At 69.7% G+C, this 45,645-nt stretch carries 39 protein-coding genes and 1 pseudogene (1 of these 40 running past the window's edge); 5 read left to right on the plus strand and 35 right to left on the minus strand.

The genetic code is table 11. The features are described 5' to 3' along the window. The 15 genes in view from H6G99_RS08775 to H6G99_RS08845 are tightly spaced (at most 49 nt apart) and all read right to left on the minus strand, a layout consistent with a single transcriptional unit that may run on beyond the window. Positions 1 to 617 carry the 5' end (the start) of a hypothetical protein gene (locus tag H6G99_RS08775; RefSeq protein WP_094585484.1) on the minus strand. The gene continues 841 nt to the left of window position 1, outside the view, so the window shows 617 of its 1,458 coding nt (coding positions 1–617); its start codon is at positions 615 to 617; its stop codon lies beyond the left edge, outside the window. Next, positions 614 to 1,792: a glycosyltransferase gene (locus H6G99_RS08780; protein ID WP_190611089.1), complete on the minus strand. Its 1,179-nt coding sequence runs from the start codon at positions 1,790 to 1,792 to the stop codon at positions 614 to 616. The genes H6G99_RS08775 and H6G99_RS08780 overlap by 4 nt, the downstream gene beginning before the upstream one ends. Further along, positions 1,789 to 3,054: a glycosyltransferase family protein gene (locus H6G99_RS08785; RefSeq protein WP_190611091.1), complete on the minus strand. Its 1,266-nt coding sequence runs from the start codon at positions 3,052 to 3,054 to the stop codon at positions 1,789 to 1,791. The genes H6G99_RS08780 and H6G99_RS08785 overlap by 4 nt, the downstream gene beginning before the upstream one ends. A 1-nt stretch (position 3,055) precedes the next feature. Beyond that, a complete protein-coding gene (locus tag H6G99_RS08790; RefSeq protein WP_190611092.1) occupies positions 3,056 to 5,119 on the minus strand; it encodes a glycosyltransferase in 2,064 nt (687 codons plus the stop codon). Further along, positions 5,116 to 6,051, minus strand: coding sequence for a glycosyltransferase family 2 protein (locus H6G99_RS08795; protein ID WP_190611094.1), 936 nt, complete (start codon positions 6,049 to 6,051; stop codon positions 5,116 to 5,118). Before H6G99_RS08795 ends, H6G99_RS08790 begins: the two co-directional genes overlap by 4 nt. Positions 6,052 to 6,055: 4 nt before the next feature. Next, positions 6,056 to 8,077, minus strand: coding sequence for a glycosyltransferase family 2 protein (locus H6G99_RS08800; RefSeq protein ID WP_190611095.1), 2,022 nt, complete (start codon positions 8,075 to 8,077; stop codon positions 6,056 to 6,058). Continuing rightward, positions 8,070 to 9,425, minus strand: a complete 1,356-nt coding sequence (locus H6G99_RS08805; protein ID WP_190611096.1) for a glycosyltransferase family 4 protein — start codon at positions 9,423 to 9,425, stop codon at positions 8,070 to 8,072. The genes H6G99_RS08800 and H6G99_RS08805 overlap by 8 nt, the downstream gene beginning before the upstream one ends. Further along, on the minus strand, positions 9,422 to 10,306 hold the full coding sequence (locus H6G99_RS08810; protein WP_190611098.1) for a glycosyltransferase family 2 protein: 885 nt from the start codon (positions 10,304 to 10,306) through the stop codon (positions 9,422 to 9,424). The genes H6G99_RS08805 and H6G99_RS08810 overlap by 4 nt, the downstream gene beginning before the upstream one ends. A gap of 22 nt (positions 10,307 to 10,328) precedes the next feature. Then, positions 10,329 to 11,450 carry a glycosyltransferase family protein gene (locus H6G99_RS08815; protein WP_190611099.1) on the minus strand — a complete coding sequence of 374 codons (1,122 nt, stop codon included), beginning with the start codon at positions 11,448 to 11,450 and terminating at the stop codon, positions 10,329 to 10,331. 16 nt (positions 11,451 to 11,466) lie between these two features. Beyond that, positions 11,467 to 12,351, minus strand: coding sequence for a glycosyltransferase family A protein (locus H6G99_RS08820; RefSeq protein WP_190611101.1), 885 nt, complete (start codon positions 12,349 to 12,351; stop codon positions 11,467 to 11,469). Next, positions 12,348 to 13,259 (minus strand): glycosyltransferase family 2 protein, encoded by a 912-nt coding sequence (locus tag H6G99_RS08825; protein ID WP_190611102.1) that lies wholly within the window; start codon positions 13,257 to 13,259, stop codon positions 12,348 to 12,350. The genes H6G99_RS08820 and H6G99_RS08825 overlap by 4 nt, the downstream gene beginning before the upstream one ends. Next, positions 13,252 to 14,466, minus strand: a complete 1,215-nt coding sequence (locus H6G99_RS08830; RefSeq protein ID WP_190611103.1) for a glycosyltransferase — start codon at positions 14,464 to 14,466, stop codon at positions 13,252 to 13,254. The genes H6G99_RS08825 and H6G99_RS08830 overlap by 8 nt, the downstream gene beginning before the upstream one ends. Next, a complete protein-coding gene (locus tag H6G99_RS08835; protein ID WP_190611105.1) occupies positions 14,463 to 16,013 on the minus strand; it encodes an asparagine synthase-related protein in 1,551 nt (516 codons plus the stop codon). The genes H6G99_RS08830 and H6G99_RS08835 overlap by 4 nt, the downstream gene beginning before the upstream one ends. Beyond that, positions 16,010 to 16,939 (minus strand): glycosyltransferase family 8 protein, encoded by a 930-nt coding sequence (locus H6G99_RS08840; RefSeq protein WP_190611106.1) that lies wholly within the window; start codon positions 16,937 to 16,939, stop codon positions 16,010 to 16,012. The genes H6G99_RS08835 and H6G99_RS08840 overlap by 4 nt, the downstream gene beginning before the upstream one ends. Positions 16,940 to 16,988: 49 nt before the next feature. After that, positions 16,989 to 18,908: an ABC transporter ATP-binding protein gene (locus tag H6G99_RS08845; RefSeq protein ID WP_190611107.1), complete on the minus strand. Its 1,920-nt coding sequence runs from the start codon at positions 18,906 to 18,908 to the stop codon at positions 16,989 to 16,991. Positions 18,909 to 19,289: 381 nt separating this feature from the next. Between H6G99_RS08845 and H6G99_RS08850 the strand changes: the two genes are divergently transcribed. Next, positions 19,290 to 20,423 (plus strand): TIGR03790 family protein, encoded by a 1,134-nt coding sequence (locus tag H6G99_RS08850; RefSeq protein WP_286191074.1) that lies wholly within the window; start codon positions 19,290 to 19,292, stop codon positions 20,421 to 20,423. Here H6G99_RS08850 and galE read toward each other — a convergent pair. The 9 genes from galE to H6G99_RS08895 all read right to left on the minus strand — a co-directional run bounded on the left by galE (position 20,377) and on the right by H6G99_RS08895 (position 30,294). Then, positions 20,377 to 21,423, minus strand: coding sequence for a UDP-glucose 4-epimerase GalE (gene galE / locus H6G99_RS08855; RefSeq protein WP_094585499.1), 1,047 nt, complete (start codon positions 21,421 to 21,423; stop codon positions 20,377 to 20,379). The two genes, H6G99_RS08850 and galE, sit on opposite strands and share 47 nt — an antisense overlap. After that, complete coding sequence (locus H6G99_RS08860) at positions 21,420 to 22,388, minus strand: GDP-L-fucose synthase family protein (RefSeq protein ID WP_190611109.1); 969 nt, start codon at positions 22,386 to 22,388, stop codon at positions 21,420 to 21,422. The genes galE and H6G99_RS08860 overlap by 4 nt, the downstream gene beginning before the upstream one ends. 130 nt (positions 22,389 to 22,518) lie before the next feature. Next, the gene (gmd, locus tag H6G99_RS08865; RefSeq protein WP_094585501.1) at positions 22,519 to 23,643 is read right to left on the minus strand and encodes a GDP-mannose 4,6-dehydratase; all 1,125 of its coding nucleotides are present in this window, start codon (positions 23,641 to 23,643) and stop codon (positions 22,519 to 22,521) included. Between the two features lie 329 nt (positions 23,644 to 23,972). Further along, positions 23,973 to 24,713 (minus strand): Bax inhibitor-1/YccA family protein, encoded by a 741-nt coding sequence (locus tag H6G99_RS08870; RefSeq protein ID WP_094585502.1) that lies wholly within the window; start codon positions 24,711 to 24,713, stop codon positions 23,973 to 23,975. A gap of 103 nt (positions 24,714 to 24,816) precedes the next feature. After that, a complete protein-coding gene (locus tag H6G99_RS08875) occupies positions 24,817 to 25,323 on the minus strand; it encodes an FUSC family protein (RefSeq protein WP_190611111.1) in 507 nt (168 codons plus the stop codon). Between the two features lie 10 nt (positions 25,324 to 25,333). Continuing rightward, the gene (locus tag H6G99_RS08880; protein WP_353617209.1) at positions 25,334 to 26,302 is read right to left on the minus strand and encodes a PhoH family protein; all 969 of its coding nucleotides are present in this window, start codon (positions 26,300 to 26,302) and stop codon (positions 25,334 to 25,336) included. 44 nt (positions 26,303 to 26,346) lie between these two features. Next, positions 26,347 to 26,772: a 30S ribosomal protein S16 gene (rpsP, locus tag H6G99_RS08885; RefSeq protein WP_094585505.1), complete on the minus strand. Its 426-nt coding sequence runs from the start codon at positions 26,770 to 26,772 to the stop codon at positions 26,347 to 26,349. 46 nt (positions 26,773 to 26,818) lie between these two features. Beyond that, positions 26,819 to 28,315, minus strand: coding sequence for a signal recognition particle protein (ffh, locus tag H6G99_RS08890; RefSeq protein WP_190611113.1), 1,497 nt, complete (start codon positions 28,313 to 28,315; stop codon positions 26,819 to 26,821). Further along, the gene (locus H6G99_RS08895; protein ID WP_190611114.1) at positions 28,315 to 30,294 is read right to left on the minus strand and encodes an ARC6/PARC6 family protein; all 1,980 of its coding nucleotides are present in this window, start codon (positions 30,292 to 30,294) and stop codon (positions 28,315 to 28,317) included. The genes ffh and H6G99_RS08895 overlap by 1 nt, the downstream gene beginning before the upstream one ends. A 108-nt stretch (positions 30,295 to 30,402) precedes the next feature. On the opposite strand from H6G99_RS08895, the gene pdhA reads away from it, so the two are divergent. Next, positions 30,403 to 31,512, plus strand: a complete 1,110-nt coding sequence (pdhA, locus tag H6G99_RS08900) for a pyruvate dehydrogenase (acetyl-transferring) E1 component subunit alpha (protein ID WP_190611115.1) — start codon at positions 30,403 to 30,405, stop codon at positions 31,510 to 31,512. Between the two features lie 244 nt (positions 31,513 to 31,756). After that, on the plus strand, positions 31,757 to 32,596 hold the full coding sequence (locus H6G99_RS08905) for a hypothetical protein (RefSeq protein WP_143594188.1): 840 nt from the start codon (positions 31,757 to 31,759) through the stop codon (positions 32,594 to 32,596). Positions 32,597 to 32,608: 12 nt separating this feature from the next. Here H6G99_RS08905 and H6G99_RS08910 read toward each other — a convergent pair whose 3' ends face one another. Then, positions 32,609 to 33,541, minus strand: coding sequence for a sigma-70 family RNA polymerase sigma factor (locus H6G99_RS08910; RefSeq protein WP_094587426.1), 933 nt, complete (start codon positions 33,539 to 33,541; stop codon positions 32,609 to 32,611). A 244-nt stretch (positions 33,542 to 33,785) separates the two neighbouring features. Further along, complete coding sequence (locus tag H6G99_RS08915) at positions 33,786 to 35,432, minus strand: NAD(P)H-hydrate epimerase (protein WP_190611117.1); 1,647 nt, start codon at positions 35,430 to 35,432, stop codon at positions 33,786 to 33,788. Positions 35,433 to 35,580: 148 nt separating this feature from the next. Between H6G99_RS08915 and mnmA the strand changes: the two genes are divergently transcribed. After that, the gene (gene mnmA, locus H6G99_RS08920; protein WP_094587433.1) at positions 35,581 to 36,696 is read left to right on the plus strand and encodes a tRNA 2-thiouridine(34) synthase MnmA; all 1,116 of its coding nucleotides are present in this window, start codon (positions 35,581 to 35,583) and stop codon (positions 36,694 to 36,696) included. On the opposite strand, the gene glf is transcribed toward mnmA, so the two are convergent. The 6 genes from glf to H6G99_RS08950 form a co-directional block, all read right to left on the minus strand. Further along, entirely contained in the window at positions 36,681 to 37,814 is a 1,134-nt protein-coding gene (gene glf / locus H6G99_RS08925) for a UDP-galactopyranose mutase (protein WP_190611118.1), read from the minus strand. The two genes, mnmA and glf, sit on opposite strands and share 16 nt — an antisense overlap. A gap of 39 nt (positions 37,815 to 37,853) precedes the next feature. After that, positions 37,854 to 38,906, minus strand: coding sequence for a radical SAM protein (locus H6G99_RS08930; protein WP_353617208.1), 1,053 nt, complete (start codon positions 38,904 to 38,906; stop codon positions 37,854 to 37,856). A gap of 117 nt (positions 38,907 to 39,023) precedes the next feature. Beyond that, positions 39,024 to 40,064, minus strand: coding sequence for a hypothetical protein (locus H6G99_RS08935; RefSeq protein ID WP_190611121.1), 1,041 nt, complete (start codon positions 40,062 to 40,064; stop codon positions 39,024 to 39,026). A gap of 5 nt (positions 40,065 to 40,069) precedes the next feature. Then, entirely contained in the window at positions 40,070 to 40,315 is a 246-nt protein-coding gene (locus H6G99_RS08940; RefSeq protein WP_094587435.1) for a 2Fe-2S iron-sulfur cluster binding domain-containing protein, read from the minus strand. Positions 40,316 to 40,365: 50 nt separating this feature from the next. Then, positions 40,366 to 41,883 (minus strand): cobyric acid synthase, encoded by a 1,518-nt coding sequence (locus tag H6G99_RS08945; protein ID WP_094587430.1) that lies wholly within the window; start codon positions 41,881 to 41,883, stop codon positions 40,366 to 40,368. A 32-nt stretch (positions 41,884 to 41,915) separates the two neighbouring features. Then, on the minus strand, positions 41,916 to 42,290 hold the full coding sequence (locus H6G99_RS08950; RefSeq protein WP_190611122.1) for an Npun_F0494 family protein: 375 nt from the start codon (positions 42,288 to 42,290) through the stop codon (positions 41,916 to 41,918). A 53-nt stretch (positions 42,291 to 42,343) separates the two neighbouring features. Between H6G99_RS08950 and H6G99_RS08955 the strand changes: the two genes are divergently transcribed. Next, positions 42,344 to 42,949 carry a nucleoside triphosphate pyrophosphatase gene (locus H6G99_RS08955; RefSeq protein ID WP_094587436.1) on the plus strand — a complete coding sequence of 202 codons (606 nt, stop codon included), beginning with the start codon at positions 42,344 to 42,346 and terminating at the stop codon, positions 42,947 to 42,949. On the opposite strand, the gene H6G99_RS08960 is transcribed toward H6G99_RS08955, so the two are convergent. From H6G99_RS08960 to H6G99_RS08970, 3 genes and pseudogenes are all read right to left on the minus strand, one after another. Further along, positions 42,934 to 43,839 carry a hypothetical protein gene (locus tag H6G99_RS08960; RefSeq protein ID WP_190611124.1) on the minus strand — a complete coding sequence of 302 codons (906 nt, stop codon included), beginning with the start codon at positions 43,837 to 43,839 and terminating at the stop codon, positions 42,934 to 42,936. The two genes, H6G99_RS08955 and H6G99_RS08960, sit on opposite strands and share 16 nt — an antisense overlap. Before the next feature lie 317 nt (positions 43,840 to 44,156). Further along, a complete protein-coding gene (psbC, locus tag H6G99_RS08965) occupies positions 44,157 to 45,545 on the minus strand; it encodes a photosystem II reaction center protein CP43 (RefSeq protein ID WP_015108803.1) in 1,389 nt (462 codons plus the stop codon). Continuing rightward, positions 45,529 to 45,645, minus strand: a pseudogene (locus H6G99_RS08970) (photosystem II D2 protein (photosystem q(a) protein)); the annotation flags it as partial. The pseudogene H6G99_RS08970 and the gene psbC, both read right to left, overlap by 17 nt.

A 45,645-nucleotide genomic window follows, 5' to 3' on the forward strand; every position in this document is an offset into this window, starting at 1 on the left:
GCCGCCGACAGCTGCCAGGAGGCGATCTCACTGGTGCGCCAGAAGCCGGAGGCCCCCTGGGCGGAGAAGCCGTGGCGGAACGTGATCAGCAGGCCTTCACCCACCTCCTGGAGGGTGGGATGGTCGACCCCCTGGAAGCTGAGATAGACGGTGAAGGCCATCACCGTCGACCCGATCAGGTAGAGCGTCAGCAGGCGCTTGAGGAACGGCAGGGAGCAGCCCACCTGGAAGCCCACCCAGAGACCGAAGGCCGGGGCCAGGAAGAAGGCGGCCCCGATGGCGGTGAGGCGGATGTCGGAGAAGCGGGCGAAGCTGTTGAGGCTCTGCAGGGCGATCAGGGTGAAGTAGACGGTCACCCAGGCGTCGAACTGCGGCACGGTCCAGAACATCGCCCGCAGATTGAAGCGACCGGCCCGCTCGAGCAGCACCACGCCGCACAGGGCAAAGCCGATCAGCACCAGGCCGACCATCCAGCCGGGCTGGTCCGGGGTGATCTTGCGCAGGGGATCCTGCACGAAGCCGATCAGCAGGGTGACCATCAGGCCGGCCCGCCAGTCGCCGTCGAGCAGCACGGCGGCCAGGGCGCCGAAGAGCACGATCAGCAGCAGGATGGTCATCGGCCGGCGGAAGAGGTCAGCACCTGGCGGTAAGCGTCACGCAGCTGAAGGGCGATCGTGCTCCAGGAAAATTCCATCTGAGCCAGGTTAAGGGCGGACGCCCGCATTGACAGGGACGGCCGCACCAGGGCGGTGGCCAGGGCCTGGGCGAGGGCTTCGGGGTCGCTGCCGCAGACCAGGCCGGCACCGCAGCGGTCCACATCGGCGGCCACGGCCACCTCCGGGGACAGGATCACCGGGGTGCCGGCGGCCAGGGCCTCCACGGCGGCGATGCCGAAGTTCTCCGCCGCCGACGGCAGCACGTACCAGTCAGCCGCCTGCAGCGCCCGCCACTTGGCCTCCCCCTCCACGAACCCCAGCCAGCGGCAGCGGATTTCGAGGCCCAGCCGACGGCTGCGCTCCTGCAGGCCGGCGACGTAGCGCGGCTCACCGTCGCCGGCGATGGCCAGCTCCCACGGGGCGTCGGGCTGGCGCCGCTGCAGCAGGGCCAGGGCGTCCAGCAGGTTCTCCAGCCGCTTCTTGGGGTGCAGCCGCGACAGGAACAGGAACCGGACCGGTGCGGCGCCGTCCCGGCCGGCCGCCGCCGCGGCCCCTGGTTCGGGGCCACGCACCCCCAGGGGCAGCACCAGGGTGGGGGGAGCCAGGCCGAGGGCGGCGGCCTCATCCCGTTCGGCGCCGGTGGTGAAGTGCAGGGCGGCCGCCCGCTGCAGGTTGCGCCGTTCGATCAGGCGCAGCATCAGACGTTTGCGGCCGCGGCTCTGGGCCAGGCTCCACGGGCTCAGCTGGCCGATGCTGCGCAGGATGTAGGGAACGCCGGCCCAGCGGGCCTGGGCCATGGCACTGGTGGACGGGTAGGAGAACAGGGCATGGATATGGAGCAGGTCGTAGTCCTTCAGGTGGCGGGCCAGCCAGAGGCTGAGACCGGGACTGACGGCGAACTCCCGCAGGGCGGCCACCGGCGGACTCCATCGGGGAAAGGCCAGCACCGGCACCCCCTGGTGCTGCTGCCAGCGGCCGGTGACCAGATCGGGGTGCAGCCCTGGGCCATGGTCGTTGGTGGTGAGGATGGCCGCGTCCACCTCCCGGAGCCGCAGGGCCGCCACCATCTCGATCACGGCCCGGCTGGGGCCGCCCCGCAGCGGGCTGATCGAGGGGATGACATGCAGAACCTTCATGGCGCCGGCCGAGCCGCCAGGAAGCCGTCGAAGGCCGCCCCCCAGGCCGCGGCCACCGCCGGGGCGGCATAGGCGGCGATGGCGTCACGGTTGTGGCGATGGCGCTCCCGGAACCAGCCGGCCCGGCGCCGCAGCTCCACCAGGGCGTCGAGGATGGCCGCGCTGCTCTCGATGTCGCAGTAGATCCCCTTCTCCAGGTCTTCGACGATCCCCTGCAGCGGGTTGCCCGCCGGTCCGGCCACCAGCACCGGCGTGGCGTGGGGCAGGTATTCGAAGAACTTGGAGGGCAGGTTGTCGTTGTGGCGGGGGCCGATCAGCACCAGCAGGCCATCGGCCGCCTCCGCCAGCTGGTGGGAGCGCTCGTTGCTCACCGCGGCATGGGCCTGCACGATCTGGCGCAGGCGGGGGTCGGTGCGGATGGCCGTGCGCGCCGCTTCGTAGAGATAGCCGTAGAGCTGGATCCGCAGCCCACCCTGCTCCTCGGGCCGCCAGCGCCGCACGGCCTCGAGCAGGGGCTCGATCGGTCGCCAGGGGCCCAGGTTGCCGGGGTGGAACAACGTCAGGGTCGCGGGGTCTGGAAGGGCAGCCGGCGGAGCTTCGCCGGGTTCGAAGCAGTCCGGCAGGAAGCGGGCCGGGGTGGATCCCAGCAGCCCCTGCTCGCGGTAGCGCTCCAGTGTGAGGGGTGAGGCGAACACGGCCCCCGCGCTGGCGGCCAGCACGGCCCGCTGGCGCTCGGGGTGGGCCGGGTGGAAGCGGCCCTTCTCCCGGTGGCCGAAGGGATCGTCGTAGATGGCGATGAAGGGTTTGCCGAGCCGCCCGGCCACCTCCCGGGCCACCTCAAGGACGCGGAAATCCGGGCAGATGCCGGCCACCACATCGCAGGGGAGGCGCGCCGCCGTCGCCAGGGCGGTGGCCCTGAGGCCCTCGAGGGCATGGGCCTGGGGGTCGTGGCGCCCCAGGCGCTCCAGCCACCGGTGGATCAGCTGGCGCAGGCCGAACCACAGGTGGAGCGGGGTGCCTGGCCGGCGCCGGTTCCTGCGGATGGCGCAGCGCTGGGAGCGGGAGACCCGCCGGCTGTAGTGGCAGAAGCGCTCCTGGCCGGGGAAGGGCTCCGGGGTGACTGCATCGAGCCGGGGGTCGGGGCCGACGACATGGAACTCCCAGCCGGCTGCCGGCAGATGGGGCAGGAGCTTGGCGTAGCGGCGGGCCTGGACACCGCCGCCCCCGGGCGGCTGGAGGGAGAGGATCAGGGCCCTGGCCATCTCAGGGGCGCTCCAGCAGGGCCAGCCCCGCCAGGATGCCGTCTGCGGCCTTCCGCACACTGAAGTGGCTGTTGACGAGCTCCCGCGCCGTCTCCCCCATCCGGGCGGCGGCGGCCGGATCGGCGGCCATCCGCCCCATGGCCGCGGCCAGGGCCGCCGGCTGGCCGACGGGGCTCACCAGGCCCGTGCGGCCCTCGAAGATCAGATCCTCGGCACAGCCCACCTGGTCGCTCACGATCGCCGGCAGACCGCAGGCCATCGCCTCGTTCACCACCAGCCCCCAGGTCTCGCCGTGGTCGGAGGGCAGCACCAGGGCGTCGGCCACCGCATAGGCCGAGGGCATGCCCGACTGGTTCACGAAGCCGGCGAAACTCACCGGCAGGCCGTGCTGGCTGGCCAGTGCCCTGCAGGCTTCTTCGAGGGGGCCGGTGCCCACGATCAACAGATGCACCGGGTGGGACAGGGGCTCCATCACCAGCAGCCGCAGCGCTTCGAGCAGGTCGAGCGGACGTTTCTTGGGCTGGAGCTTGCCGGCGAACAGAAAACAGAAGGCCTCCCGGGGGATGGCCCAGTCCTGGCGCAGCTCATCCCGGCGGGGGCGCAGGGCCGCGGCCCCCTCACCGAAGTAGGCGTTGTCGACGAAGTGGGGCGAGGGCACCAGCCGGCTCTGGGGCACACCGAACTGGCGGTACCAGCGGGCATTGGCCGTGCCCACGGGAAGGCCCACCGACACCCCGCGGAACAGGATCCAGTAGGTGAGGTTCAGGGGCCAGGGCCTGGGACGGAAGGCATTGGAGTCCATCCGCAGCAGCACCGGCAGGCCCTGCAGCCGGGCGGCGATGAACAGCTGCACCATGCCCAGGAAGTGCCAGCCGGTCAGCAGCAGGGCATCGGGTCGCTGCCGGGCCGGGCCGAAGCCCAGTTCCCCCAGGGGCCGGGTCAGCCAGACGCCCCGGTAGCCGGAGGTAATCCCGCGTCCCCGGCCACTGGCGGCGCGGTGCCAGGGGTAGCCCTCCAGCAGCGGCACGTCCCACTCGAAGGAGACGCCGAACCCCAGGCCCTGGGTGCGGGCGTCCGGAAGGGTGAGGTAGAGCACGTCCGTGGCCACGCCGGGGTCGGCGGCGAGGGCCTGAAACAGGGGCGTCTGGTACTGCACCGGGTGGCTGCCGGCGATCAGCAGCCGCCGCCGGCGGCTGGGCAGCAGGGCCGGCCCCTTGCGCTGCAGGCGCAGGGCCCAGAGCAGGCCGCGTCCTTCGGCGATGAGGGTGGGGGGGATCCACCAGGGATGGCGCAGGTGGTGGCGGCTGCGCACCGACCCCAGCCAGCCGCCCAGGCAGGCCCCCAGGGCCGCCGGCAGGGGCTGGGTGCGCAGCTGGAAGTAGTAGCGCCCCACGGCATGGTCGGGCTTGACGGTGGTGAGGTGCTTGCCGTAGCTGCGGGTGCCGCCCCGTTCGGCCCGGAGGTGGTGGATCAGGGCACCGGGCACGTACTGGATCGGATGGCCGGCCTGGCGCCAGCGGAAGGCGAATTCAGCCTCGAAGCGGTAGGCCACCCGCACGAAGTTCTGGTCGAATCCCCCCAGCTCCAGGGCCAGCCGGCGGGGGATGGCCACGTTGCCCCCCATGAATTCCTCCACGGAGCGGGGCCGCAGGCTGTTGAACAGGAACGGCCCCTCCTCCGGGTCGCTCTCGCCCCGGTGCCAGGGCTGCAGCACCCGCCCGGCCAGCATGGCGTCGGGGTCAGCGGCACCGGCCCGTTCGTGGGCGTTGAGCAGCTCCGGGTCCGGCAGGATGTCGTCGTCGAGGAACAGCACCCGATCGCCGCGGGCCTCCTGCAGGGCCACGTTCATGGCGCCGGTGATCGAGGGAGTCGGCAAGCGCAGCCAGCGGATCCGTCCCTCCGCCTGCCAGGCGCCCAGCCGCGCTTCGCTGTCCGGGTCGTGGCGGGGCGTCTGGTCGACCACCAGCAGCTCGAACGGGGGTGGATCCAGGGCCAGCAGCGCGGCGACGCTGTCGATCAGCACCTGATCGCGGCCGAAGGTGGGAATCGCGACGCTGAGGGTCATGGCAAGGCGGCCAGCTTGAGCCTGGCCTTGAGGTGCCAGGGGTTGAGGGCCAGGGCCTGGCGCAGGTACTGGCGGGCCAGGTCCGGGCGCTCCCGGCTGAGGCAGGCGCCGATGAAGTAGGCCCCATCGGCCTGCCGGCGCGGTTGGGCCCGCAGGCCGCGGCAGCGCCCGCTCAGGGCCTCGGCCTCCGCCAGGACGGGCGCTTCCGGCTGCCCGCCGCGGCGGGCACGGGTGGCCGCCACGATCAGGGCATGGAAGGCCTCCTGCTCCCGGCGCCGGGAGCCGCTGATCGATCCGGGGGAGAGGGTGGCCTCGTAGAGCACCTCCGGCACCACCAGGTGACCGCCGAGCTCCACCATGCGGCTCCAGAGATCGATGTCCTGGGCGAAATAGAACATCGGCCGATAGCCTCCGGCGCGCTCATAGGCGCTGCGCCGCATCATCACCGAGCCGTGGATGGCCGGCCCGGTCAGCCCATCGGCCAGCTCCCCGGGCTCCGGCGCGTTCACGCGGACCGTGGCGCCTTCCGGCACCACCAGCCGCACATGGGTGGAGCAGAGGCTGGCTTCCGGGTTCTGCTCGAGGCAGCGCACCTGCCGCAGCAGCCGGCCCGGCAGGGAGATGTCACCGGCGTCCTGGCGGGCGATGAAGACCCCGCAGGCCACCTGGCACCCCTCGATCAGGGAGCGGGTCAGGCCCCGGCCCGGCCGCTCCAGCACCCGCAGCCGCGGGTCGGCGGCGGCCCGCGCCGCCAGCAGGGCGCCGGTGTCGTCGCTGGAGCCGTCGTTGACGACCACCACCTCCAGGCTCACCCCCTCCTGGCCGGTGAGCGAATCGAGGGTCGCGGCGAGGCTGGCCCCGCCGTTGCGAACCCCCATCACCACCGACACCAGCGGGGCCGTGCCGGATTCGTGCTCCACAGGCTCCTGCATCACCTCAGGTCATGTTCCCCCCTGGGCGGGGTCCTGGCCGCAGCCGTGTCCGGACTCCCATGCTCAGCCGGGCCGCCCGGCCCCAGCCCAGGGCCGTGGCCAGCAACCCGTAGAGCAGGAACTCCAGCTGCCGCCGCGGCTGGCGGGCTCCGTGGCGCAGGGCCAGCTGGAACAGTCGGCGGGAGGCGTGCTCGGCGCCGGCGGCGCCGCACTGGCGGCTGAGCAGGAAGGCGGAGCGGCAGAAGCGCGCCATCTCGGGGCCGTCGGGGTCGACGCCGGCGGCCAGGGCGCTGTGCAGCAACGATTCCTGGGCCCGGGCCCGGTCCGCCAGCTTGCGGGGGTCGAGGTGGCCCCGGTCGCTGAGGTGGTCGTCGCCCATGTGGATCCGCCGCACCGACACCTCGCCCGGCACCCACACCAGGGGCGTTCCGGTCGCACCGGCCCGGCCGTCGTACTCCCAGTCCTCCTCGTTGATCCAGGGCTGCCAGGGGCCGATGCGGTCGAGCAGGTCGCGCCGGTAGAGGGGACAGCTGGTGGTCCACCAGCGCTCCAGAAGCAGCCGGGGGAACAGCCGCTCCAGGTGCTGGCCGGTGGCCCGCATCGGGCCGCGCCGTTCGACGGGCCGCCGGGAATGGTCCTCCTCCAGGCTGGGGCCGTAGGCGATCCCGGCCCCAGGAGAGCGCTGCAGGGCCCCGACCTGGGCGCTGAACTTGCCGGGCAGCAGCAGGTCGTCGCTGTCGAGGTACTGGACGAATTCACCGCGGCTGTGGTCCAGGCCCCGCTGGCGGGCGGCGCCGGGCCCGCCGTTGGGCTGGTGGATCACCCGGATGAGGTCCGGATGGGCGGCGGCCAGGCCATCGGCCGCCGCGGCGGTGTCGTCGCTGGAGCCGTCGTCGACGATGACGACCTCGATCGGCCGGTGGTCCTGCTCGAGCACGCTGGCCACCGCTTCGCGCAGCAGGACGGCGCGGTTGTGCACCGGGATGATCGTGCTGACCAGGCCGCTCACCGGGGCGGGCCGCAGGGCGGCGATGCGCTCGAGGGCGGGGCGCCGCATCACGGCCCGGGCCCGCTCCAGGTTGGGATTGTCCTTCTGGTGCTTGAGGGGCTGGCCGCGGTGCCAGAGGTGCACGATCGGCTCGTAGCCCCAGATCCAGGTGGGCCTGGTGAGGCAGCGGTCCCAGAACTCGTTGTCCTCGCCCCCCCAGCCGACGAAGCCCTCATCCATGCCGCCGATGGCGGCATAGGCCTCGGCGGTGATCGCCATCGAGCCGCCGGCCTCCAGGTTCTGCACGATCGCCTCCGCCGGCCTGGCGTCATAGGCGCCCGAGCCGGCCAGTACCGCCGCGCTGTGGGCCTCGTCGAGGTAAAAGACGAACCGCTTCGGGTTCACCACCGCGTAGCCGCGGGCGATCCGCTCCAGCAGGCGGCGGGCGTAGCCGGTGGGCACGAGCATGTCGTTGTCGTGCAGGAGCAGCACCGGGGCCCGGGCCTCGCGGGCGCCGAGGTTGAAGGTGTGGGAGCGGTTGTAGGGGGCGGCGGGGTCCGGCAGGGGCCCATGGACGTGGCGCACCCAGGGGGGAAGTCGGTCGGCGATGCGGGGCTCGCTGTCCTGCTCGATCACCAGGCATTCGAGCCGCACGTCCTCCTGGGCGGCGAGGGATTCGAGGGTGGCCAGCAGCAGGGGCAGCCGCTCGGTGCCCCGGTGGCCGATCAGCACGCTCAGCTCCGGCGGCCCATCGGCCCAGCCGGGGCTGGTGCGGCGCCGGATCGGCGCCGCCGCCAGGCAGCGGCGCAGCAGGCGTCGGCCCAGCTCCGGCTGGATGGCCGGCGCATGCAGGCGGGAGGTGTAGCGCCACAGGCAGGCCTGCCCCCCTCCGTCGGGGGCGGCCTCCAGCCGCTCGCGGCGGTTGGCGATCCGGAGCTGGGCCGGTGCCGGGCGGCGCAGCAGTCCCTCGTAGCGGAGCCGGTCCATCAGCCACACCCCCAGCCGCTCCCGCCGGGTGGGCCGCGCCGCTTCAGCCATGGGACGCACCGGGGTCGTCGAGGCGGGCCGCTTCCGTCAGCAGATCCTCCAGCAAGTCATTGGCCGCCACCGCCCCGCCTGCGGCACTGCCGGCGCCTGCGCCGCCCGAATGGGGCCATTCGCTGCCGGCGCTGCCGTGGCGGAAGCGGAGCCCCAGCAGCCGGCGCAGCCCCTCGCCCCGCCGGCGGCCCAGCCAGCGGTCCAGCCGTCCGGCGGGGGCCGGCGCCGGCTCGGAGGGGGCGTCCGGCAGGGGGGGCAGTTCCATCACCTGGTCGAGGGCGTGCCGCCACGCGGCCAGCGAGGCCGCCCCGCTGTAGCGCCCCGCCACCAGGGCGTGACCGGACCTGGACAGCCGCTCAAGCAGGTGCGGATCCCGCAGCCGCGCCAGTTCGCCGGCTGCGGCGTCCATATCCCCGCAGGGGAACAGCAGGGCCGTGGCGTCGTGCACCAGGGCCCCCTCCAGGCCCGCTCCCACGTAGCGGCTGCTCACCACCGCCATGCCACTGGCCATGGCCTGCCAGGCCACGATCGGGCCCGTCTCCCAGGAGGAGGTGATCACCAGGGCATGGTGATGGCCGTAGATCTCCGCCGCCAGCCGGTCCTGGTCGACATGGCCGAGCATCCGCACGCGGCCGCGTGCGATCCAGGGGGCCAGGGAGGCCTCCAGGGCCGGACGCTCCCTGCCGTCACCGGCGATGCTGAGCTGGACGTCGATGCCCCGGGCCTGCAGCGCCTCCAGCAACGGCGGCAGATCGTGGACCCGCTTCTGGGGCTGCTCCAGCCGCCCCACCCAAGCCAGCCGCAGGGTGGTGGCCGGATCGCCGCCGGGGTGCTGCCAGGCCGGCACCGGCACGCCGTAGGGGGCGTAGAGCACCCGGGTCGGATCCATCCCGCTCCGCCCGCTCGCCAGCCGGCAGGCCAGGCGGTTGGTGGCGATCACCGCGTCGATGCCGGCGCCGTGAACGCGCAGGTCGCCGAAGTAGTCCGCCTGCAGCGCATGCAGGGTCATCACCACCCGTCCGTGGAACCGGCCTTGGCGCCGGGCCCGCTGGGCCGCGGGGTAGAGGTCGACCAGGTTGACGCCGAGCACGAGCTCCGGGTCGAGCCTGCCGAGCAGGCTGGCGATGGCGCGGATCCGGCCTTCGGCGCTGCCGCTGGGGTTGACGATCGGCTCGGCCGCCAGGGCCGGATAGGCCCGGGCGTAGGGGCCATGGCGGTGATGGTCCCCGTCGGGCACCGCCACGGTCACCTCCAGCCCCCCCTCCCGCAGGCCCGGCACCAGGTTCGCCAGCCAGTCCTGGACACCGCCGAGCAGGTAGGCGGAGGGGGCGAGCACCAGCACCCTCATGGCGTCCGATCCAGGTGCACGATCCCCGGGCCGGCCGCGTTCAGGGGTGGCACGGACAGGTGCGGCAGCGGGGCGACGGGCCGCACGTGGTGGCCGAGCTGGCGGATGTAGGTCCCCTCAGGCTCCGGGCAGCGTTCCCACTTGCGGACGAACACCTCCTGGTTGGCGGAGGTGTACTTGCCCCAGACGCGCTCCGACTGGCCGTCGAAGGAGGTGGTGGCGGGCTGGTCGTTCGCATGGTGCAGATAGGGACAGGCCACTCCTCCGATCCGCACCCCCGCCAGCGAAGCCCGGGCGGTGTAGTCCATGTCCTCGAAGCCGATGCCGCTGAAGCTCTGGTCGAAGGCGCCGATCTTCTCCCAGCAGCGGCGGCCGATGGCGAAGTGGGACCAAGTGTTGTTCAGCAGGCTGAGGTCCACCGACTCCCAGTCCATCGCTTCGGCCCAGCGCCGCAGGTAGGGGTCGATGCGCAGATCGTCGTTGAGCACCAGGGTGGTGGCGGTGGGGCTGGCCTGGAGCAGCTCGTTCCACATCTGGCAGAGCCCCACCACCCGCTCATGCAGCAGGAAGCGGCGATGGGGCGGCTCGCCGTCGGCCAGCTCGCGGCACAGCCGCTCCAGGTAGCGGCTCTGGCTGGCCCCATCGCCGTGGCCATTGACCACCACCAGGATCGGCACCTCCGGAAAGCTGCGCCGCAGGGAGCGGTAGAGGGGACGGAAGTAGGTCTCGTAGCGGGCCTCGAAGGTGGTGATTGCGAAGCTGAAGCGGTCGGCGAGGGGCCGCCGCGGCGGCAGCAGGACCCTCGGGATGCGGCGGCGGCTGCCGTGGACCACGGCGCGGGCGGCGAGGTAGAGGCGCAGGTTGAGGGAGGAGCGGTTCATGGCGGCGGTGGTGGGTGCTCCCTCAGGGGCGCCCCAGGGCGCCGATCGCCTCCACCAGGGCGCGGTAGCGCTCCTGGGGGCGGATGTGGTCGCGGAAGCAGCGGGCGCAGTCCTCCCGCCGGGCGTCCAGATCGGCCCCCAGGTGGTGGGCCGCCGCCAGGAAGCCGGCGCCGTCGTCGACCATCACCCCGCAGCCGAAGTCCTCGACGAACTGGAAGCTGGGCTGGCGGCTGCAGATCACCGGCACCCCCATGGCCAGGTACATGCAGAGCCGGTTCGAGCTCACGCCCATGGCCTGGAACTGGGGCGCCGGATTGGTGTAGACGGCCAGGCCGATGTCGTAGCCCACGGCCGATCGCCAGGCCTCCTGCCAGGACAGCCGGCCGGTCTCGATGTGGAGCCGGCCCCCCAGGCTCAGGCGCCGCAGCAGGTAGAGCGCCAGGGGATCCACCCCCAGGGGCTGGACCACGGCGCAGAGCGCCGGATCCTCGTGCAGGGCGTCGAGCAGCCAGTCGGCGCCGGCGGTGAGGTTGAAGCCCCCGGAGATGGCCAGGGTGAGGGCGTCCGGTGGCAGGCCCCAGCGCTGGCGAAGCTCCCGTCGCAGCACCTGATCCCGCTGTGGGGGCTGCCGGAAACAGCCGGGGTAGACCAGAACGGGCTGGGCCGACGGCAGGCCGGCATAGTCGCGCACCAGATCCACCCGGTGGGTGTCGTTGACGATGGTGAAGCGCGCCCGCCGGTAGGCCTGCAGGCAGAGCCCTTTCCAGCGTTCCGAGCGGGGGCCCCGGTAGCTGCCGGCGCGGATCTCGTCCCCCAGGACGAAGGAGGGACGGCGGTGCAGGCGGGCCAGCACACCCACCACGGCGATCGGATCCTCGGTGGTGCCCGAGAAGCAGGCGTAGCGGCGCCAGCGCGGCCGCCAGGCCTGGATGAGCAGCCAGCGCATCGAGTAGGCCACCGGGTGCGTGCTGACCCGTTCGCCGTAGGGGGCGGTGCTGCCGCAGGGCCCGGGGGCGAAGACGTGGACGTCGTAGCCGTTCTCCAGCAGGGCGGAGATGATCGCCTCGTTGGGGGGCGAGTGCAGCAGCTCCGGCACCAGCAGGAAGTGGGCGGCGATCGGCCGTGGCGACGAGGGACCGGTCATGGAGGAAACGATGGGGCTAGAGCGCCCTGGGGGTGCGGGTGGTGCTGAGGTCGGTGGGCAGCTCCAGCCTGCCGGCGCTGTAGTCCTCCAGCAGCCGGTGGGTGTAGGAGCGGATGAAGTCCACCGGGAAATCCTTGCGCGAGGGGTTCGGCGCCGTTTCGGTCTTCTCCCGGGCGGCGATCCGGTCGTACCAGTTGTGGTAGTGGGTGATCGTGCCGTCGAGCCCGTAGAAGTTGCCCAGGCCGTAGCGCAGGTAGGCCAGCTCGTCGCTCCAGATCGCCGGTGGGGAGGCCGGCGTGAACAACGGCTCGCTGGCCCGGTTGGACACATAGACGTCCATGGGCACCCAGCTGAGCCGGCGCTGCTTCAGTTCCATCGGCAGGTGGTGGGTGATGTGGGGGCCCTGGAAGTCCACCTCGTAGCGCGGCCGCGGGAACCGCCCCTTGCGCCGCCAGTGGAGGCGCCGGCAGCGGCGGAACCGCTGGGTGTGCATCAGCAGGAAGGAGCTCTCCGGCATGCCGGCACCGAAGGGGCGGGTGAGCGGTCCGCAGCCGATGTCCTGCGGTGACACCAGCGCCACCCCCTCGCTGAAACGCGAACGGCACAGCTGGAACCAGTCCGGTGCCAGCAGGATCACGTCCGCATGCAACAGCAGCGTGTACGGCGAACGGGAACGGTTCAGCAGGGCATTGAGCGCGTCCGGCTGGCTGCAGCGGCGCTGCACCACCTCGGCCCCCCGCTCTCTGGCGATCGCCACGGAGCGGTCGGTGGAGCCGTTGTCCAGCACGCAGACGTGCGTCTCCAGGCCCCGGGTGGTGCTCTGGAGCGCCTCCAGGCAGTGGGGCAGGAACAGCTCGCTGTTCCAGCTGGTGATGCCGACGAAGAGTTCGGGGGTGGTCATGGTCGGGGGAGGAGCCGCAGGCGGCGCAGCAGCCGCACCGGCAGCTGGCGCTCCAGGGCCGAGAGCCGCTCGCCGAGGGCGGACTTCTCGGCCAGCAGCCGCTGCACCAGGCGATCGAGTGAGGCGCTGGCGCCGTAGCGGGCGTAGATGGTGGCCAGTTCGGCCGGAAAACGTTCCCCCTGGCGCCGGGTCTTCACGGTGGGGTAGTAACGCATCGCCCCCAGTTTCTCCTGGGTGACGCTGCCGGAGCAGCGCTGCGAGAAGCGCCACCAGAGGTCGTAGTCCATCAGCAGGCTCAGGGACTCGTCCACCTGCCCGCCGGCCTCCTGCCAGAGGGAAGCGCTCCAGAAGCAGCTTTGCTGCAGCAGGAAGCAGCCATTCTCGATCGCCAGCATGGTGTCCTTGGATCCTTCCCGGCCCGGTACGTGGCGCAGGAACTGCTGGTCGGCGCTGATGATGTCGCCGCTGCCGATCACCCAGCGGCGGCCGGGCTGGGCGGCGAAGCAGGCCAGCACGGTGTGGAAGGCACCGGGCAGATAGAAGTCGTCGGAGTTGAGCCAGGCCAGGATCGAACCGCTGGCCCGGCGGAACCCCTTGTTGATCGCGTCCGACTGGCCCCGGTCGGGCTCGCTGACCAGCACCGAGATCCAGGGGCGGTAGCGCTCCAACACCGCCGGGGTGTCGTCGGTGCTGCCACCGTCCACGACGATGATCTCGACGTTGTCGTAGCCCTGCCAGAGGATCGAGAGCAGGGTGTCCTCGATGTAGGCCCCCTGGTTGAGGGTGGGGATGACGATGGAGAAGAGCGGCCGGTCCGGGTCGCTGCGGAACCGATCGGGCACGGAAATCTCCGCGTCTGCGGACCAGCCGTAGAGGGGACGGGTTTCGGGCAGGGGCACCTCAGCCATGGTGGGGTCCGGCCGCGACGGCCCGTTCCATGCAGGCCAGCAGACGGGGCGCCACGTCGTCGATGCCGGACTCCCGCCACACCCTGGCCCGGCTGCGCTCCCCCAGGAGGCGCCGGCTGTCCGGGTCGTTGCTGAGCCGGTGCAGGGCGGCGGCGAAGGCCGCCAGGTCGAGGTAGGGGACGGCCAGCCCGCAGCCGTCGGCCACGAAGTCGACGATGCCGCCCCCGCCCTCGAAGCAGATGGTCGGCACGGCCGAGGCGGCGGCCTCAAGGGCCACCAGGGGATAGGGGTCCTCCCGGGACAGCAGGCCATGGACGGCGAAGCGGCCGATGACGCCGATGGCGGAGGGCCTCGGTGGCAGCAGCAGGACCCGGTGCTCGAGTCCCAGCAGCTGCAGATCACGCCGGGCCATCAGCACTTGCTCCTGCCCGGGGGAGGCCCCGAGCCAGACGGCCAGGAAGGGCTGGCCGGAGAAGACCCGCTCACATTCCTTGACCAGCAGGGGGAAGAGGTCGAAACCCTTGCGGGTGATCGCCTGGCCCGCGAAGCCGAACACGAAGGTGCCTGCCGCCAGGGCGGCGTCCAGGGGCTCCAGTGCGGGCTCCCCGCCGGGCTCCGCCTGCAGCGGCTCCGGCCCGGGCTGGCCCTGCCCGGGGGCGGAGAAGGGCAGGAAGCCCGGAATCACGGTGCAGCGCTGCAGGGGCAGTCCGTGGTGGGTGTGCAGGGATTGCTTCACCCCTTCGGCGCAGGCCACCACGACGCTGGAGATGGACAGCTGGCGGGCCACGGCCTCCGGGCTGCTCATGGTGGCCAGGGTGGTTTCCAGTTCATGGACATGGCTGAGGCAGGCCGGGCGGGCCGGATCGGCGGCCAGGCCCCGGAGGTGCTGGCCCAGCACCAGGGTGTTCAGGTAGATCAGCTCCGGCCGGTGACGCTGCACCGCGGCCTCCAGCAGCTCGGCGGGACTGGCCGCCCTTCCCCGTCCCAGCCGGGCGGCAACGCGCTCGCGCAGGGGCTGGAAGAGCGGCCGGCTCCAGGCCTCGGTGGGCGCCAGGGCTTCGAAATCGGGGCGCAGGGGGCCGTCGCTGAGCAGCACCACCGCCGGTTCGATGCCGCGCTTCTGGGCCATCAGCCAGCGCAGCAGCCAGAGCAGCAGCAGCGGGGCACCACTGCGGGTGGCCATGTGGGAGACGAACAGCACCCTCATGGGGCGATCACCTGCTTCCAGACGATCAGGGTGAGCAGGAAGGCCAGGGTCCTGGTCCGGTCGGTGCCGCTGCGGTGGGCCTCCAGGATCCGCCCGATCAGCTCGGGATCCACCAGATCGTCGATTCGTCCAGCGTGTTCGAGCAGGAATGCATGCATCCGCGGGTCGCGGTACCAGTCGGCGCTGAGGTCGTAGCTCACGTAGCGGGCCCGCCGCATCGGCGGCGTCCAGTAGAGGGGAGGGGCCTTGGGCAGCATGCGGCGCCGGTCGAAGCCGTTCTCCTCCGGAAACGTCAGCAGCTCCGGGCAGTTGCGGGCGATGGCATGGCGGTGCCAGTTGGAGCCCAGCTTCCAGCCATCGGGGAGGTTCCAGATCGCCTCGATCCAGCGGCGGTCGTGGAACGGGGAGCGCCAGGCACTGGAGGCCCGGTACATGCGGATGCCGTTGGCGTAGAAGTTGGGCACCCGCTGCTCGAAGTAGTAGTGGGTCAGGCCTTCCAGGAACCCACCGCGGCAGAAGCCCGCCAGGCGGGCGGCCCGCCTGTCGCGACCCTCGGCCACCAGCTCGGCGGCCAGCGGCGGCGCCAGGTGCTGCAGCTCCTCGGCGGAGAAACTGGGGTGCCGGTTCAGTTTCATCCTCCAGAACCGGCCGAGGGCGACGTCGGGGGCCAGGGAGGCGAAGCGGCCCAGCCAGCCGCGGTCGAAGTAGTAGGAACGGGCGAATTCCCCCAGGGTGCCGACGAAGAACGTGGCCTCGGCGGGGATCTCGGCCTTGAGGGGATAGAGGAAGGTGTGCCAGTGCCAGGCGGTCTTGGTGCCGTTGGTGACGCTGGAGATGGTGGGCGCGTGGGCGAAGACGTCGTCGAGCTCCAGGCTGATCAGCCGGTGGGGCAGATCGAAGCGCTGGGCCATGCGGCGGGCCACCTGGACGTCGGTCGCGTCCTCCCGCCCCATCGTGATCAGATGGGGACGCAGGCCCTGGCGCAGCATCGACGCCAGGATCACCCGCGAATCGAACCCGCCCGAAAGCGACAGATAGGGGTTGTCTCCCGCCAGCCGCAGGACCGAGGCGTTGAGTGCGTCGACGGCGTCATCGGGGTCGGCGGGGGCCGGCGGGATGTGGTCGAGAACCGCGACGGAGTGGAGGGAGACCCTGCCATCGGTGAAGTGGAGGATGCTGCCGGGGGGCACCCGGCGGATCGCCGGGTGGAGGGTCTGGTTGTCGGTCAGGTTCTCCAGCTGGCAGAGATCGCCGAGGGCCTGCCAGTTCCAGCTCCAGGCCAGGCCACTGCGGCGCAGGATCTCGACGACCCGGTCGCCATGGAAGAGGCGGCCGTCGTGCTCGAGGACGTAGTAATGCGTGGCCCCCACCGGCGAGGTGACCACGGTCACGTCCCCGGCGTCGGTCTCGATCACCAGCGCGTACTCCCCCTGGGTCTCGGCCAGGGCGCGGCTTCCCTGGCGCAGGAAGCGACCCAGCAGATCCGCCTCGGTGCTGTCGGCGTAGCCGATGCAGGTGAGCCGGTGGTCACCGATCTGGATGGTCATCGGTTGCGCGGGACCAGCCTGCCGAGCATCGCCTTGCCGGCCCGCCTGACCCGGGAGCGCAGGCTTCGGAACCCCTCCCCCGGGGAGGGGTTGGGGATGCCCTCCAGGGGCAGGTGGCCCCAGGGGGTCTGCTGGCGGATCTCCAGGTAGCGCTGGCGCCAGGGGTGGGTGCAGCGATGGTGCCAGGGCTTGGCCACGCCCGAGCCCGCGAAGTGGATCACGGCGGGGTTCGCCCGGGCCAGCTCCGCCTGCCGGCCCAGGGGGGTGTCGGCAGCGGTGTACTCCGGATGCATCCAGAGGTGGGGCAGGGCGTTGAAGCGCCAGTCGAGGGGACGCCAGCGGGCCTCGAGCAGGGAATTGAGCACGTCCTGGTCCCAGTGCTTGATCCGCTCGGGATGGGTGCGGGCGAACTCCAGTCCGTTGGCCAGGATGTTTTCCCGGCGCCAGCGGCCCAGATCGATGAGCATCGCTCCGGCATTGAAGACGAGGGAGCCTTCCGCCAGGCCGAGGCGGTTGCGGTCGAAGTCCTGGTTGTGCTCCTCCACCGCACCGATGCTGTTCCCCTCCAGGGGCGACTCCCAGAGGTCCCGCAGCGCGTCGACCACGATCAGGTCGGAATCCAGGTAGAGGACCTTCTCCACCGCATGGGGAAGGGCCGCCGGCAGCAGCAGCCGGAAATAGGTGGCCAGGCTGATGTGGCCGAAGACGGGAAAACCCGCGAGCATCTGCTCATCCAGCTGCAGAAAGGAGACCGAAGGAAGGAACTCACCGAGATAGGCCGCCAGCCGTGCCCGTTCCCCGGCATCGATGACACCGTGGAGGATATAGACACTGAGGCTTTCTGTTGGATTGGAGAGCTGCAGGGACTTCAGCATCACGGCGCAGTGCCGGATGTAGTTGTTGTCGATCGTGCAGGCAATGATCATGAGAACGTTTCGGGCTCCTGCAAGGTCGGCTCAGTGAGTGGGAAAGCCATCAGACGGGTGCTGCCGACAGGGACGTTTGCTGGGGGTGTTTGGATTGGTCACTCCAGAGTCTGGCGTAAATACCCTCCTGGGCCAGCAGCTCATGGTGGCGGCCCCGTTCCACGATTCTTCCTTCGGAGAGCACACAGATCACGTCGGCATTGACGATCGTACTGAGACGGTGGGCGATCACCAGAACGGTGTGCTGGCGCTCGAACTGTTCGATCGCCTGTTGCACCAGACGTTCGCTCTGGCTGTCGAGGGCACTGGTGGCCTCATCGAGGATCAGCAGTTCAGGTCGGCGCAGAATCGCCCTGGCCAGGGAGATTCTCTGGCGTTGGCCGCCGCTGAGCCGGTAGCCCCGTTCTCCGATCTTGGTGTCATAGCCCTCGGGAAGGTCGCTGATGAAGCGGGACGCCTGGGCCTTGGCGGCCGCCGCCATGATGTCGTCCATGGAGGCGTTGTCGACGCCGAAGCCGATGTTGCTGGCGATGCTGGCGTTGAACAGGAAGGTGTCCTGGCTGACGACCCCCAGCCGCTGCTGCCAGCTGGCCAGATTGATCGTCCGGATATCGACGCCGTCGACGAGGATCCGGCCGCCGGTGGGTTCGTACAGACCCACCAGCAGATCGGCGATGGAGCTCTTGCCGGCGCCGCTGGAGCCGACCAGGGCGACTGTCTGGCCCCGGCCGATCGTCAGCTGGATGGAGCAGAGGGCCTCCGGCAGATTGGGGCTGTAGCGCAAGGAAACGTCGTCCAGCTGAATCCGATCGCTGAGTGCCGTAAAGGGCACGCCGCCGTTGCGGATGAATTCCTTGTCGTCATCGCGCAGGATCTCGTTCAGACGCTCCACATTGGCACTGTTGGCCGCATAGCCCGTGGCCAGGCCTGTGAGAGTGCCGACCCTCTGGTTGAGTCTCTGGAGGGCGATGATGAAGGTCACCAGGCTCGGCAGGACGCCGCTGCTGCGATCCTTGAACACCATCAGACTGAGTGCCGCGATGATGGCGATCGAGATGATCGGCAGCATGTTGGAAATCGGCTGAACGACGTTCGAAAGCTTGCTCTGCCGGATGGACAGACGTTTGCTTTCGCCGAGCAGTGCCTTCAGTTTCTGCCTGGAACTTTCCAGCTGACCCGTGCTGTGCAGCAGCCGCAGACCCTGGATCTGCTCGTTCTGATGGCTGGACAGTTCGACGCCCACCTTTTGCTGCTCGCGTGAATTCCTGCGAATCCGGGGCAGCAGCACTTTCTGGATGGCCTGCATGACGCTGGCCATGGCGAAGGCCACCAGCAGAAGCCATGGGGAGATGGCCACCAGGATGGCCAGGTAGATGATCAGCTGCAGGCTGTTCATCAACAGCCCGTTGGCCAGGTTGATCTCCTTCTGAACGGTGCTGCCGCCGGAGCCGACATAATTCAGCAGGTCGCCCACCCGGTACCGGCTGGCACAGCCGAAGGTCAGGGAGAGGACCCGATCGTTCAGTTTGGCGGTGATTTCGGTGCCCATCCGGGCCCCCATCACGGCGGTGCTGACGCTGTTGATGTAACTGGTCGTGGCCATCAGGCCCTGCAGGGCCACGGCGGTGGCCAGGAGCAGGATGAAGATGCCGTCGCGACCGGAGCGGCTGCTGAGGGTGCTGTTCAGCCAGTCCTGCAGCCAGGGAAGCTGGTTCAGGTATCCGAGGACGGAAATCTTGCTCCAGTCACTGTTCTCGGGAGCACTGATCAGGCTGACCGAAAGAAAGATGATCCCGAGGGTGGCGCCCTCACTGAGGCTGGCGACCAGGCTGGTGGAGAAGTTGAGCGCCAGAAGCTTCCAGTATTTCTTCGCCGAATGCCGGATCAGACGTGCTGCGGGTCTCTGGTCGGTCAGGGGGGCTAGCAGGGGGCTGGGGAGTCGTCTGGCGATGCGATGGAGAAGCGGCATCAACGGTGAGGCGGAAAGGGAGCTGGAATCGGCGGCTGGGGAATCGGGGCTGTGGCGGGGTGCCGATTCCGGTCGGGGAGTCGCCTCCGGGTCACACGAGGGGAGCTCAGATCTGAGGCTTGCATCAGCCCGGCGGACCAGGGGATCGGGATGGCAACGATCTGGGACGCCGGTGACCTCAAATCTAGGCCGCTACCGGAGTCCTGCACGACGTTGGGCTGGTCCTACGATTGGACTCGCCGCAGGGCAGGACGTCGTCTGGATCGCCGTCCGACAGCCCTTGAACTCGTGTCACCCACTCCCTTCGCCCCTCCTTCCCAGGACTGATCCGGCTGCGCAGCCGCCACTGCCGGCCCAGCCCCCAGCCTCACCGCTTCCGCCATGGCCCCTCCTCCGCCACGTGCGTGGCGTCGCCGCCTGGCCGTGGGGGTGGCGCTGCTGCTGCCCCTGGCCCTGGCGGCCAGTGGCAGCCCCTGGAGCGGGAAACGCTCCCTCGGCGCCGGGCCGCCCTCCCGCGGTCCCCTCGACCACCGGCACCTGGCGATCATCATCAACGCCGCCGATCCCCTCAGCGAGACCATCGGGCGGCAGTACCAGGCGGCCCGGCTGATCCCCCCGGACCAGGTGATCCGGGTGCGCTTCCCGCCCGGGGAGGCCTCGCTCAGCCCTGGGCTGTTCCGCCGCATCAAGGCCAGCGTCGACCGGCAGACCCCGGCCCATGTCCAGGTCTATGCCCTGGCCTGGACGGCCCCGTACCGGGTCGGCTGCCAGTCGATCACCAGCGCCTTCAGCTTCGGCCTCGATGCGCGCTTCTGCGCCAGCGGCTGCCGCACCACCGCCCTGAGCCCCCTGTTCGCCCGCGGTGACGTGCGTCGCCCCTGGGATCAGCTGCGGGTGCGGCCGAGCATGATGCTGGCGGCCACCAGCGGGGCGGCGGCCAGGCGCCTGATCCAGCAGGGCGTGGCCTCGGACGGGACCGCACCGCCGGGGACGGCCTACCTGCTGAGCACCAGTGATGCCAGGCGCAACCGACGGGCCGCCGGCTACGACCGGGTCATGGCGGCCATCGGCTCCCGCCTGCGGGTGCGGATCATCGAGAGCGACACCCTGGTGGGCGCCCAGGACGTGATGGCCTACGTCACCGGGCTGGCCTTCCCCGTGGGCCTGCGCACCAACCGCTTCCGGCCCGGAGCCGTCGCCGACCATCTCACCTCCTTCGGGGGGCAGCTGACCGACAGCCCGCAGATGAGTGCGCTCCGCTGGCTCGAGGCCGGCGCCACCGGCAGTTACGGCACCGTGGTGGAACCCTGCAGTTTCCCGGCCAAGTTTCCCGACCCCGGCCTGCTGCTCGCCTACTACCTCCGCGGCGACACCCTGATCGAGAGCTACTGGCGCAGTGTGGCCATGCCCGGTCAGGGGGTGTTCATCGGCGAACCCCTGGCCAGGCCCTGGCCGGTGGACGGTGGCCTCAGCCCTGGTGACGCCGCTGGTGCCAGGCCCAGGCGTGCTCGATGATCGTTTCCAGCTCCGGGAAGCGGGGTCGCCAGCCGAGTTCCTGGTGGGCCCGGGTGGCCCCGGCCACCAGCTGGGGAGGGTCACCGTCGCGGCGCTTGGCCACATGGGCCAGCAGGCCGCGTCCGGTGACGGCCTTGGCGGTCTCGATCACCTGCTGGACCGAGTAGCCGGTGCCGTTGCCGAGGTTGTAGATCAGCGGTCGGCGCTCGCTCTCCTCCCGTTCCCGCAGCCGCAGCAGCCGCTCCAGCCCCAGGACATGGGCGTCGGCCAGGTCGGCCACGTGGATGTAATCGCGGATGCAGGTGCCGTCCGGGGTGGGGTAGTCGTCGCCGAAGATCTGCAGGTAGGGCTCCCGGCCGCTCATGGTGTCGAGCACCCTGGGGATCAGGTGGGTCTCCGGGTTGTGGTCCTCCCCCAGATCGCCGTCGGGGTCGGCACCGGCGGCATTGAAGTAGCGGAAGATCACGCTGGGCAGGCCGTAGGCCGCCGCGAAGTCGGTGAGCAGCTGCTCCACCATCCACTTGCTGCGGCCGTAGGGATTGATCGGGGCCTGGGGGTGGTCCTCGGTGATCGGCACCTGCTGGGGGATGCCGTAGGTGGCGCAGGTGGAGGAGAACACGATCGGCAGCGGCCGCTCGGTGGCCACCAGGGCCTCGAGCAGGGTGAGGGTGTCGCCCAGGTTGTTGCGGTAGTACTTGGCGGGATCGGTCACCGATTCGCCCACATAGGCGTAGGCGGCGAAGTGCAGCACCGCCTCGATCGGCTTGCCCTCCAGGGCGGTGCCGTCCAGGGCGGGATGGCGGCCGCGCAGCAGGGGTTCGAGCACCTCACGGTCGCCCACCTGGCCCAGCACCAGCGGCACCTTCAGGGTCTTTTCGACGATGTCGGCATGGCCGTAGACCAGGTTGTCGAGCACCACGGGCTGGTGCCCCGCCCTGGTCAGGGCCCGGACGGCATGGCTGCCGATGTAGCCGGCGCCCCCGGTGACGAGGATCCTCACAGCCGCACCTCGGCGCCGCTGGCCCGCTCGCTGACGAACTCCGCCACAGTGCGGCGCAGCCCGTCCGGCAGGGGGATCGTCGCCCGCCAGCCCAGGGCGGCCAGGCGGCCCACATCCAGGAGCTTGCGGGGGGTGCCGTCCGGCTTGGAGGTGTCCCAGGCGATCCGTCCGCGGAACCCGACCGCCTCGGCCACCATGGTGGCCAGCTCCTTGATGCTCACGTCCGTTCCCGTTCCCACGTTGATGTGCTGCAGCTCCTCGGCGCCCGGTTGCCAGTGGCGGAGGCAGAACAGGGCCGCATCCGCCAGATCATCGACGTGGAGGAACTCCCGCCTCGGGCTGCCGCTGCCCCAGCAGACCACCTCCTCGGCGCCGGTCTCCCGGGCCTCCTGGAAGCGGCGGATCAGGCCGGGCAGCACATGGCTGTTGGTGGGGTGGTAGTTGTCGCCCGGGCCATAGAGATTGGTGGGCATCAGGCTGATGGCATCGAAGCCGTGCTGCTGCCGCAGGGCGCGACACAGCTGGATGCCGGTGATCTTGGCGATGGCGTACCACTCGTTGGTGGGCTCCAGGGGCCCGCCGAGCAGGGCCTCCTCCCGGATCGGCTGCTCGGCCAGCTTGGGGTAGATGCAGCTGCTGCCCAGGAACAGCAGGCGCCGGGTGCCCTGCCGCCAGGCGCTCTCGATCACGTTCTGCTGGATCTTGAGGTTGTCGAGCAGGAAGTCGGCCGGATAGGTGGCGTTGGCGAGGATGCCCCCCACCCGGGCCGCCGCCAGCACCACCACGTCGGGCCGCTGGTCGGCGAACCAGGCCGCCACAGCGGGGCCGTCCATGAGGTCGAGGTCCGAGCGGCCGACGCGGAGCAGGTGGCGGTGGCCTTCCGCCTCCAGGCGCCGGGCGATGGCCGAGCCGGCCATGCCGCGATGGCCGGCGATGAAGATCCGATCGTTCGTTGAGATCAGCATGGGGAAATCGTCAGGCCCCCGCGCTGCCGGGCGGGGTTGCGGACCGCGGGAGGGGGCGTCGTTCCAGCGAAGGTCCGCTTCGACGAGAACGGGTCACGGCCCTGACCATAGCGGCGTTTCGCGGGCCGATTCACGGGGCGGCCGTCACTCCGACCTGGGGGGGATTCTCCATCGAGCCGACGACGGTGAACCCTTCCCGCCGCAGGGTGGCCTCCTTGGCGGCCTCCTCCTTGTCGGTGGCCACCATCTCCGCCACCAGTTCCTCCAAGGTGGTGGTGGGGGTCCAGCCCAGCCGCTCCCGGGCCCGGGTGGGATCCCCCAGCAGGGTCTCCACCTCCGCCGGCCGGAAGTAGCGCCGGTCGATGCGTACCACCGTGGCGCCGGTGTCGCGCCGGGCGCCCGTCTCCTCGACGCCGCTGCCGCTCCAGAGGATGCCGCCCCAGCCGAGTTCCTCGGCGGTGAGCTCGATGAAACGGCGCACCGACTCCTGCCGCCCCGTGGCGATCACGAAGTCCTCGGGTTTCTCCTGCTGCAGCATCCGCCACTGCATCTCCACGTAATCCCGGGCGTGACCCCAGTCCCGCAGGGAGTCGAGGTTGCCCATGAACAGGCCCTGATCCAGACCGGCATCGATGCGGGCCAGACCCCGGGTGATCTTGCGGGTGACGAAGGTCTCTCCCCGCCGGGGGCTTTCGTGGTTGAACAGGATGCCGTTGCAGGCGTACATGCCGTAGGCCTCCCGGTAGTTGACCGTGATCCAGTAGGCGTAGAGCTTGGCCACGCCGTAGGGACTGCGGGGATAGAAGGGGGTGGTTTCCTTCTGGGGAATCTCCTGCACCAGCCCATAGAGTTCGCTGGTGCTGGCCTGGTAGATGCGGGTCTTGTCGGTCAGCCCAAGGATGCGGACGGCCTCCAGAATCCGCAGGGTGCCGAGGGCATCGGAGTTGGCCGTGTATTCGGGACTTTCGAAGCTCACCGCCACGTGGCTCTGGGCTCCGAGGTTGTAGATCTCGTCCGGCTGGATCTGTTGAACGATCCTGATCAGATTGGTGGAGTCCGTCAGATCGCCGTAGTGCAGAACCAGGCGGGGATTCTGTTCGTGGGGATCCTGGTAGAGGTGGTCGATCCTGTCGGTGTTGAAGCTGCTGGCCCTCCGTTTGATCCCATGCACCACATACCCTTTCTCCAGGAGCAACTCCGCCAGGTAGGAACCGTCCTGGCCGGTGATCCCGGTGATCAGAGCCGTTTTGGTCATGGGGTTTCCGTTGTGTTCAGAAGGTGATGGGGCCACGCCTGCCGAGGCGGCGTGCAGGTTGCCCCTGGTGCTGGGCCATGCCTGGCGGGTCTGGCAGGAGTCGGTGGGAGCTTAGCCGGGCCGTCGGGGGGCGTCCGCCGATGGTCGCCACAGCGGCGGCTGGAGATGGGAGGTGATGGCGGCCGTGACGGTGGCTGTGAAGGTGGCCGTGACGGTAGTGGGGCGGGAGATCGTGCTGACCGGCGCCGATGGATCGCGACAAAAAAAGAAGGACCCATCCGGAACGGACAGGCCCATGGGAAGAATTGACTGAGAAGAACGATCGGTGCTCAGTCGCGGCGGCCGCCACCCTGGAGGGCAATGATGAGCTGGAGGATGAATGCGAATAGGTTGATGTAGGTGAGGTACATGCCCAGGGCGCCGACGAGGTACTGGTCGTCGCTGTAGGTGCGGGGCATGGTGTAGAAGTCGACGAAGGCTAATCCCACGAATACCACCGTGCCAAAGCCAGCGATCATCAGAGACAAAGCATTGCCGCCGAACATGCCGGGAGCAAAGATGCTGCCCACAATTTGAACGACCATGGCGATGAGCAGACCCACCAAGCCGAGGCTCACCACTCCGCTCAAGGCCTGGCCAATGCTGTCGCTCATTCGACGGCCCACAAAAGAGGCGATCACAAACGTGATCCCGGTGGCAAGGGCCGCAGTACCGATGGCCCCGGCCCCCGCAACGGCCACAGCGCGCACCACCAGTGAGGTGAGCGTGAAGCCTGTGAGCAGGCTGAAGGTCACGAGGAGTGGCAGGGCTGTGCCGTTGTTTCCCCTGTTGGCCGCGTTCTGAGCGACGAAGAACAGAATGAACCAGGGGATGATCGCCACGAAGGAGATTCCCTGGAAGCCGACTGGACCCAGGGATGCGAGGGTGGCAAGACCACCGGCCACCCCGGCAGCGGTGAGCACCATGCCGCCGCCCACATAGGGGAGGGCCTTGTTGACCACGTTGGGTCCGACCAGGGCGCTGGACTGGGCTTCGCGAATCGCTTCCTGAAAGTTGCTGCGGGCCGGCATGGCGCTGGCATTTCAAACTGAATCCATCTTGCCAGCGGCCCCAGGGTTGCGGCGGGGGCGCCGGTTCGGATCTCCCCATGCGGGCCCCTTGTGCGGACAGGCTTCAGGCCTCGTCCAGAGGCTGGCGCCGCGATCCGGGCCAGAGCCACACCGCCAGCAGGGCCACGCCCGTGCCAATGCAGGATTCCAGGAAGCGCAGCAGGGCGTTCACACCCGGACTCAGGGCCGGATCGAGGCTGCCGGTGACCATCACGACGATCACCGTGATCGCCGCCAGACGGCCGTGGCTGGGCACGTTGATGGCCGCACAGATCATCACCGTGGCGAAGATCGCCAGGGCCATGCCGAGGGGGTGAAAGGGCAGCAGCGTCAGGTACACCGCACTGGTGATGGCGCCGATCGCCGACCCCAGAATCCGCAGCGAGGCCGAGGAGGCCGCATCCTTGCGGGTGACCTGGGTGACGACGACGGCGGAGATCGCCGACCAGAGCCCGCCGATCTTGGGCAGGTAGCCGGGAAACAGGCTCGTGAACCAGAAGCCCAGGGAGTAGGCCACCAGGGCGGCCACCGCGATCTGGGCCGGGATGCGCAGACTTTCGGCCCTGTTCATGGTTCCGAGTTCATGGTTCCGATCGGGCAGGGGGGGCGTCCGTCCGCTTCCTGGCTGGGGGTTGGCCTGGGCGGGCATCGCGGCGGGCGTAGGCCTGCACCAGCCGCTGCACCAGCGGATGGCGCACCACATCGGCGTCGGAGAAGCGGCAGATCGCCACCCCTTCGACCCCGGCCAGCACCTGCTCCGCCTCCACCAGGCCGCTCAGCTGGCCCGGAGGCAGGTCGATCTGGGTGGTGTCACCGGTCACGACCATGCGGGAGTTCTCCCCCAGCCGGGTGAGCACCATGCGCATCTGGGCGCAGGTGGTGTTCTGGGCCTCATCGAGGATCACGAAGGCATCGGCCAGGGTGCGTCCGCGCATGAAGGCCAGGGGGGCCACCTCGATCACGCCCTTCTCCAGGAGCTGGCTGGTGCGCTCCTGACCCAGGAGCCCGTGGAGGGCGTCGTAGAGGGGACGCAGATAGGGATCCACCTTCTGCTGCAGGTCGCCGGGCAGGAAGCCCAGCCGTTCGCCCGCCTCCACCGCGGGCCGGGTCAGCACCAGCCGCTCCACCTTGCGCTCCTGCAGCATCCGCACGGCCAGGATCGTGGCCAGGAAGGTCTTGCCGGTGCCGGCGGGCCCGATCGCCAGGGTCAGGTCGTGGCGTTCAATCGCCTCGACATAGCTGTTCTGCCGCAGGGTGCGGGGACGCAGGGGGCGTCCGGTGACGCTCGTGGCCAGCACCTGGAGCCCCATGCTGCGGTGCTGGTCGGAGCGCCCCGTGTCCAGGGCCGTCAGGGCCGCCTGGATGTCCACCGGTCCGATGGGTTCGCCCCGTTGCCACAGCGGCTCAAGGAGCTGAACCAGGGCCTGCAGCCGCTCCACCTGGGAGCTGCGGCCCCGGATCTGAAGATCGAGGCCCCTCAGGACGATCTGGGCACCCGTGAGGGCTTCAAGCCGACGCAGCGAAGCACCGTCCGTGCCGGCCAAGGCGATGGCGGCGGCGCTGTCGGGCAGGGCGAACGTGGAGGAGAGCTCGCTCAGGCCTCGGCGGCGGCAGGTTCGGCGGCGGCGGCAGCGGCCGCTTCGGCGGCGGCGGCGGCCTCAGCGGCCTGCTTGGCGGCCTCGGCTTCCTTGGCGGCGGCCGCTTCCTTGACCGCAGCAGCGGCGGCTTCCTCACGGGCCGCAGCCTGCTTGAGCTTGCCGACGGTCTCGGCGGGGCGGGTGGTCTTCTCGATCAGACCGCCCTTCTCGAGCAGGCTGCGCACGGTGTCGGTGGGCTGGGCTCCCTGGCCCAGGCGGACGCGGATGGCCTCGGCGTCGAGGCGGGTTTCCTTGGTGCGGGGGTTGTAGAAGCCCAGTTCCTCGAGCGGACGGCCGTCGCGGCGGGAGGTGCTGTTGGTGGCCACCAGACGGAAACTCGCTTCCCGTTTCTTGCCGAACCGCTTCAGCCGGAGCTTGATCATCTGGAAAAGGGTGCTCGAAATGCAGCCCCCAATCCTACAGGCCGGCTCAGAGCTGGCCGAATCCCTTGCGCTTCTTGGCCGGCTTGGGGGGTTTGCGGGGCTGGCCGCCGCCGCGGCCACCGGGGCCGCCCATCCCCGGCATGCCACCCATTCCCGGCATTCCGCCCATGCCGGGCATGCCACCCATCCCCGGCATGCCGCCACCCATGCCGGGAAAGCCGCCCATGCCCGGCATCCCGGGCATCCCACCGCGGGTCATCTGCTGCATGAAGCCGCGCATCTTCTGGAAGTCAGCGAGCACTTTGTCCACATCCGCCGGGGTGTGGCCGCTGCCGGCGGCGATGCGGCGGCGGCGGGAGGGCTGGGCGGCCAGCAGTTCGGGCTGGCGGCGTTCGGCCTCGGTCATCGAGCCGATCATGGCCTCGATGCGCTTGAGCTGGCTCTCTCCCTGGCGGAGCATGCCGTCGTCGATCTTGTTCATGCCGGGGATCAGCTTCATCAGCCCGCCCAGGGAGCCCATGCGCTTGATCAGGCGCATCTGCTGCACGAAATCAGAGAAGTCGAAGCTGGCTTCCTGCAGCTTGCGCTGCATCTTCTCCACGTCGGCCAGCTCCACCTCCTTGGTGGCCTTCTCCACCAGGGTGAGCACATCGCCCATGCCCAGGATCCGGCTGGCCATCCGTTCGGGGTGGAACGGCTGCAGGGCCTCCACCTTCTCGCCGGTGCCGATGAACTTGATCGGGGCGCCGCTGACCTTGCGGATCGACAGGGCGGCCCCGCCGCGGGAATCGCCGTCCAGCTTGGTGAGCACGGCGCCGGTGATGCCCACCTGCTCGTGGAAGGCCCTGGTCAGATCGGCCGCCTCCTGGCCGATCATCGAATCCACTACCAGCAGCACCTCATCCGGGGCCGAAGCCTCCCGGATCCGGACCATCTCCTCCATCATCGAGGTGTCGATCTGGAGGCGGCCGGCGGTGTCCACCAGAACGGTGTCGAAGCCTTCCTCCCGCCCCTTGGCCACGCCGGCGGCGGCGATCGCCTCCGGGGTGGCGTCGCTGCCCAGGCTGAACACCTCCACACCGATCTGGCGGCCCAGGGTCTGGAGCTGGTCGATGGCGGCCGGCCGGTAGACGTCGGCGGCCACCAGCAGCGCACGCCGCCCCTGCTCCTTGAGGTGCAGGCCCAGCTTGGCGGTGGCGGTGGTTTTGCCGGCGCCCTGCAGGCCGGCCATCAGGATCACGGTGGGCCCTTCCGCGCCCCGGGCCAGGGGGGCATTGGCGCCGCCCATGGTCTCGACGAGCTGGGCGTGCACCAGCTGGATGAACTGCTGGTCCGGGCTCACCCCGCGCACTACCTCGGCGCCCACCGCCTTGCGCCGCACCTCCTCGATGAACTCCTTCACCACCGGCAGGCTGACATCGGCCTCCAGCAGGGCCCGCCTCACATCGCGGAGGGCGCCATCGACGTTCGTCTCCGAGATGGCCGCCTGGCCCCGCAGTCCCTTGACCGCGTCTTCAAAGCGCTGGGAGAGTTCGTCGAACATCAGTTGAGGGATTGGGTGGCCACCAGGCGCCAGCTGTCGCCGTCGCGTCCGAATACATAACCATTGCGCAGCTCCATGGGTGCCGTGGTCTCCACCACCGTCCCCTTGTCATCAAGGCGCCGGTCGCTGTAGCGGAGCCGGGCGACGGCGACGATGCGCCGGGGCCCGCTTTCCGAGAGGGTCAGGTCGGTGATCCGCACGTCCAGCCGCTGGGTCTGGCCCTTGGCGGCATCACTGCGGCGCTCGCTGGCGAGCCGCTCCACCGGCCCTTCCCGGGCGATGCGATCCAGGCCCTGGGGCATGGGCTCACCGGCCAGCACATCGCCCTTGACCGTCAGCCAGTTCTCCAGCAGCCGGCGGACCTGGGCCGCATCCGGACGGGGGCTGGTGAGGGGCGTGAGGCTCTGGCTGATCGCCGGCCCGGGGCTGGGCGCCGGGGCGGCTGGGGGCTTGGCGGCTGGAGGCTTGGCGGGGGGAGCCGGCAGTGGAGCCGGCGGCGGTGGCGGCGCGCTCTGGCGCTGCCGCAGCACCCAGGCGCCGGCCAGCAGCAGCAGCAGGGCGGCGCCGCCCGCCAGCAGCCAGGGCCGGGGGGGCAGGGGCCAGCGCAGGGGCACCTCGTCATCCAGTTCCCCGTCGTCGTCGGGATCCGTTTCGGGGCCTGTTGGCGAAAGAAGGGCGAAGCCCTCAGGGGCCGAGGCGACAGGAGAGAAGGACTCCGCGGGGGGAAACCCAGGGGTCTCGAAGCTCGGGAAAGGGGGAGGGGCCGCAGCGGCCGGCGCCGCCGGCGCCGAGAGGTAGGCGCGGCCCCGGCGCTGGTCCTCCCGTTCCACATACGCCACCACGTCCCGGTCGCTGAAGTAGGCCACCAGATCCGGTTCGGCTTCCAGGTCCCGGTAGCCGGGCAGCACGTCCCGCACCAGCCAGTCGCTGCAGTAGGCGCAGAGCTGGCCGAGGGGATCGTCACTCTTGGCGGCCGCCCAGGCCTTGAGGTCCTCGCTGGCGCCGCTGTCGAAGCAGGCCCTCGCCGTGTCGGCCTCCCCCAGCAGCAGGTGCAGGTTGGCGAGCAGCGGCTCGACGCCCTCCCGTCCGCTGCGCTGCAGGCGGTTTCTGGCATCGGCGATGCGTTCGGGTTTGCGCTGGGCGAAACCGGAGGCGGTGAGGGCGATGGTGGCCAGGAAGTCGGCCGCCTCGGATCCGCTGGCCGCCCAGCGGCTGAACAGATCCACCTGTTCCTGGACGGTGAGGAAGGAGCGGATCTGGTGGAAGAAGGTCTGGAAGTCCTGGCGGGGGAAGTGGGGATCGCCATCCCCTTCAAGGCCCCCGCGCCGCTGCACCAGCTGCTCCAGCAGCGCCAGTCCCTCGCGCCGCTCGGTGCCGGCGGCCAGATCCCGGCTGAGCAGATCGAGGACGCGATAGGGGGTGAGCCGATCCAGTCGGGCGTTCATGGTTTCCCTGAGCTCGGGTTGCCTGCCGAGACGTTGCAGCAGCTGCAGGCCCTGCCGCAGGGTGCGGGCGGCGGCTTCGAAGCGCCGCTGCTCCTCCAGCTCCTTGGCGGCCTCGAGGCAGGACAGTCCCGCCAGGAGGGTCAGATCGGTTTCGCGGCCGCTGCCCAGGGTGGGGGCCTGGGGCAGCTGCAGGCTGCGGCTGGCCAGCTCGAAGGCGTCCAGGGGCTGGCCCCCCTCCATCAGCAGCAGCAGTCCGCCCACCTGCCGGGTGGTGGCGATCTCGAGGGCAGGCTGCAGGGAGCCGGCGGTGTCGGCCAGCCCCGTCAGTTCCGCTTCGTAGGCGGCGCGCCGGTCGTGGTCACAGAGCAGGTCGGCGCTGGCGCGGAGCAGGTCGGCCCGCGCCTGCAGGGTTTCTTGGGTGAAGCCCCCGTGGGGCACCCGGTCCAGCCGCGACTGGAGGGTGCGCAGGACCCCCTGGGCGTCGGCGGACGGAGAGACGCCCAGCAACCGGAAGTGATCGATCGGCAGGTCCAATCCGATGAGGCCGCTGGGGCGCGACTGTAGTCAGAGGCAGTGGTTTTGACTGTCATCAGGGAACGGACCCCGTACAGTCGTGGCCACGAATCGCATCGCCTTCCTGCCATGACTCAGGAATTGACCGCGGCGCGGGCAGCGCAGCCCGGCATCGTCGGGGCAAGCTCCTCGACCGAGGAGGCCGGCAGCCATGCGGTGCGGCTCGAGGGCCTGTACCCCGCCGAGCGGGCCAGTGTCAGCCGGGAGGAGGGCCTGATGCTCTACCGCGACATGACCCTGGGGCGGCGCTTCGAGGACAAGTGCGCCGAGATGTACTATCGCGGCAAGATGTTCGGCTTCGTGCATCTGTACAACGGTCAGGAAGCCGTCTCCACCGGGGTGATCCGGGCGATGCGCCTCCAGCACGACTGGTTCTGCAGCACCTACCGCGACCATGTCCATGCCCTGAGCTGCGGCGTGCCGGCCCGGGAGGTGATGAGCGAGCTGTTCGGCAAGGCCACCGGCTGCAGCAAGGGGCGGGGCGGGTCGATGCACCTGTTCTCCCGGGAGCACCATCTCCTCGGCGGCTATGCGTTCATCGGCGAAGGCATCCCCGTGGCGCTGGGGGCGGCCTTCACCAGCCGCTACAAGCGTGATGCCCTCGGTCAGGCCGACAGTGACGCGGTCACGGCGGCCTTCTTCGGCGACGGCACCTGCAACATCGGCCAGTTCTACGAATGCCTGAACATGGCATCGCTGTGGAAACTCCCGATCCTGTTCGTGGTCGAGAACAACCGCTGGGCCATCGGCATGGACCACAACCGGGCCACCAGCGAGCCGGAGATCTGGCGCAAGGCAGCCGGTTTCGGCATGGTCGGCGAGGAGGTCGACGGCATGGATGTGCTGGCCGTCCGGGCGGCGGCCCAGCGGGCGATCGCCCGGGCCCGGGCCGGTGAGGGCCCCACCCTGCTGGAATGTCTCACCTACCGCTTCCGCGGCCATTCCCTGGCGGATCCCGACGAACTGCGCGAAGCGGCGGAGAAGGAGTTCTGGGCCAAGCGTGATCCCATCAAGCAACTGGCCGGCCGGCTGGTCGAGGAGGGACTGGCCGCGGCCGAGGAGCTCAAGGAGATCGACCGGGAGATCGATGCCGTCGTGGCCGATTGCGTCGAGTTCGCCCTGGCGGCCCCCGAGCCCGATGGCAGTGAACTCACCCGCTACATCTGGGCCGACGACTGAACAGCGGGCTGTTGGCGGTACGGCGCGGGCGTTGCCGGAACAGCTGGGATGTGGCTGGAACAGCTTGGTTGGGGCTGACTTCTGCCCACCGGGATTGTTGAAATGTCCCTGCTCTTTCCCAGCCTTCCGTCATGATGACCAGGCGATCTTCTTGCATTGAGTCGATGTTAGGATCGCTGAAATTGCCTGGACGGCAGCGGCTCTGATGGCCAAGCGTGTACTTGTCACTTTCACGGATCACCGCATGAAAGTGGCCCGCCGCCGCCTATGCCGCCAGGCGAAAGAGATGGGGGTGTACACGGATATCGTGGGGGCTTCCGAGTCCGATCTCGATCCTTCTTTTCGCCAGCGTTTCAAGGACTATCTGACACCGGAGCACCGGGGTTTCGGCTACTACGCCTGGAAGCCCCAGATCGTTCTTCAGACCCTCGAGCGCCTGCAGGACGGCGACCTGGTGCACTGGGTTGATTCCGGCTGCCATCTCAACCCGGCGGGGCGGGAGCGCCTGCTGGAGCTGTTCTCCATGGCCGCGGCGGCCCCTTCAGGCCTGCAGGGTTTCGAGTGTCTGCCTCCCAACGGATCCCTCGTCTACGAGGGCCGTCAGTTCCCCGACCAGTTGGAGGCCAGGTGGACGAAGGGCGACCTGCTCGACCGGCTGGCGGTGCGCGACCGGCCGGAGATCACGGACACCCAGCAACTGGGGGCGACCACCTTCTTCGTGCGCAAATGCCCTGCCGCCATGGACTTCATGCGGCACTGGGTCAGGGTGTTCAGCGAGGATTTCTCGATGATCGACGATCGCCCGTCCCGTTCCCCCAATCTGGAGGGGTTCAAGGAGCACCGCCACGATCAGTCGATCTATTCGATCCTCGGCAAGTTGCTGCCCATCTCGACGACATCCGTGTTTGAGTTCTGGTTTCCACGGGCCGACAACTGCTGGCTGCCGGACTGGGAAAGGGTCGGCGAGGCTCCGATCCAGATCCGCCGCGACCGGGGCCTCAAGGGGGAGAGCCGGCTGAAGATCGCCGGGCTCCAGGCCAAGGGCTGGTTGAAGCGGGTTCTGGTGGGAGGGGGCCGCCGCTGAGGGCTCGGCCGATCAGGACAGGGGAACGGAGCTGCGGGTCGAGAGGGTGCGCAGCTTGCGCAGGGCCTTCAGTTCGATCTGCCGCACCCGCTCCCGGGAGACATCCAGCTGCCGGCCGATTTCGGCCAGGGTGTGGCGCTCCATGCCGTCGAGGCCGAAGCGGAGGGCCAGCACCTCCTTTTCCTGGGCCGAGAGGTGGCCCATGAGCTCGGCCAGCTGCTCCTGGTGCATGCCCCGCTCGATGCGATCCAACGGCTCCTCGGCGGAACCATCGGCGATCAGGTCACCCAGGAAGCTGCGGCCGTCTTCCGCATGGATGGGGGCATCCAGGCTGGAGATGGTGAGCGCCTGGCGCAGCAGGGAATCGAGTTCCTCGACGGGAATGGCCATGGCCTCGGAGATCTCCCGGCGGCTGGGCATGGCGCCGAGCTTGTGGGCCAGCTCCAGGCTCACCTTGCGGACCGTCGTCAGCCGTTCGCTGAGGTGCACCGGCAGGCGGATGGCCCGGGACTGGCAGGCGATCGCTCGCGTCATGCTCTGGCGGATCCACCAGAAGGCATAGGTGGAGAACTTGTAGCCACGGGTGGGATCGAACTTCTCGACGGCGCGCTCGAGGCCGAGGGAGCCCTCCTGGATCAGATCGAGCAGTTCGAGGCCCTTGCCCTGATACTTCTTGGCCACGCTCACCACGAGACGAAGATTGGCGCGCATCATCCGCTCCTTGGAGCGGCGGCCGACCTTGATCGTCTTGTTCTCCTGGATGGAGTATCCGGGTTTCGATTCCTCCACCAGGTGCATCATCGCCTGCACCTGGTTGCCGAGCTCGATCTCCTCGGCCGGGGTCAACAGAGGCTCTCTGCCGATGGAGGTGAGGTACCAGGTGATGGAATCACTCCCTCTGCGGGTGGAGCCCTCCCTTCTCGTCGCGACGGCGGAGACGGTCATAGGAGGGGGCGTAATGGCGCCTTCGAAAGTGTGAACGGATTATCCACCCACTGGCAGGGGCAGAAAGTGTCTGGAACAACTTTTAAGGATTTACATGTGAACCCACACACAATCGGATTTCTTTAGTGATTGGCTCCGGTTGGATGAGCAAAGGGCTAAATCTTCCGTGGATCTGTACGAAGAGCCTGCAGTGTCGCCAGATGGGGAAGTGGCCTTCCCTGGCCTAATCCGAGCGGTTGTTTCTTCAGTCCAGCAACGGCTGCGCCTGCCACGTCTCCTGCTCCGGAGCTGTTGCTCCCCGTGCCAGCGCCTCGGCCACCTCAAGGGGGGTGGCCCCGCCGGCCCCGTGCCGCTCCCGGCTTCGGATTCCGGCCAGCGCATGGTCGAGGGCGGCGGCGGCCAGCCAGTCGGCATCGGCCGGCGCCCCGGCCTGAGGCCCCCCCCTGGCGGCCAGCGCCAGGGCCCCCCGGCCAGCCGCGTAGCCGGCGAGCACATCCCCGAGTCCGGCCCTGGCCGCCTCCGGGCAGGCCGCCAGCAGCTGCCAGCGGCGCCCGTCGGGGGCCGCCACGACGCTGCGGGCCCCCTTGAGCAGCACGCTGGCGCCGGTGCGGCGGGCCGCCGCCGCTGCCGCCTCCGGCCGCGGGAGCGGGGCCAGGTCGGGGAAGAGCCTGCGGAACTCCTCCGCGTGGGGGGTGATCCAGGTGGGGCCCCGGCGCGTTTGGAGCCAGTCGCTGCCCAAGGCCGCCAGGCGGTTGAGCCCATCGGCATCGAGCACCAGCAGGCCGCCGAAGTCGGCCAGGTCCTGCCAGCGCTTCCGTTCCGGGCCTTCGATCTCCGCCGCTGGCGGCGCACCGGCGGGGCCGACCCCGCCCAGGCCGGGACCCAGCAGCACCGCATCCAGCCGATCCAGCCAGCCCGCAGAAAGATCCGCCAGGGCCAGCCCCCCGGCCGAGGTGGCCCCCAGGCCGGGCTCCAGCACCACATGGGGGTGGATCTGCCAGAGGTGGGAGGTGACCTCCTGGGGGAGGGCGGCCCGGAGGCTGCCGCACCCGGACGCCGTGGCGCCGGCCAGGGCCAGGTGGGCGGCCCCCCGGAAGCGGCGGCTGCCGGCGACGACCAGCAGGCGACCGCGGGCGTACTTCCCGGCGGCCGGATCGGGGAGGGGCCAGGGGGCGGAGCACTGGTCGCTGGCCCCCAGGCCCAGCAGCGGCTCGCCGTCGTGTCGGCCCAGGAGGGCGGCCGGCAATCCGAGGTCGATCCGCTCCAGCTGTCCCACCCAGCGCAGGGCTGTGTCCTGAACCAGGCCCCGTTTGATCAGGCCGATGCTGTAGGTGGTGGCGGCCGTGGCGGCCACGCCGCCGAGCAGGACACCCCCATCGGCATCCAGGCCGGTGGGGACATCGATGGCCAACAGGGCGCCGGGCCGCCGCCGCTGCCTTTCCTCCAGGAGGGCTTCGATCAGGGGGCCGGCCGGCCGCTGCTGGCCGATGCCGAAGAGGGCATCCACCCAGAGGGCCGGATCGCCCGGATCGGGCGGGGCCTCCAGCAGGGGGATGCCGAGCCAGCGGGCATGGCGCAGGTGGGCCTCGGTGAGGGGGCGGCGGCGCTCGAAAGGGCACCAGATCCGCACCCGGCCCCCGGCCAGGTGCCATTCCCTGGCCACCACCAACCCATCGCCGCCGTTATGTCCCGGACCCACGAGCACCAGCAGGCCATGCTGGCGCTCCCGGTCCGGCCGTTCCGCCAGGCGGCGGCTCACCGCCAGGGCGGCCTTCTCCATCAGGGCCTCCACCGGCAGGCCGCTGGCGAACAGCTCCTCCTCGATGGCGGCCATGGCGGCGCCGCTCACCAGGACGTGATCGGCATCCGCCGGCGGCCAGGCGGTGGGCATCGGCCCGAGGTTCACGGCGGCCCGAGCAGTGCTCTCCCATGATGGAGCTGTCCGCCCGTTCCACCCATCGGAATCCTTGAGCCCCACCGCCGCCACGGTCTCCGTTCCGCCTGAGTCCACCGCCCAGCCCCCCGCCGTCACCCCCGAGGTGGCCGAGGTGCTCGCACGCCTTGGCGACTGGCCGGGTGAGCGGCGGGTGGCGGTGGGCCTCTCCGGCGGCGTTGACAGTTCCCTGACCGCAGCGCTGCTGGTGGCGGCCGGCTGGGAGGTGGAGGGTCTCACCCTGTGGCTGATGAGCGGCAAGGGCGCCTGCTGCGCCGAGGGGCTGGTGGATGCGGCCGGCATCTGCGACCAGCTGGGGGTCCCCCACCATGTGGTCGATTCCCGGGCCCGGTTCCAGGAGCAGATCGTCGATTTCCTGGTGGAGGGGTACGGCGAGGGCCTCACCCCCCTGCCCTGCTCCCGCTGCAACCGGGCGGTGAAGTTCGGCCCGATGCTGGAGTGGGCCGAGGCGGAGCGCGGCATCGGCCGCCTCGCCACGGGCCACTACGCCCGCCTGCGGCACGACGGCCGCCACCAGCTGCTGCGGGGCCTGGATTCCCACAAGGACCAGAGCTACTTCCTCTACGACCTGCCCCAGTCGGTGCTGGGGCGGCTGGTCTTCCCCCTCGGTGAACTCACCAAGGAGGCCACCCGGGCCGAGGCCGCACGCCTCGGCCTGCGCACCGCCGCCAAGCCCGAAAGCCAGGACCTCTGCCTCGCCGACCACCACGGGTCGATGCGGGCGTTCCTGGATGCCTACCTGGCGCCCCGCCAGGGCGAGATCGTGCTGACGGACGGCACGGTGCTCGGGGAGCACGACGGGATCGAGCACTTCACCATCGGCCAGCGCAAGGGGCTGGGGGTGGCCTGGAGCGAACCGCTTCATGTGGTGCGGCTGGATGGGGCCATGAACCGGGTGGTGGTGGCCCCCCGGCGGGAGGCAACGCGCCAGTCCTGTGTGGTGGGCGCCATCAACTGGGTGTCGATCGCGCCGCCCAACGGGCCGATCGAGGTGGAGGTGCAGGTGCGCTACCGCAGCCTGCCGGAGCGGGCCCTGCTGACGCCCCTGCCCGAAACGGCCGCCGACCATGCCGCCGGACGGCCCCATCGGGCCCGGCTCGATTTCGCCGAGCCCCAGTTCTCGGTGGCTCCGGGGCAGGCGGCGGTGGCCTACAGCGGCGAGGTGCTGCTCGGTGGCGGGCTGATTCAGGCCGACGCCTGACGGCTCTCGCTGCGGAACCGGTTCATCGCCGATTCGATCACCACGTGCATGTCCATGTACTTGTATTCGGAGAGACGGCCGCCGAAGATCACGTTCTCCGTGCCCTGGGAGAGCTCCTGATAGCGCCGGTACAGCCCCTGGTTGTGGGCATCGTTGACCGGGTAGTAGGGGATGGCGTCACCGCTGCAGGGCCGGGGGTATTCCCTGGTGATCACGCTGACCGGGGAGCTGGAGCCTTCGAAGTGCTTGTGCTCGATGATCCGGGTGAAGGGCTCGTGGGTATCGCAGTAGTTGATCACGGCATTCCCCTGGAAGTTGTCGGTCTCCACCACGGCGTTGTCGAACTCCAGCGAGCGGTACTCCAGCCGCCCGAGCGCGTAGTCAAAGTACTGGTCGATGCAGCCGGAATAGACCACCTTCTGGGCCAGGCGCTCCAACGGGGTGCGGTGGGCGAAGTAATCGACGTTGAGGCGGACCTCGATGCCCTCCAGCATGGCGTCGAACAAGGCCGTGTAACCGCCGATCGGAATGCCCTGGTAGCGGTCGGAGAAGTAGTTGTTGTCGTAGGTGAAGCGCAACGGCAGCCGCTTGATGATGAAGGCGGGCAGCTCACGGGGATCCTTGCCCCACTGTTTGCGGGTGTACTCGCGGATCAGGGTCTCGTAGATGTCCTTCCCCACCAGCGACAGGGCCTGCTCCTCCAGGTTGGTGGGTTCGCCGGTGAAGCGCTGCGAGGCGATCTTCTGGCGGGCTTCCTCGGGCGTGCGCGTCTGCCAGAGCTCGTAGAAGGTATTCATGTTGAACGGCAGTGAATAGAGCTTGCCTCCGGAGATCGCCTTGGGCGAGTTGATATAGTTGTTGAATTCAGCGAACCTGTTCACGAAGGCCCAGACGGCCTTGTTGCTGGTATGAAAGATATGGGCGCCGTAACGATGGACGTTGATGCCTTCCAGCTTCTCCGTATAGCAGTTGCCACCGATGTGGGGGCGGCGCTCGACGATCAGACAACGCTTGCCGGCATCGGTGGCGAGCCGGGCAAAGGTGGCACCGAACAGCCCGCAGCCGACGATCAGATAGTCGTAGGCGGGGGCGTCCGCCTGGGCAGGTGAGTCCGACACCGTGCGGAGGCGCGAGCCTGAGTCAATGGATGTCACGGATCAGCGAAAATCCTTCAGATCGACGGGCAGAAGGTTTTCGATCGATTGCTGGATTTCCGGCGGCTCCTGCATGCCATAGGTGGCGAAGATGTTGATGCCGGTGCTGGTGCACTTCTTGCAGAGTTCGCTGCCATAGCGCTTGGCCTGCATCGCCTGGTAGGGGGTGTCCAGGTAGTTGGCGATCGATGGGGCGGAGGGGGACTGCACGCAGCAGACCGAGAAGTTGCCTTCGTGGTCGAGGCACACCTGGGACTCGCGCATGAAGCAGTTCTGTGATCGGTGGTCACCGATGGCCTGCTGTACCAGCTGGGGGCTGTAGTAGATGTACTCGAGTTCCGGGGGGATCGTTTCGAGCCCGTCGAACATCTTGTCGATGGGCATGTAATAGGCGTGGTAGGGGCTGAATTTCATCCCCAGCTTTTCACAGAAGTGCTTGAACAGGTGCACCTCATGCAGGTTCTCCTTGTGTACCAGATAACGCACGTCGATGTTCTTGAAGCATTCCCAGTCGCCGAGGGTTTCGGAGATGCGGATCAGGTTGGCGAGCACCGGTTCGATCCGGCCGCCCTTGTGGTTGATCTGGTAGGTGCGCTGGGTGAAGCCCGACACCGTGATCGTGAAGTTCCAGAGACGCAGGGGCTTGAGCAGGGACCAGTCGTAGTCGTAATTGAGGTTGGAGGAGATGCCGCAGGGAACGCCATGGCTCTCGGCGCAGGCGATCAGTTCATGGAGCTTGGAATGGAGCGTGGGCTCGGTCCAGTTGTACAGGCCAAAGCGGCAGTTGCCATTGGTGTCGGCCTTGGCCTTCAGGCAGATCTTCTCGAACAGCTCGATCGGCATCTCCGTCAGCTTCTGGCCGATGCTGTTCGTGTACTCGGGCATGCCGACGGGACAGGCGGTGCAGCGGAGATTGCAGCCACTCACCACATCCACCCAGAATTCAATGACTTTCTGACCGGGAGGTACAGGGGAGTATTCAGGCCAAAGAAAACGCTTGACAGCCGATTGCACGTTCTTCGGAACGGCACGCTTCAGGACTGTTGGCAGCGCCATCTAGATTCCTACAGAAACGTCATGCGTCTTTGCATCGTAGCTCCTGCCCGCTGACATCGAAGCTCCCGTGGTTTCGATTCGACGATGACGACGCATCGTTCTGGCTGAGGCGGCGTCTCAGCGGTTCGTTGTCTGTCGGCCCCGGCCGGAGGCCCCCTGCAGGCGTCGCCCCAGTCCCTGCAGCGTCCGCTGGCGCCGTCGCCACCAGCAGCTGACCGGCGGCGGCGCCAGCCACCGCGTCAGTCGCCCCAGGCGCCGGCCCCAGGCCACCCGCAGGTGCTGGGCCATCCGCTCCCGCCGGCAGCTGGCCAGCTGGGCGGCCGAAGGACCCCGGTAGGCCGGCAGGTCCAGCTGCAGGGCCAGCCGCTCGGTGGCTTCGCGCCAGTACCGGGTGGCCTCCTGCCTGATCTGCCAGCACTCCCGGATCGAGCCCACGCTCAGCAGCGTCTCCGCAGAGAAGCGCCCCACCTCGAGGATCCCGGGCAGTCCCAGGGGGTTGGTGCCCTGTTCGCTGATCACCAGGCAGCCATGCAGGGGCGCCTGCCACATGCGGCCGGAGAGGGTGATGCCCCGCTGGTACGGGTACATCAGGCCGTAGCAGCACCAGGCGCCTGCCAGCTGGCGATTCGCTTCGAGGTAGCTGAGGCCGTGGGTGGCCAGGCCCAGCCTGTCCCAGCGGCCGCCGAACACCTGCACCAGCCCTCGGCGCGCCAGCCGGGCCAGATCCTGCTGGTAGGGGTCGTCGCCCATCGGTTTGAAATTGGCGATGTGCAGCGGCCTGCCGGACCGTTTGCGGAACGGGCTCTGTTGCCAGAACTCGGGGACCACCGGCAGGTACCCCGGCACCCAGCGCAGCCCCTCGGGCACCTGGTCCGGTCGGAACAGGGAGATGAGGCGGATCTCACGGGCGCGGGGGAAGCGCTCGGGCCAGTTCACCTCGAGCTCCTTGACGTAGTCGTACACATGCACGATTCCCCGGTGGTCCTGATAGGCGTGGCCAGGATCGCCGCGCAGGATCACCAGCAGGTCGAGATCCGGATCGACACCGCCTCGGGCGAACCCGTAGCCCGCGGCCCGATAGAACAACCGCACGTTCCAGATCACGTCGAGATCCTGGAAATCGATCGAGAGGATGTGGAACCGGGGGGGGGAATTCACACGGCCTACCAGTGGGGATCGCTGGCCAGGCTGACGGTCAGCCGGCCGCTCGCGCTGGAGGGCACGGTGGCCACACAGGCCCGCACCATGCGTCCATTGACCTCGATCTCGCAGGCGCCGCAACTGCCCCCCAGGCAACCGGTGGGGATCAACACCGCCGCCTGGCGGGCGGCCTCCAGCCAGTCCTGGCCAGGCAGGGCCGTCGTGGTGCGTCCGTCCGGCCACGCGATGGTGATGGCAGGACGGGGGATGGCGATGGGGGGAGGGCCGTTCTGGCGGAAATCTAGGGGGTGCCGGCCGTTCAGGAGCGCGGCGTCCGGGGGAGGGGACCCGGGGCCAGCAGGGGCGCCAGGTCGACGTGGGCCTCGAAGGCGTCGGCCAGGCGATCGAGCAGGGCGTCCCGCTGGCGGCCGTGGTGGGGCTGGTTCTCCTCCAGGGGCGGCAGCCGGCGCCGCCGCCGCAGCTGGTTGAGCCAGCGGCGCCGCCAGGGGCCGTTCTCGAAGATGCCGTGCAGGTAGGTGCCGGCCACCAGACCCCCCTGGTCGCCGGACTCCGTCCACCAGCCCAGGGCCCCGTCCTGCGCCAGGGGCGCGCAGCCTGCCGGGTCGGTCCGCTCGCTGCGGCCGTGGTGCAGTTCGAAGCCCTCCACCACCTGCAGGTCGCCCTGGCCGGGGGGCCAGACGGCCCGGCTCTGCCGTTGCCGCAGCGCCTTGTCGCCCTGGAAGACGGTGCGCAGGGGCAGCAGGCCCAGCCCGCCCACCCGCTCCCCGGGCTGGCCCCCTTCCAGGCCTTCGGGGTCGTGCAGCTCCTCCCCCAGCATCTGCAGGCCGCCGCAGAGGGCGAACACCTGTCCCCCCCGGGCCACATAGGCCCGCAGCTGCTCCGCCATCCCGCTGCTGCCCAGCGACGCCAGGTCCCGCAGGGTCTGCTTGCTGCCGGGCAGGATCACGGCGTCGGGCTGCTCGAGGGGTTCCCCCGGCCGCTGCCAGCGCAGCCGCACGCTGGGCTCCGCCTCGAGCGGGTCGAGGTCGGAGAAGTTGCTCAGGGAGGGCAGGCGCACCACCACCAGGTTGAGCTCGGCGCGGGGCTTGCGGCTCCCCCGCTCCAGCAGGTCGAGGGAGTCCTCGGGGGGAAACAGCTCGTCGAGCCAGGGCATCACCCCCAGCACGGGCACCCCGGTCTGCTGCTCCAGCCAGTCGCGGCCGGCATCGAACAGGGAACGGCGGCCGCGGAAGCGGTTGATCAGCAGCCCGCCGATCAGGGGCCGCTCCACCGGCCGCAGCAGGGCCAGGGTGCCGACGATCTGGGCGAAGACACCGCCCCGCTCGATGTCCGCCACCAGCAGGCAGCGGGCCCGCAGGTACTGGGCCAGCCGCAGGTTGGTGAGGTCCCTGGCCTGCAGATTCACCTCCACCGGGCTGCCGGCCCCCTCCAGCACCAGCCGGCCGCCGGGGTGGGCGGCCTGCAGTTCCGCCAGGCCCGTCCGGATCGCCGCCCAGCCGGGCCGGAACCAGTCGCGGTAGTAGTGCTCCGCCCGGGCCGTGCCCACCGAGCGCCCCAGATGGATCACCTCACTGGTGCTGTCGCCCCGGGGCTTGAGCAGCACCGGGTTCATCGCCACCCTCGGCTCCAGGCCCGCGGACCAGGCCTGCAGGGCCTGGGAGTAGGCCATCTCCCCGCCCTGCGGGTCGACCCAGGCGTTGAGGCTCATGTTCTGCCCCTTGAAGGGCAGGGGCTGCTCGCCGCGGCGCCGCAGCACGCGGCAGAGGGCGGCGGTCATCAGCGATTTGCCGGCGCCGCTGCTGGTGCCCAGCACCATGAGCGGCCGGGGAGAGGCGGAGTGGGGGCGGTTCAAAGGCGGGGGCGGTGGCGGCGCAGCGCCTCCAGGATCCGCTCCCGCCGGCCCGCCCGCGGAATTTCGCCCGGCCAGCGTCGCAGCAGCTGGCGGCCCATCGGCGTCAGCCGCACGCGCTCGGTGAGCCCCTGGCCATCGACTTCCCGTCGCAGCACCCCCAGCCGGATCAGCCAGAGGAAATGGTCCTCGGTCCGGTCGCTGCTGAGGGGAAGGAAGGTGAACGGGGCAGGAACCTCGGTGCGGCCGGCCAGTTCCGTGCTGCTCAGGGGCTGCTCCCCCACCGTCTCGTAGAAGCGGCGGCGGAAGGGCAGGCAGCGGAGGGAGAGGGCGGCCCGCGCCAGCGAACGGGACTCGGTGTCGGCCTGTTCCATCGACCCATTCTCCCCAATCGACGGGCAGGCTGGAGACCCCGCTGGAGACCCCCTTGCTGCTGCTGGCTTCCGCTTCCCCGGCCCGCCGCCGCCTGCTGGAGCAGGCCGGCATCCCCCACCGCATCCAGGTGAGCGGCGTGGATGAGGACGGGATCCGGGAGGCGGATCCCCGGCGGCTGGTGCAGGCGCTGGCGCTGGCCAAGGCCCGGGCCGTGGCCGCCACGCTCGCTTCGCCGGCGGACTGGCCGCCGTTTGGGGTGCTGGGCTGTGATTCCCTGCTGGAGGTGCAGGGGGAGCCCTGGGGCAAGCCCCGGGACGCTGCCGAGGCGGTGGCCCGCTGGCGGCGCATGGCCGGCGGCTGGGGGGATCTGCACACCGGCCATGGCCTGCTGCGGCATCCCGCCCCCGGGGAGCCTGAGGAGCCCCTGCAGGCGGTCGTGACCACGCGGGTGCACTTCGCCGCCCTCGACGAGGCGGCCATCCAGGCCTATGTGGCCAGCGGTGAACCCCTGGCCTGTGCCGGCGGCTTTGCCCTCGAGGGCCGCGGCGGTCTGGTGGTGGAGCGGCTGGAGGGCTGCTTCAGCAACGTGATCGGCCTCAGCCTGCCCCTGCTGCGGCGCTGGCTTGGCCCCGGGACCCTGGCTCAGGCGCCCGGGTGATGGGCCCGGATCCGCCGCAGCCAGTGGGTCATCGACATGGTCTCGAGCACGGCGCGACGCTGGGCCGGATCCTCGAACCGGGGATGCAGCTCGTCCCGCCAGGCCTCCAGCCGGGCGGGGGAGAGGCTTTGGCTGTTCCAATCGTCGACATAGGCCACCGGCAGATCGCCGAAGGCGACGGTGGTGGGATTGCGCTCGATGATCGGAATGGCGCCGGCCAGCAGGGCCGTGAACGCCTTCGGGCAGGGATCGAGGCCGCCGCCGCCGGCGCAGATCACGAAGGGATAGCGCTGGAGGGTCGGGAAGAAATCGTCGTAGGGAATCTGCTCGTGCACCTCGACGAACGCCCGCCACTCGCCGGTGGCGAACCGCATCACCGTTCGCCGGTTCTCCCATTGCGGACCTTCGCGCACGTAGTGGGCGCAGAAGGCCTTCAGGGGCCGCTCCCGGATGGCGACCGGAGCGTCCTCGGCCAGGGTCTGCCGGTAGATGACGTGGCCATCACTGTTGATGCAGCCCAGGGGAATCGGGGTGACACCGTCCAGCGGGGTGTCCAGATTCTCCGCATACCAGTGCAGCAGTCGGGGGTCGTCCAGGAGGCTGAGCAGACGTTGCTGCAGGCCGGAGGCGAGGTAATCGGGAAACCGCCGATCCACCTGCCGGGGCAGGGTGGTGTCGGCATCGCCCGTGATCAGAACGAAGCGCGTCGTCGCCGCGAGGCGGGGGAGATAGCGGTCCAGAAACAGCTCCAGGCACTCCGGCACGGCCTTGACGAACAGGAGTTGGGGCTGGGCGCGCAGGTTGCCGAAGAAGCCATGGCGGGTCAGGCTCCAGTCGGCCCAGTGGGCGATCGAGGGGATCGTGGGCTCCACCAGCCGCGTGTTGAGCACCAGGCCGGTCCCGTCCGGGTTCCGGCGGCTCAGGGAGTGACGGGTCGCTGAGAACCGGCGCCGGTTGACCAGCCGCTCGATGGCCTGGGTGCGACGCCTTATCCGGGGACCAAGCAGGACCCGGAGGGTGCGAGGCGATCGCCGGACCTTGCCGCTCAGCCTCCCCCACAGGCTCGAAGCGTCCGTGGGGGAGGGATCACCCATCGGATCTGCCAACGGCTGCGGCGGCCCCAAAGATACGGCAGCAAAAAGCCCCCGCCCGGGGGCGGAGGCTGGCGGGATGGCTTGGGATCCGGAGTGTGGATCCCGGGGTGCCATCAGTCGAGGTCCGGCATGGCCAGGGTGGGCTCGGCCTGACGGTCGATGCCCTTCTCGAAACCGGCTGCGGCGGCACGGGCCCGGCCCGCATGCCACAGGTGACCGACCAGGAAGAAGAAGGCCAGCACGAACTGCGTGGAGGCCAGCCACTGGCGGATGTTGACGAAGTTCACCGAGTTGGGCTCGGTGATGATGCCGCCCACGGAGTTGAGGGAGGCGTTGGGGGCGTGGGTCATGTACTCAGCCGCCCGACGCACCTGCCAGGGCTGGATGTCGTTCTGGAGCTTGTCGAGGCTCAGACCGTTGGGGCCACGCAGGGGCTCGAGCCAGGGACCGCGGAAGTCCCAGAAGCGCATGGTTTCACCACCGAAGATGATCTCGCCGGTGGGGGAGCGCATCAGGTATTTGCCCAGGCCGGTGGGGCCCATGGCGGAACCGATGTTGGCGCCCATGCGCTGGTCGCGCACCAGGAAGGTGAAGCTCTGGGCCTGGGAGGCTTCGGCGTTGGTGGGGCCGTAGAACTCCGAGGGATAGGCGGTGTTGTTGAACCAGATGTAGGCCGAGGCGATGAAGCTCATGAAGCTCAGGGCGCCGAGGCTGTAGCTCAGGTAGGCCTCACCGTTCCAGATGAAGGCGCGGCGCACCCAGCCGAAGGGCTTGGTGATGACGTGCCAGATGCCACCGAAGATGCAGATCAGACCGATCCAGATGTGGCCACCGATGATGTCCTCCATGGAGTCGACACCGATGATCCAGCCCTCGCCGCCGAAGGGGGCGCGGGTGAGGTAACCGAAGATCACCCCGGGGCTCAGGGTGGGGTTGCTGATCAGGCGTACATCACCGCCACCAGGGGCCCAGGTGTCGTAGACGCCGCCGAAGAACATGGCCTTGAACACCAGCAGCAGGGCACCCACACCGAGAAGGATGAGGTGGTAGCCGATGATGTTGGTCATCTGGTTCTTGTCGCGCCAGTCCTGGGAGAAGAACGCGGAGTAGTTCTCCAGGATCTCCGGGCCGCGCAGGGCGTGGTACAGGCCGCCGAGGCCGAGCACGGCGGAGCTGATCAGGTGCAGGACACCGACCACGAAGAACGGATAGAGATCGGTGACCTCACCGCCGGGGCCGACGCCATAGCCGAGGGTGGCGACGTGGGGGAACAGGATCAGGCCCTGTTCGTACATGGGCTTGTCGAAGGTGAAGTGGCTCACCTCGAACAACATCATGGCGCCGGCCCAGAAGACCATCAGGCCCGCATGGGCCACGTGGGCACCGAGAAGACGGCCGGAGAGGTTGATCAGCCGGGCATTGCCCGCCCACCAGGCATAGCCGGTGGAGTCGAGGTCCTTGCCCCCGACCGAGATGAGACCGGAATTAAAGGGCGTTTCCACGGGGCAGAACCTCTTCAGGGAAGATGAAGTTTTCGTGCGGTTGGTCGGCAGGCGCCATCCAGGCACGCAGACCTTCGTTGAGCAGGATGTTCTTGGTGTA

The sequence above is a fragment of the Synechococcus sp. FACHB-909 genome, assembly GCF_014698945.1.
Lineage (GTDB): Bacteria > Cyanobacteriota > Cyanobacteriia > PCC-6307 > Cyanobiaceae > Cyanobium.

Excerpts from the sequence above, each read along its gene's own strand:
- H6G99_RS08870 (WP_094585502.1), bottom strand. The coding sequence starts at position 24,713 with ATGCCGGCCCGCAGCAACTTTCAGGAAGCGATTCGCGAAGCCCAGTCC.
- H6G99_RS08810 (WP_190611098.1), bottom strand. The coding sequence starts at position 10,306 with ATGAACCGCTCCTCCCTCAACCTGCGCCTCTACCTCGCCGCCCGCGCC.
- H6G99_RS08860 (WP_190611109.1), bottom strand. The coding sequence starts at position 22,388 with ATGCTGATCTCAACGAACGATCGGATCTTCATCGCCGGCCATCGCGGC.
- H6G99_RS08945 (WP_094587430.1), bottom strand. The coding sequence starts at position 41,883 with ATGGTGCTGGGCACCAGCAGCGGCGCCGGCAAATCGCTGATGACCGCC.
- H6G99_RS08905 (WP_143594188.1), top strand. The coding sequence starts at position 31,757 with ATGAAAGTGGCCCGCCGCCGCCTATGCCGCCAGGCGAAAGAGATGGGG.
- H6G99_RS08835 (WP_190611105.1), bottom strand. The coding sequence starts at position 16,013 with ATGACCATCCAGATCGGTGACCACCGGCTCACCTGCATCGGCTACGCC.
- gmd (WP_094585501.1), bottom strand. The coding sequence starts at position 23,643 with ATGACCAAAACGGCTCTGATCACCGGGATCACCGGCCAGGACGGTTCC.
- H6G99_RS08850 (WP_286191074.1), top strand. The coding sequence starts at position 19,290 with ATGGCCCCTCCTCCGCCACGTGCGTGGCGTCGCCGCCTGGCCGTGGGG.
- H6G99_RS08915 (WP_190611117.1), bottom strand. The coding sequence starts at position 35,432 with ATGCCCACCGCCTGGCCGCCGGCGGATGCCGATCACGTCCTGGTGAGC.
- H6G99_RS08930 (WP_353617208.1), bottom strand. The coding sequence starts at position 38,906 with ATGGCGCTGCCAACAGTCCTGAAGCGTGCCGTTCCGAAGAACGTGCAA.
- H6G99_RS08950 (WP_190611122.1), bottom strand. The coding sequence starts at position 42,290 with ATGGAACAGGCCGACACCGAGTCCCGTTCGCTGGCGCGGGCCGCCCTC.
- H6G99_RS08780 (WP_190611089.1), bottom strand. The coding sequence starts at position 1,792 with ATGAAGGTTCTGCATGTCATCCCCTCGATCAGCCCGCTGCGGGGCGGC.
- H6G99_RS08785 (WP_190611091.1), bottom strand. The coding sequence starts at position 3,054 with ATGGCCAGGGCCCTGATCCTCTCCCTCCAGCCGCCCGGGGGCGGCGGT.
- rpsP (WP_094585505.1), bottom strand. The coding sequence starts at position 26,772 with ATGATCAAGCTCCGGCTGAAGCGGTTCGGCAAGAAACGGGAAGCGAGT.
- H6G99_RS08815 (WP_190611099.1), bottom strand. The coding sequence starts at position 11,450 with ATGACCGGTCCCTCGTCGCCACGGCCGATCGCCGCCCACTTCCTGCTG.
- pdhA (WP_190611115.1), top strand. The coding sequence starts at position 30,403 with ATGACTCAGGAATTGACCGCGGCGCGGGCAGCGCAGCCCGGCATCGTC.
- H6G99_RS08825 (WP_190611102.1), bottom strand. The coding sequence starts at position 13,259 with ATGGCTGAGGTGCCCCTGCCCGAAACCCGTCCCCTCTACGGCTGGTCC.
- H6G99_RS08820 (WP_190611101.1), bottom strand. The coding sequence starts at position 12,351 with ATGACCACCCCCGAACTCTTCGTCGGCATCACCAGCTGGAACAGCGAG.
- H6G99_RS08790 (WP_190611092.1), bottom strand. The coding sequence starts at position 5,119 with ATGACCCTCAGCGTCGCGATTCCCACCTTCGGCCGCGATCAGGTGCTG.
- H6G99_RS08795 (WP_190611094.1), bottom strand. The coding sequence starts at position 6,051 with ATGCAGGAGCCTGTGGAGCACGAATCCGGCACGGCCCCGCTGGTGTCG.
- H6G99_RS08875 (WP_190611111.1), bottom strand. The coding sequence starts at position 25,323 with ATGAACAGGGCCGAAAGTCTGCGCATCCCGGCCCAGATCGCGGTGGCC.
- ffh (WP_190611113.1), bottom strand. The coding sequence starts at position 28,315 with ATGTTCGACGAACTCTCCCAGCGCTTTGAAGACGCGGTCAAGGGACTG.
- H6G99_RS08845 (WP_190611107.1), bottom strand. The coding sequence starts at position 18,908 with ATGCCGCTTCTCCATCGCATCGCCAGACGACTCCCCAGCCCCCTGCTA.
- H6G99_RS08840 (WP_190611106.1), bottom strand. The coding sequence starts at position 16,939 with ATGATCATTGCCTGCACGATCGACAACAACTACATCCGGCACTGCGCC.
- H6G99_RS08800 (WP_190611095.1), bottom strand. The coding sequence starts at position 8,077 with ATGGCTGAAGCGGCGCGGCCCACCCGGCGGGAGCGGCTGGGGGTGTGG.
- H6G99_RS08830 (WP_190611103.1), bottom strand. The coding sequence starts at position 14,466 with ATGAGGGTGCTGTTCGTCTCCCACATGGCCACCCGCAGTGGTGCCCCG.
- H6G99_RS08910 (WP_094587426.1), bottom strand. The coding sequence starts at position 33,541 with ATGACCGTCTCCGCCGTCGCGACGAGAAGGGAGGGCTCCACCCGCAGA.
- H6G99_RS08805 (WP_190611096.1), bottom strand. The coding sequence starts at position 9,425 with ATGAGGGTGCTGGTGCTCGCCCCCTCCGCCTACCTGCTCGGCGGTGTC.